Source organism: Mycolicibacterium sp. SMGY-1XX (assembly GCF_059132455.1).
Genome location: NZ_CP101139.1, coordinates 3,328,026 through 3,385,696, shown reverse-complemented (window position 1 = coordinate 3,385,696; position 57,671 = coordinate 3,328,026). Strand labels below are relative to the sequence as shown.

Sequence of the window (57,671 nt, the reverse complement as noted above, 5' to 3'; positions counted from 1 at the left end):
GCGACGCCGGCCGCGGGTAGCCGAAGTCGCGCACCTCGCCCTTGGCAGCGGCGGCCACGTGCAGCAACAACCCGAGCCCGTCGGTGAGGCTGTGCGACGTCACCAGGGTGACGGCGGTCGAACCGTCGGTCATCGGCAGCACCGCCAGGCGCCATCCGGGACCGCGCTCCGGATCGAGGGGCAGCTGGGCCTGTTCGTCCAGCCACTCGGTGAGCTGGTCCGGGGAACGCGGCGGGTCCGCGACGTCGATCCCGGTCTGCGGGCCCGGTACCGAAACCCAGCGGTGTCGGCCGAACGGGAGTGCCGATCGTTCGATCAGGCGCCCGATCAACCCGGCACCCACGTTCTGATGGAAACGCGTCAGCCCGTCGTGGTCGAGCGGATGCTCGTAGATCCAGGCCAGCTGCGCCAATTGGTGGCGGCCGACGGCCCGTAACGACAGAAACGACGCCTGATCGATGTAGTCCAGGCGGTCCTCACGCTGAGTCATTCCAGCGCACCGTCGATGCCGAATTCCGCCAGCGTCTCGGAGACGATGCCGCGCAGGCGGGCCTTGGTGTTCTCCGCGCCCGGCTGGTAACCGATGACGGCCAGTGACTGTTTGGTGCCGACGCGGGCGGCGATCACGGTGAGCAGACCGTGCCGCTGTTCCAGCACCCGCAGCGGCACGAACTGGTCGACGCCGCGTAACACCACGTGTTCGGCGTCGGTGCCGTCGGCGCGGCTGATCTCGGCGGGCAGTTGGCCGAGGTTGGAGCAGAACACCGGCAGGTCGGCGGTGAACCCGAAGGCGACGTCCGCGGTGCGTTTGACGGCTCGCTTGGGAATGAAGGGCGTCAGCGGCAGCAGCGCCAGCGTCTCGTCCGGCACTTCCTTGACCGTCTTGAGTCCCTGTTTCAGGGCCGCCCGCGCCGCCGACAGATCCGAGGTGACGCCCGTGGGGTTCACCCGGACATTGGCCAGCAGCACGGCGTTGGCGCGGGTGTCTTCGAGGGTGCGGTCGTTGATCGGCACCGTGAGCGGGACGGCGCCGTCGACGCTGCTGCGCCGCCCGAACCGTTCACCCAGACGCGCGGCCAGACCGGCGACCAGGGAGTAGCTGTTGCCGCCGAGCGCTTCGGCCCTGGCGTCCCAGTCGGCGCCGTCGACGTAGATCGCTACGGCGGGCACCCTCACGTGCCGGTCCCCTTCGGGGCCCAGGGCCCGTTCGGGCTCGGCGCCGCCGGAACCCTTGAGGTCACCGCGCCTCTTGAACGCCACCTTGGCGCCGGCGACGAGCGTCCTGCCGATCTCCGGCAGATCACGGACGGTGTCGCGGGCGTCGGCACGGATGGCCTCGCGCCGGGTCCGGGACCGCGGCGCCGGATACCCGAGATCGCGGAGGTTACCGGTCACCGCTTCGAACACCGTGAGCACCGCGCCGCCGCCGTCGCCGATGCAGTGCGAGCCGACCAGGCTCACCGCGGTGGAACCGTCGTCGAACCGCTGCACACCCATGTGCCAGGCCGGGCCCCATTCGGGATCGACCGGCCGGCAGGCGTGTGCGTCGGCCCATTCCATCAGCTCGTCGCGCGGCCGCAGCCCCTCTTCGAAGAGGATGTCGCCGGGAGCCCCGGGTGAGGACACCCAGCGGTGCCGGCCGAACGGCAGCGGCGACGGCTCGATCCGGCGACCCGCCAGTCCGTGGCCGAAGTTCGCGTGAAAGCGTTTCAGGCCGTCGAGGTCGACCGGGTGCTCGTAGATCCACAAGCACTGACACACCGCCGCCTGTCCGGTGGCGCGCAGGCCGAGGAACAGCGCCTGGTCGATGTAATCGAGCCGGTTGTCGGCGCGATCGGAGGTCAACTCCCGCCGCCCCGCACGGGGCAGGCGGATCGAACGAGTCCGAACCGTCACCCGATCAGCCACCGATGACGCGGGACAATTCCGGTCGTGCCGGGGTGCCCACCTCGCGCCCGTCGGCCACCCGGGTGTACACCGCTTTCATGGTCTCGACGTAGCGCAGCACCGACTCGCGGGCCACCGGGTTGTTCGGGAAGGCGACGGTCACCGACAGCGACTTGTCGGTCCGGTTCACCCACATGCCGACCTGGTACGCCGCGCGGGCATCGCTGAAGACCTTGCCGTTCATGGCTTCCCACTGCGCGATCACCGCGGGAGACAGCGGCGGCAGGCCGGCGTCGAGGTAGGACAGCATGGGCACCCCGGGCTCGGGGGTACGCAACCCGAGATCGGTGCCTTCGGCGAGTTCGAACACGAACTCGTGCGGCACGTCCTTCATGGCCATGCCGGAATCGAAGGCCTGCTGGCCGGCCCGCGCGGTCTCGGCGAACGAACCGACCGGCACGCTCATCGGGACCAGCCCGGTGAACCAGCCGGTGGTCATGAATTCGGTCTGGCCGTTGCGCGTCGTGGTGGGGGTGATGATGTGGTAGGTGTCGGTGCCGGTCAGCTCGTTCTCGGCGATGGCCGCGCAGGCGATCACTCCACCGCTGAAGCGCGCACCGGCATCCATGCAGACCGCCTCGAACTTCTGGGCCTGCTGCGCGTCGAGCAGTTCGACGGTGACCATGTCACCGGTGTGCGTCACCGAGAAGTCGCCCAGCGGCAGCGGGAAGCGCGGCATGGTGCCGCCGTTGCGCTGGAAGAACTCCACCCAGCCCTTCACCTCCGGGGTGTCCAGGGTGAGCGAGGCGGTGTAGGCCTGCTGGCGCAGGCAGTAGTCGGCATAACTACCGGCCGGCGGCAGCTGCAGCGGAGCGGCACCGTCGACCAGAGCGAGGTACATCATGTGGATCTCGACGAGCACCAGCCCCATGAACATGGCGTCGGTGTGCACATGGTCGACGCTGATGTAGAAGGTGAAGTGGTCGGCCCGCTGGATGATGCCGAAGTGGAAGCAGTCCCAGGTCAGCGGATCCGGGGTGGCCAGCACGTGCTCACGCCACTGGGCGGGATTCATCTCACCGTGGTCGGTGGGAACCAGCTTGATGTCCTTGGGATTGCGGACGGTGTGGCGCACGATCTCGCCGGCCCCGTCTTCGTCGGAGAACTCGAACCAGCTGTGGTACGTGTCGTGCCGCCGGACGTAGGAGTTGATGACGTGCGTCATCGCCCGGATATCGCACTGGCCCTGAATGTCCCACGCGGGGATGTTCAGGCGGGCCATGTCGGTGCCGTTGGCAACGTGGCTGCGGTAGCCACGGATGTGCTGGGCCTGCTGGTAGCTGACCGGCACGTCGCTGACCGGCGCCTGCCGCACCTTGGCGAGTGTGGCGGGCGACGGGTGCCAGGACACAACGTTCCCCGGCTCACCCATCCAGTCATGGATTGCCTTGATTGCAACCATTCACGCTCCCCGTACTCGTCTGTGCCCTCTGTAATCGGCGGGTTTGCCCGGCGAATACATCGATGCGTCGTCTGAAATCATTACGTGGCCGCCGTCACCGCTTCTGCTGAAGCCTGGTCGGCCGCCAATTCGTCGTACAGTCTCTCAGCCAACCCCCGCACCGTGGTGATGTCCGTCGACCCGATCCTGACCCCGGTCTCGGTCTCGATCTTGGTGCGGACCTCGAGGATCCCCAGCGAATCGAGCCCGTATTCGGCCAGCGGCCGGTCCGGATCCACCGAGCGGCGCAGCACCAGACTGATCTGGTCGGCGATGAGCCGGCGCAGCCGCGCGTGCCATTCCTCGAGCGGCAGTTCGTGCAGCTCGGTCAGGAAGGCGCTGGTGCCCGACGGGTTCTTGCCGATCGACGCGAACGACTCGGCGAACTTACTGGTCTGGGCGAAGGCCGCCAGCCACGGAGTGCCCGCCACCGGTGCATAACCGGTGTAGGTGCGGTTGTGCCGCAGCAGCGCGTCGAAGGCATAGGCACCTTCGTCGGGCGCGATGGCCATCGCGGCACCCTCGGCGCCGGTTTCGGCCATGGCCTGCCCCTTGCCGATCTCGGCCCAGGCGCCCCAGGCGATGACGTTGGCCGCGAGGCCGTGCGCCCGCCGCCAGCGGGTGAACCCGTCCAGCCAGCTGTTGGCCGCCGCGTACGCGCCCTGGCCCGGTGAACCGACCATGGCCGCCGCCGACGAGAACGAGCAGAACCAGTCCAGCTTTTCGTCGGCGCCGCTGGTCTGCAGCGCCTCGTGCAGGTTCCACGCACCTGCCACCTTGGGCAGCCAGTCGCGGTCGATCAGCTCATCGGTGATGTTGGGCAAGGTGGCGTCCTCCACCACCGCGGCACCGTGCAGCACACCGCGCAGCGGCATACCGGTGGCGGTGGCGGCCTCGACGAGCCGTCGCGCGGTGTCCGGTTCGGCGATGTCGCCGCGCGTCACCTCGACCTCGGTGCCCCCGCGGCGGATCCGCTCGATGACCTCCTGCGCGTCGGCGCTCGGCGCGGACCGGCCGTTGAGCACGATCCGTCCGGCACCGCCGTCGGCCATCTGCTCGGCGAGGAACAGGCCGAGCCCGCCCAGCCCGCCGGTGATGACGTATGCGCCGTCGGGACGCACCACCGTGGCGTTCTCCGGCGGCACCACCGCGCTGCTGGTGCCGGTGTGCGGCACGTCGAGCACCAGCTTGCCGGTGTGCTCGGCGGCACCCATGACACGAATCGCGGTGGCACCTTCCCGCAGCGGGAAGTGGGTGGTCTCCGGCAGCGGCAGCGTGCCGTCGGCGATCTTGTCGAACACCGTCTGCATGAGCTTGCGGGTGTGGCCCGGGTTGGTGAGCGTCAGCAGCGCGAGGTCCACCGCGTAGAACGACAGGTTGCGCCGGAACGGGAACAGCCCCAGCTTGGTGTCGCCGTAGATGTCGCGCTTGCCGATCTCGACGAACCGGCCACCGAAGGTGAGCAGTTCGAGACCGGCCCGCTGGGCGGCACCGGGCAGCGAGTTCAGCACGATGTCCACGCCGTAGCCGGCGGTGTCCGTGCGGATCTGCTCGGCGAACTCGGTGCTGCGGGAATCGTAGACGTGCTCGATTCCCCACTCCTTGAGGAGCTTTCGCTTCTCCGGGGTGCCGGCGGTGGCGTAGATCTGCGCGCCCGCGGCCTTGGCGATGGCCACGGCCGCCTGTCCCACCCCACCGGTGGCGGAGTGGATCAGCACCTTGTCGGTCGACGAGATGCGGGCCAGGTCGTGCAGTCCGTACCAGGCGGTGGCGTGCGCGCTGGGCACCGCGGCGGCCGCGCTCTCGGGCACGCTGTCGGGCAGCGTGACCGCCAGGCTGGCATCGCAGGTGACGAACGTGGTCCACGCGCCGTTGGCCGAGATACCGGCCACCCGGTCGCCGACCTTGTGGTCGGTGACGCCGGGGCCGACGGCGGTGACGACACCGGCGAAGTCGGCGCCGAGCTGCGGCAACCGGCCCTCGAAGCTGGGGTACCGGCCGTAGGCCACCAGCACGTCGGCGAAGTTGAGGTTCGACGCGGCCACCGACACCTCGATCTGGCCCGGCCCGGGAGCCACCCGGTCGAAGGCGGCCAGCTCCAGCGACTGCAGATCGCCGGGAACCCGGATCTGCAGACGCACGCCGTCGGTCTCGTGGTTGACGACCGTGGTCAGCCGCTCCTCGGGCTGCAACGGGCTCAGGTTCAGCCGAGCGGTGTACCAGTCGCCGTCACGCCAGGCGGTCTCGTCCTCCTCGGAGCCGGACAGCAGCTGCGCGGCCAGCTGGTCGATCTCGGTGGCGTCATCGAGATCCACTTGGGTGGCCCGCAGGCCGGGGTGCTCCATGGCGATGACCCGCAGCAGACCGCGCAGGCCGGCCTGGCCGAGGTTGGCAACGTCATCCGACAACACGGTCTGGGCCTTGCGGGTCACCACGAACAGCCGGGCCGGCTCGCCGGGGATCTCGGGCAGCTCGCGGGCGATCCGCACCACCGCGCGCACGTAGTCGGCGGAGGTGCGGGCCACCGCGTCGCCCGTCACCAGCACCACACCGGTGTGCGGGTCGGCCGACAGGCGTTCGCGCAGCGTCTGGGTGGCCGCGGCGTCCTCGGCGTCGATGGACCACACCAGGGTGCTCACGTCGGCGCTGTTCTGCGTCAGCTCGCCGGAGAGCGTCAGCGCTGTGGGTTCGGCGTCCTCGCCCAGGCTGATCAGCAACCAGCGGCCGGCCTCCGCACCGTCGGCTTCGGGCAGCTCCTGCTGCCTCCAGTCGATGGTGAGCAGCCGCTCGCCCAGCACCCGGTCCTGACGGCCCGCGGCCGACACCCCGGTGCCCAGCCGCAGCCCGCTGACGGTCAGCAGCACGGCGCCGTGCTCGTCGAGCACCTCGACGTCGGCTTCGACCGCGGTGGCGGTGGCCGAGGTCACGGTGACGTAGCAGTAGTGAGCGTTGCGGGTGGAGGCGTGTGCCTGCAAGCGGCGCACCCCCAGCGGCAGCATCAGGGTGCCGGTGGTGTCGGAGTGCAGGTCGGGATGCGCTCCCACAGCCTGGAAGCAGGCGTCCAGCAGCGCCGGGTGGATACCGTAGGCGCCCTGCTGCGAACGGATGGAGCCCGGCAGCGACACCTCGGCCAAAACCGTTGCGCTGGAATCGTTCTCGGCGACGTTGGCGGCCACCAGGCCGGCGAACGCGGGACCGTACTGGATACCGCGCTCGGCGTACCAGTCGCGCATCTCGGCGCCTTCGATGCGCTGGGGGTGCGCCGAGATCAGCTTGTCGATGTCACGGACGGCGGGCGCGGCGTCTTCTCCGGCCTCGGCGGGGTGCAGCGTGGCCGATGCGCGCCGGACCTGTTCGCCCTCGGCGTAGGTCTCGACAACCAGGTCCACGACACCGGGGGCCTTGACCTCCGCCACCACCGACACCGGGGTGACGTCTTCGAGCAGCAGCATCGCCTCGAACGTGATGTCGCGGACCTCGGTGTTCTCACCCAGCACCGTCCCCGCGGCGGCGATGGCCATCTCGCAGTACGCCGCGCCCGGCAGGGCACCGACGTTGTGCACCTGGTGATCGCCGAGCCACGGCTGGGCGGCGGTGCCGATATCGGCCTGCCACACATGGCGCTCCGGCTCTTCCGGCAGCCGGACGTGCGCACCGAGCAGCGGATGGACGGCGACGGTGTTCCCGCCGGCGGCGGCCTCTTTGTCGTCGCGCGTGAGCATCAGCGGGACCTTGGTCCACGTGGGCAGTGGGGCGTCGACCAGGCGGCCGTCCGGGTACTGGGTGGAGAAATCCACCGCGGCGCCGGCGGCGTGCAGGTCGGCCAGGAAACCACGCAGCCCGCTGGGCAGTTCCTGCTCGCGGCGCATCCCGGCCAGGGCGGCCAGCTGCATGTCCAGGCCGCGGCCGGTCTGCTCGACGGCGTAGGTCAGCAGCGGGTGCGGCGACAGCTCGCCGAAGACGCGGAATCCGTCTTCGAGAGCGGCCTGCACGGCGGCGGCGAACCGCACGGTGTGGCGCAGGTTGTCGGCCCAGTAGTAGGCGTCGTAGTCGGCCGGGTCGCGGGGGTCGTACAGCGTGGACGAGTAGTAAGGAACCGTCGGCTCCTGCGGATCGAGGTCGTCGAGCACCTCGGTCAGCTCGTCGAGGATCGGGTCGACCTCCGGCGAGTGGGAGGCCACCTCGACGGCCACCTCACGGGCCATCACGCCGCGCGACTCCCAGTGCTCCACCAGCTCGCGGACGGACTCCTTGGCGCCGCCGACCACGGTCGACTGCGGCGAGGACACCACGGCGAGCACCACATCACGCACGCCACGGGCGGCCAGTTCGGAGAGCACCTGCTTGGCGGGCAGCTCCACCGACGCCATGGCGCCGGACCCGGCGATGGTCGCCATCAGCTTGGACCGCCGGCAGATGACCTTCACGCCGTCCTCCAACGACAGCGCGCCGGAGACGACTGCCGCGGCGGCCTCGCCCATCGAGTGGCCGATGACCGCACCGGGTTGCACTCCGTAGGCCTTCATGGTCTCGGCCATCGCCACCTGCATGGCGAAGATCGTGGGCTGGACGCGGTCCATCCCGGTGACCTTCTCCTCGGCGGTCATCGCCTCGGTGACCGAGAAGCCGGACTCACGCTGGATCAGCGGCTCGAGTTCGGCGATGGTGGCGGCGAACACGGGCTCCGACGCCAGCGCCGCGGTACCCATACCGGCCCACTGGGACCCGTGCCCGGAGAACACCCACACCGGACCGCGGGCGTCCTGGGCGACGGCGGCCTGGTACGGGGTGTCGCCGTCGGCGACCTCACGCAGCGCCTTGATCAGCTCTTCGTGGTTGGCGGCCAGCACGGCGGTCCGCACCGGGCGGTGCGAGCGGCGACGCGCCAGCGTGTAGGCCAGGTCTTCCAATTCGAGATCAGTGGCGCGGGCGTTGCCGCGGGCGCGTTCGGACACCCACTCGGCCAGCCGGCCCGCCGTGCGGCGCAGTTCCTCGGCCGAGGTGGCCGACAGCGGGAACAGCAGAGCGCCGGTGCGCTCGGTGTGAATGTCGCCGGACACCTCGCGCGGGCCCTGCTGCTCGGGGGCCTGCTCCACGACCGCGTGGACATTCGTCCCGGACAGGCCGTAGGCGGACACCGCCGCACGGCGCGGTCCGTCGCTGTCCGGGAAGGGCACGGTGCTGGTCGGGACGAACAGCTCGGTGCTGATCTGCGCCATCTCGTCGGGCAGCTTGTTGAAGTGCAGATTCTGCGGGACCAGGCCGTGCTGCAGTGACAGCAGGGCCTTCATCAGGCCGACCGCGCCCGAGGCGGACTGGCCGTGTCCGAAGTTGGTCTTCGCCGAGCCGAGGGCGACGGGGCCGGCGGTGCCGTAGACCTCGGCCAGGCTCGCGTACTCGATGGGGTCGCCGACCGGGGTCCCGGTGCCGTGCGCCTCGACCATCTTGACGGTGGCGGGATCGACGCCGCCGGAGCGCAGCGCCGATCGGTAGACCGACACCTGCGCCGGGCGCGACGGGGTGGCGATGTTGACGGTGTGGCCGTCCTGGTTGCTTGCGGTACCACGGATGACGCCGAGGATGCGGTCCCCGTCACGCTGGGCGTCGTCGAGGCGCTTGAGCAGGAACATGACGCTGGCCTCGCCGGAGACGAACCCGTCGGCGTCGACGTCGAAGGCGTGGCACTTGCCGGTGGGCGAGAGCATGCCCTGCGCCGAACCGGAGGCCATCTTGCGCGGCTCGAGCATGACCGAGACGCCCCCGGCCAGGCCGAGGTCGCTTTCGCCGTCATGCAGGCTGCGGCAGGCCATGTGGACGGCCAGCAGGCTCGACGAGCACGCCGAGTCGACGGTGTAGGCGGGTCCGTGCACGCCGAGGTGGTAGGCGATCCGCCCCGACGCGAGGCTGAAGTTGTTGCCGGTGAATCCGTACGGTCCCTCGACCGCATGAGCGTCGGCAGCCAGCAGTTGGTAGTCGCCGTGGGTCATGCCGACGAACACGCCGGCCAGGGCCTCCGCCAACGTTGCCGGATCGATTCCCGCATGCTCGACGGCCTCCCAGGCGGTCTCCATGAGCAGGCGATGTTGCGGATCGATGGCGGTGGCTTCACGTTCGCTGATCCCGAAGAAGTCGGCGTCGAAGCCCGCGATATCGTCGAGAAATGCGCCCCACTTCGACACCGACCGGCCGGGAACGCCGGGTTCGGGGTCGTAGTACTCCTCAGCGTCCCAGCGGTCGATGGGGACTTTGGTGACATGGTCTTCGCCCCGCAGCAGCGCCTCCCAGAAACGCTGCGGCGAATCGATCCCACCCGGCAACCGGCATGCCATGCCGATGACCGCGACGGGAGTGACTGATGCCTCTACCACGTAATCCAACCTCTTCCGCGCTTATTTCGCTGATATGTGGGGCTCGACCGGTGAGCGGTCGACGTGATGTGGCCCCCGTTGCCCCACGTCTACCAGTTGCTCGTCGGTCGGTCTTGCCCCTTAGGTCTACCTGAAATTTTCCTGAGTTTGGCGTGTGAGTCGGTAGCCTAACCGCTCCCACTGACGTCTGTGCAAAATTCCGAGCAAAGTCGTGTCGCCGCTTGCCCATTCAAGTTCCGCCGCCGGAACACTACACGAGGCGCGAGTGATTTGCTGAATCAAAGATCAAACTCGGCCCACCTGCGAACATTCCAAATATTTACGGCACCGTTATATCGTTTGTCTTGACATCGATATTTGAATTTTTCGCTGCATAAATTTTCAGCAAACACAGCGATGGCCGCGGAGAGCTTCGAAAAGGCCCCATCAGCCCAATCCGGCGAAATGCAACCCGGGTGTCACTTCGATTGAATACAGGCGTTGTCGCAGGGAAAACGGCCCCGGCGGCGAATCAAGCGCCCGAAATAGTTAGCTGTGAGCGACTGCCGAACCCCACCGCCGGCCGCACAAGAGACTCACAGTTTCCCACTTTCGGCAATCGGACAGGGTGTAACGACGGAACGGCCCCCTGCCTCCACTGGCAAACAATGCACCCAGAAAGAGCAAACTCAGCTTTTTCTCAGCGGGAGGCCGGATTCAAGATCGAAAACCATTGTTACCCAGCGACTTTAGCTGACAACAAACGTTGTCGAGCGCCGTGGCGGCGCCGGCGGCGCACAATCGCCAGAAACGTCGATTAGTTTTGCCCACGCACCGTCGCTGGGAACGGCGCACAGAGAACTCCGAGCTAACCCGCAGCCGGCTTCTGTTCGGCCGGATAAGGCGCACCGAAACCTGAGACCGGCCGGTATCCGCGCGCCCTGGCCTGGGCGGCTCCGCGGCGGACCAGAGCGGCGGTGGCCACGAATCCGGCCTGGTCAGCCACCAGAAAAGGAGTCAGCAGCCGATTGTGGACAAAACTGAACGCCAGCCCGGTCTCCGGCACCGCCCACCCCAGCGATCCACCGAGCCCCACATGCCCGAAACCGGGCATCACCCCAGGTAACGGCAACGCGTGATAGCCCAAATGGAACGCCATCGGCATGAACAAGCTGCGATCGGGAGTCAGACTTGGGCGCCCGACCAGTGCCGCCGCCAGATCGCGCGACAAGAACCTGGTGGCGGCATCGCTGACCTCACCGCCGTTGGCAATGGCGCCATACATCCTGGCCAGGCTCCGCGCGGTCGCGACGGCGTTGGCGGACGGGATCTCCGCATCCAGCAGCGGAATGTCCCCCTGCACCATCGCTTTCATCCCCGGGAAGTACATCGCCCCGAAGATCGCCGACCGCTGGATCGCGGCCACCCGCGGCGCGACGGCGTTGAAGACCGGGTTCTGGAAGTTCATCTGCGGCCCGATGATCTGCGCGTTCCGCGTCGGGGCGCCGGCCGGCGGTCGGCCCAGGTGCAGGCCGTCGGTGTCGAGCGGCTCGGCGAGCTCCTGCCTGATCAGGGCCCGCATCCCCAGTCCGGTCACCGATCTGGCCAGCCCGGAGAGCAGCCAACCGTAGGTCAGCGCGTGATAGGCCGGCTTACCCCGAAGCGAGGACGCCGGAGCGGCCGCCATCACTTCTTCCATCTTCCGGTGATCCAGCAGATCGGTGCTGGACAGGCCGTTGAGCTGAGACAGACCCGCCCGGTGGGCCATCATCTCGCGCACGGTGATGTCGGCCTTGCCCCCGGCAGCGAACTCTGGCCAGTACTCGGCAACCGGGGCGTCGTAGTCGATCAGACCGCGATCGGCCAGCCGGTGGATGACCGTCGAGGCCATCCCCTTGGTGGCGGAGAACACCATGGCACCGGTGTCCGCGGTCCAGGGAATCCGTCCGCGGCGATCCGCCCAGCCGGTCCAGACATCGACGACGGGCTCGCCGTGCAGGTAGACCGCCAGAGCGCCGCCACCGAAATGCCGACTCGGGAACAAGCTCGCGAAGCTGCGCACCGCGCACACGAAATTGGGATCCGCTGCGCCATGGACGCCTTTCGGGAGCGCCGCGCTGCGCGCCCGAACGGTTGTATGGGTCACACAGTTGAATTTACAGGTGTCAGATCACACCGCGGGCGTGATTTATCGCTCCGTTATGTACCGCGGTCGGCGGCATCCAGGATCTGTTGAGCGGCCAGCGCGGGCGTCAGCTCGCCGTCCCGCACCTGGCGTTCCACCTCACGCTTGAGCTCGCGGACCGCAGGATGGGCCAGAACGCGGTCCAAGACGGTGTCGCGCACCATCGACCACGTCCAGTCCACCAGCTGTTTGCGCCGGCGGGCGGCGAACTCCCCCGCATCGGTCAACACCCGCCGGTGTTTCTCCACTGTCTGCCACAGTTCGTCGAGTCCGGTGCCTTCCAGCGCACTCATCGTCAGCACCGGCGGCAGCCACACCGCGTCACGCGGGTGGATCAGCCGGATCGCCCCGGCCAGTTCCCGGGCCGCCTTCCTGGCTTCGAGCGCATGGTCGCCGTCGGCCTTGTTGACCACGATGATGTCGGCGAGTTCGAGCACCCCTTTTTTGATGCCCTGCAGCTGATCACCGGTACGGGCCAGGGTGAGGAAGACGAAGGTGTCGACCATGTTGGCCACCGTCACCTCGGACTGCCCGACTCCCACGGTCTCGACCAGGATGACGTCGAAGCCGGCGGCTTCGAGCAACACGATGGTCTCGCGGGTGGCGCGGGCGACACCGCCGAGGGTGCCCGAGGTCGGTGACGGCCGGATATAGGCGTCGTCGTGCGCGGCCAGCCTCGACATCCGGGTCTTGTCACCGAGGATCGATCCACCGGTACGGGTCGACGACGGGTCGACCGCCAGCACCGCCACCCGGTGGCCGCGCTCGATCAGGTGCATCCCGAGCGCCTCGATCGACGTCGACTTACCCACACCGGGTACGCCGGTGATACCGACGTGGATGGCTTTTCCGGCATCGGGCATGAGCTCGAGCAACAGCTGTTGGGCCTTGTCCCGGTGATCGGCGCGCGTCGACTCGACCAGGGTGATGGCCCGTGCCAGCGCCGACCGCTGCCCTTGCCGAATCGCGTCGGCCAGTTCGGTAACCGACGGGCTCATCTAGCTCAGCGTGTAGCCGAGGCGTTCGGCCAGCTTGTGCAGCAGTCCGATCGCGGCGTCGGCGATCACGGTGCCGGGCGGGAAGATCGCAGTGGCCCCGGCCTGGTAGAGCTCGTCGAAGTCCCCGGGCGGGATGACCCCGCCGACGACCACCATGATGTCGGGGCGGCCCACCTCGGCCAGGGCATCGCGCAACGCCGGGACCAGGGTCAGGTGACCCGCGGCCAGCGACGACACGCCGACGACGTGCACGTCGTTGTCGGCGGCCTGGCGCGCCACCTCGTCCGGGGTGGAGAACAGTGAGCCCACGTCGACGTCGAAGCCGATGTCGGCGAACGCGGTGGCGATCACCTTCTGCCCGCGGTCGTGGCCGTCCTGGCCCATCTTCGCGATCAGGATGCGCGGCCGCCGCCCGTCGGCTTCGGCGAATTTCTCGACGAGTTCGATGGCACTGGAGATGTTCTCGGCCCTCCCCGCTTCGTCCCGGTAGACCCCGGAGATGGTGCGGATCTCGGCGACGTGGCGGCCGTAGACCTTCTCCAGCGCATCGGAGATCTCCCCGACCGTGGCGTGCGCACGGGCGGCGTTGATGGCCAGCGCCAGCAGGTTGTTGCCCAGCCCGTCTTCGCCGGCTGCCTCGTGAACGCCTGCGGCTCTTGTCAATTCAGCCAACGCGGCCTGGGTTGCAGTCTCGTCGCGCTCGGCCCGCAGCCGCTGCAGCTTGGCCAGCTGCTCGGCCCGCACCCTGCTGTTCTCGACTTTGAGGACCTCGATCTCCTGATCCTCGTCGACGCGGTACTTGTTGACCCCGATGACGGTCTGGGCACCCGAATCGATGCGCGCCTGCGTGCGAGCGGCGGCCTCCTCGATGCGCAGCTTCGGGATACCGTCGCTGATGGCCTGGGCCATCCCGCCGTGGGCCACGACCTCACCGAGGTGCATACGTGCCGCGGTGGCCAGCTGGTGGGTCAACCACTCCACGTAGTACGACCCACCCCACGGGTCGATGGGCCGGGTGGTGCCGGACTCCTGAGCCAGCAGCAACTGGGTGTTACGCGCGATCCGCGCGGAGAAGTCCGTCGGCAGCGCCAGCGCCTCGTCGAGGGCGTTGGTGTGCAACGACTGCGTGTGCCCCTGGGTGGCGGCCATGGCCTCGATGCAGGTGCGGGCGACGTTGTTGTAGACGTCCTGGGCGGTCAGCGACCACCCTGAGGTCTGCGAATGCGTGCGCAGACTCCGCGATTTCGCACTCTTGGGGCTGAACTCGGCGACCAGCTCACTCCACAGCAGCCGGCCCGCGCGCAGCTTGGCGACCTCCATGAAGAAGTTCATCCCGATGCCCCAGAAGAAGGACAGCCGCGGGGCGAAGGAGTCGATGTCCAGCCCCGCGTCGAGGCCGGCCTTGAGGTATTCGACCCCGTCGGCCAGCGTGTAGGCCAGCTCCAGATCGGCCGTGGCGCCGGCTTCCTGGATGTGATAGCCGGAGATCGAAATGCTGTTGAACTTCGGCATTTTCGCACTCGTGTAGCCGAAGATGTCGGAGATGATCCGCATCGACGGCTTCGGCGGATAGATGTAGGTGTTGCGGACCATGAACTCTTTGAGGATGTCGTTCTGAATGGTGCCGGCCAGCTTCTCCGGCGCCACCCCCTGCTCCTCGGCGGCCACCACGTACAGCGCCAGGATCGGCAGCACCGCACCGTTCATCGTCATCGACACGCTGACCGCGCTCAGGTCGATGCCGTCGAACAACTGCCGCATGTCCAGGATCGAGTCGATGGCCACCCCGGCCATACCCACATCGCCGGCCACCCGGGGATGGTCGGAGTCATACCCGCGGTGGGTGGCCAGGTCGAAGGCCACCGACAGGCCCTTCTGGCCCGCGGCCAGGTTGCGCCGGTAGAACGCATTGGACTCCGCGGCGGTGGAGAACCCCGCGTACTGGCGGATGGTCCACGGCTGATTGACATACATCGTCGGATACGGCCCCCGGATGAACGGCGGCTCACCGGGGAAGCTGTCCAACGGGTAACCCTGCGCCGCAGCCTCATCGCGGTCGGCGGCGATGTACACCGGCTTGACGTCGATGCCTTCGGGGGTGTTCCACGTCAACTGCTCGGCCGCATAACCGTGCGCCGCGGCGGCCGTGGCCACCAGATCGTCGACAGCCGCCGCCGTGGCCGGTGCCGAAGACCCCTCACCGCGCAGTGGTACGTCGGCGAAACTCTCGATCTTGTTCGAAGTGCCCGCAGTCATCGCTCAGGCCCCCAATCTCGTCAGCAGCTCTGAAAGTGCTTTGACCGCATCGATTTTCGCGGTCAGATAGTCATCCGGTCGGTGTGTCGCCTCGCCGATCGCCTTCTGGGGCCCGGCCAGCAGGACGTGCTCGACCATCGCCACGTGCGCCGCCTCGACCACCTCGGAGACCTCGGTGCCGTAGCGGGCGTCGGTACCGCAGATCACCGCCACCGTCGGGGAGCCGGCGTCGGCAACGGCCTGGGCCACCCCCGCGGCGTCGACCGGGCCGGGGTTGACCGCCTCGATACCGCCCGAGGCCAGCAGGTTGGCCGCGAACGTCGTCCTGATGTTGTGTTCGGCCAGCGGACCCAGCGGCAACAGCAGCACCTTCGGCCGCGTCCCAAAACGATCGAGATACGCATCGGAACGGTTGCGCAGCGCCTCGAAATCGGCGGCATACCGCAGCACCCCCGGCAGTGCCTCCGTCTCGCCCAGGGGTGCCTCCCCCAGATTCGGGAACTCGTTGACCCCCGTCACCGCCGTCTTCCGATGCGCGATGTCGGCCCGCCGCCGGTCGGCGACAGCGGCGATCTGTTCCACCAGATGATCACGCGCCGCACTGAACCCGCCGCGGGCCTCCACGGATTGGAAGTTCGCCCAGGCCGCCTCGGCCAGCTCTGTGGTCAGATCCTCGATGAACCACGACCCGGCACCCGGATCCAGCACCCGGCCCAGATGCGATTCCTCCAGCAACAGCAGCTGCGTGTTGCGGGCGATCCGGCGCGCGAAACTGCCTGAAACCCCCGCAGCGCCACCAGGAATGGCCACGTCGAACGGATGCACCAACACCGTGTCGGCACCGCCGACGCCGGCACCGAACGCCGCCAGCGTGCACCGCAGCATGTTCACCCACGGATCCCGCTGCGCCATCATCGCCAATGACGTCTCGGCGTGCACCGTCGCCGCACCCGCATCCGGCGCCCCGGCCACCTCGGCCACCCGCGCCCAGAGCTGCCGCGCCACCCGGAACTTCGCGATCGTCAGGAACTGGTCGTCGTCGGCGGAGAACCGGAAACTGATCTGCCTCAGTGCCTCACCGACCGGGATCCCGCCATCGGCCAGGACCCGCGCGTACTCCACACCCGCCGCGATCGCCCCCGCCAACTCCCACGCCGCATTTGCCCCCAACCCGTGCAGCGTCGGCCCGTCGACAGTGACCGCCCGCACCGCACCGCGGTAGTCAGCCAGCCCCGTGGCCGCCGACACCACGTCATCCAGACCGGGCGCGGGCCGACCGGTCAACCCCGCAGTCAACGGATCAGCACCCAGATCGATCGACAACGACGGCCGCTTCTCCTCGGCCAGCCCGGCCACCAACGCGGTGACGGCCTGCGCGGCGGCGGTGAAATCAGCACCGGCCTCGACGACGATCGGGGCCAGCTCCAGGTAGACCCCTTCGAGCAGCCGATCCACCTGCGCCACCGGCACACCGCCGGAGCCCACCCGCAGCACCAGCCCCGACACCCCGGCGGCCAGCGCGGACAGCACCGTCTCGTTTCCGTCCGAGACGCCCTGCCCGGCCACCGGGAACGACTCCAGCACCTTCCAGCCCGACAGCACGTCGCGGGTGGCGTCCCCACCGCGGGTGTAGGGCCACTGCCCGGGCAGCGCCGGCTCGGCCAGCTCATCGAGTGCGGTGTAGAGCGGGCGCACCGGGAAACCCTCGTAGGTGTCGGTATTCAGCAACCGCTCCGGCTCGGGACCCAACTCACTGACGTCTTTGCGGGTGCTCTTCGCCAACACCCCCGCCACGGCCTTGCGCCAGCGCGCACGCGCTTCATCCAATCCGGCGGCGACCGCCGCTGGATCAGCTGACACGACTGAGGATTCTGGGGACACCGGCAGCTCCTGATGTTCATCAGCACGTTAGGCGCGCAGAGTGGCCCGCCGCTCGAATCCTCAGGCTAAATGATGGTGATCACGCTCTGTGACCCGCCCACCTGCCCGAAGCGCGCCTACTGACGTGCCGTGTCCGCCGTTGTTCACTCGCAGCCCGTAATCTGGTTTGCCGTGGCCAAACCGAGTCTTCGCACGTTGCGCAGTGTGCGCTCCGCGGTCGTCGCGACGGCTCGTCAGATCCCCAGACGCCGATTGGTGACCACCGCAGTTGTCTGTGTGATTCTCGTCGCAGTCGCCGTGTTCGTCCCGTTCCCCACCGCCGTGCAGCTGCGTGACTGGGCCACCTCGGTGGGTCCCTGGTTTCCGCTGGCCTTCTTCGGCGCGCACGTCCTGGTGACCGTCTTCCCTTTCCCGCGTACCGCATTCACGCTGGCAGCCGGCCTGCTCTTCGGTCCGGCGCTGGGCGTCACGCTCGCCGTCACGGCCAGCACCATCAGCGCGCTGCTGGCCGTCCTGCTGGTGCGCGCGGTCGGTTGGCAACTCAGCCGGCTGGTCAGCGATCCGCGCATCGATTCCCTCGACACGCGGCTGCGGCGGCGCGGCTGGCCGGCCATCCTGTCGCTGCGGATGATCCCCGCCGTGCCGTTTTCGGTGCTGAACTACGCCGCGGGCGCGTCCGCGGTGCGGCTACTCCCCTACACGCTGGCGACGCTGGTGGGCCTGTTGCCCGGGACGGTGGCCGTGGTGGTGCTCGGTGACGCCCTCACGGGCAGTGTGAATCCCCTCCTGGTGCTGGTGTCGCTGCTCACCGCGAGCCTGGGTGTGGCCGGACTGTATTACGAGACCCGCCAGCACCGCCGTGCTCGTCGCTCCGAGGTGGTTTCCCCGGACGGCACACCGTCGCCGGCGGTCACCGGCTGAGTTGCGGTCCCTTCGCCGCCAGCGTGAAGTAGACCGTCAGCGTCAGGGCTGTGAAACGGGCCAACGGCGGAAACCCTTCACCACCGGAAGATCCACCGGTATCTCGGTGGGAATTGCACATCGTCGAGGCACTCACCGACCAACCGCACCGGTTTGACGCACAGCACCGCATCGCCTGCCTGCACCACGGCCAGCGCCGTGTACATCGGAGCCGAGGCGAACGCGGGCATCAGGGCGCCCGGTGCGACCCGCTGGGAGGTGCCTGCCGGTCGACGGGCTCCGTCATGTCCTGCGGATAGTGCGCCTGCACCGACGGCGGAAATGTCGGGGCGGCGATCTCCGGTACCGGGGTGTCACGGGCGTCGGCCTCGGCTTTGGCGACCGCGCGGGCGATCTCGGGGTCGGTCTGGGTGGTGAACCAGTCCTTCACCTCTTCGGAGTCGTCCTCGGGCTTGCTGAGACCGTCCTCCACCGGCGACGGGGTGTAGCGGAACACCCCGTCCTCCCCGGGCGCACCGAGCATCTTGGTGAAACCCTGTAGCGCAGAACCGAAATCGCTGGGCACCACCCACACCTTGTTGGCCTCGCCCTTGGCCATCAGCGGCAGCGTCTGCAGGTACTGGTAGGCCAGCAGCTCCGGGGTGGGGCGGCCGGCCTTGATGGCGGCAAAGGTCTTCTCGATGGCTTTCGCCTGACCCTGGGCCTGCAGATACTGCGCGGCACGTTCACCCTGGGCACGCAACATCCGGGACTGCCGGTCGGCTTCGGCGGCCAGGATCGCGGCCTGCTTGGCGCCCTCGGCGGCCAGGATCTGCGACTGTTTCTGGCCTTCGGCCTGCTTGATCGACGATTCCCGGACACCTTCTGCGGTCAGGATCATCGCGCGCTTCTCACGATCGGCTTTCATCTGCTTTTCCATCGACTCCTGCACCGACGGCGGCGGATCGATCGAACGCAGCTCCACCCGCGCCACTCGCAGGCCCCACTTGCCGGTGGCCTCGTCGAGCACTCCGCGCAGCGCCGCGTTGATCTGGTCGCGGGAGGTCAGCGTCTGTTCCAGGGTCATGCCACCGACCACATTGCGCAGTGTGGTGGTGGTGAGTTGTTCCACACCGACGATGTAGTTGCTGATCGCATAAACCGCGGCCTGCGGGTTGGTGACCTGGAAGTAGACCACCGTGTCGATGTTGAGCGTGAGGTTGTCCTCGGTGATCACCGGCTGCGGGGGAAACGACACCACCCGTTCCCGGAGATCGACCTTGGCGCGCACCCGGTCGATGAACGGCACCAGCAGGGTCAGTTGACCGCTGACGGTGCGGCTGTAGCGGCCCAGCCGTTCGATCACCGCCGCCTCCGCCTGCGGTACCAGCGCGACGGATTTGGCCACGATGATGACGGCCAGCAGGACCAGAACGGCCAGCAGGACAAGGCCGGCGATCGCACCGTCCATAGCGGATTCTCCTTAGGTCAGGCGTTTTTCCAGACGACCGCGGTGGCGCCGTCGATGTGCATGACGGTCACGTGGTCGCCGGGTTCGTAGACATCGTGGTCGTTGAGCGGGCGCGCGGTCCAGATCTCGCCTTCCAGCTTGACCTGACCTTCGTGCTGACTCACCCGGTCGAGTACCAGGGCGGACTTGCCCTCGAGGGCCGCCATTCCGGACTCAAGTGGGGGGCCTGAGGTGAAGCGCTTGCGCAAAGCCGGCCGGACGAGCACCAGCAAGAGGACCGACACGACGAGGAACACCACCCCGTCGGCCCAGATCGGCCAGTCGAACACCGCGGCCGAGCCCGCCGCGGCCAGCGCACCACCACCGAGCATCAGCAGGAACAGGTCACCGGTCAGCGCTTCGGCACCGGCTAGCCCCAAGGCGACGATGAGCCAGATCAGGGCCGCAGGCATACCGCCAGCCTACTGTCTCCGCCCCGACTTGCCCCGAACCTTGCGCGCAGAGATTCAGAACCCGCAAACCGCGGCCGGGCCCCGGGCGCCGCGCCGTCGCCGCTGCGGCGGGCCACCTCCCCGGCGAGCTATTACACTGCGTGCATCATGTGGTGCCCTAGTGTTTCTCTGGCGTTGTGGGCCAATGCCTGGCTTGCCGGCAAGGCCGCGCCCGACGATGTCCTCGATGCGTTATCCCAATGGGCGCCAACACATTCAGTGACGGCCTATGATTCCGTGGCGGCCGCCGGCACCGGACTGCCCTGGCCGGATGTGAACGACGCGGGCGCGGTCTCGATGCTGCAGACGCTGCGCACCGCCGCCGGTGTCCGGACGGTCCCGCAACCCTCGCTCAGCCTGGCGCTGCCGGTGCCGGGTGATGTGCGCGGACTGCCCGCCGGTACGACGTTCCAGCGCGACGCCCTGGAAGCCGGCGAGGCGGTGATCGTGACGTCCGAACGCGGCACCCCGGTGGGGCTGGTGCCCGATTTCGAGTACGACGACACCGATGACGTGTTCAATTTCGGTGGCGACGACGACGGTTTCGACGAGAGCGCCGAACCGCGCCGGCTGGCCTGGACCGTGTACTCGCTACCCGCCCCGCCCGTGGCGCAGTACATCGATCTGGGCGAAGCCGAATACGAGCTGCGCTCCGCGGTGCGGGCGGCGGCAGATGCCCTGTCGGCGCTGCGGGCCGGGGGCACCGGAGTCGACATCGAGGATCCCCGCGGCATGGTGGAACAGCTGCTGGAGGCCGACCGCCACCACAGCGCACCCGACCACGCGCCCACCCGGGCGCTGCGCGTGCTGGACAACGCCGCCCATGTGGACGCCATCATGACCGTCAGCGCCGGCCTGATGCCCATCTCGACACAGTCGTCGTCGGAGGTTCAGATCGCCAGTGACGCCCTGCGCCCGCTGGGGCAGGTGGTGCGGTCAGCGCGACTGGCCGCGGTCAGCGCGATCCTGCATTCGGCGTGGGAGCACTGACCGGTTCGCAGGCGGGTGTGCAGAACGCCCCGTCGACGCTGCAGCCGTAACCCGGAACCGGATCGGGGCCAACGACTCTGGAGGGTTCGCGGCCCTGCCGCAGTTCGTCGACCAGATCGATCACCAGCTCGGCGAAGCGTTTCTGCGCATTGGGTGTGCTGGCCCGCGCCAGCGCGATCCCCGCCTCGTCGGCCTGCTCCTTGAGCTCGTTGTCGAGGTCCCAGATCACCTCGATGTGGTCGGCGACGAACCCCACCGGGCACACGATCACCGCCTTGACGCCGCGGGACACCAATGCCTCGAGGTGATCGCCCACATCGGGCTCCAGCCACGGCACCTGCGGCGGGCCCGAGCGTGACTGCCACACCAGATCGAACTCGTCATGACCTGCGGCGGCGGCCACCAGGCGGGAGGCGTATCCGACCTGACGCTCGTAGAGGTCGGGGCCACAGCGCGATGCCGCGCGCAGCGGAATCGAATGCGCGGTGAACACCAGCCGGGCCTGCCCGCGCAGCGACGCGGGCAGGGTGGTGGCGGCCTCGGCGATGGCGTCGGCGAACATCGCGACGAAGAGCGGGTGGTCGAAGTACTGGCGTAGCTTCACCAGCTCGGGTGCGGACTCCCCGGCGGCGGCCCGGGCCCGGGCGATGTCCTCCTGGTACTGCGCGCACCCCGAGTAGCCGCCCCAGGCCGAGGTGGCGAACACCGCGGCTCGCCGAACACCGTTGTCGCGCATGGCTGCAACGGTGTCCTCGGCGAACGGCTCCCAGTTCCGGTTGCCGAAGTACACGGGCAGGTCGGTGACGGTGCGCAGCTGCTCGATCAGCGCCCGGTTGATGCCGTTGATCGGTGAGACACCACCGAAGTGGTAGTAGTGCTCCGCGACGGCCTCCAGGCGCTCGCGCGGGATGCCGCGGCCCCGGGTGACGTTCTCCAGGAAGGGCATCACCTGCTCCGGGCCCTCCGGACCACCGAAGGACAGGAGCAGCAGCGCGTCGAAGTCCATTCTCGGGTCCGATGTCAAAGGAGCTGGGTGTGTGCGCCGCCGTCGGCGTAGACCACAGTGCCCGTGGTGGCCGGCAGCCAGTCGGACAGCAGGGCGCACACCGTCTTGGCGACCGGCGTCGGGTCCTTCATGTTCCACCCGATCGGCGCGCGCTGATCCCAGCCCTCTTCCAGCAGCTTCATCTGGTCACCCGCTTCGGCGCCCAGCGCACCGCCCACGATGGCACTCATGGCCAGCGTCCGGATGGGGCCTGCGGCAACAAGATTCGAGCGCACACCGACCTTGCCCGCCTCCCGGGCCACGAATCGGTTGACCGACTCCAGTGCGCTCTTGGCCACCGTCATCCAGTTGTAGGCCGGCATCGCCCTGGTGGGGTCGAAGTCCATGCCCACGATGCCACCACCGGGGTTCATGATCGGCAGCACGGCCTTGGCCAGGGAGGCATACGAGTACGCGGAGATGTGGATGCCCTTGGCGACGTCCTCGTACGGGGCGTCGAAGAACGGGTTGATACCCATCCCGGTCTGCGGCATGAAGCCGATGGAGTGCACCACACCGTCGAGCTTGTTGCCCTCACCGATCTCGGCGGTGACGCGGTCGGCCAGCGAGTCGAGGTGCTCCTGGTTCTGCACGTCCAGTTCGATCAGCGGCGCCGGTTTGGGCAGCCGGTCGGCGATGCGCCGGATCAACTTCATCCGGTCGAACCCGGTGAGCACCAGTTCGGCACCCGCTTCCTGGGCGACCTTGGCGATGTAGAACGCGATCGAGCTGTCGGTGATGATCCCCGTGACGAGGATCCGCTTGCCTTCCAGAAAACCTGTCATGTGAAAGTCCTTATCTTTCGTTAGTGGCCCATGCCCATGCCGCCGTCGACCGGGATCACCGCGCCGGCGATGTAGCTCGCGTCCTCGGACGCCAGGAAGCTGACCGCGCCGGCCACCTCCTCAGCCGTGCCGACCCGCTTCGCCGGGATGAACTCCAGCGCCCCGGCCTGGATCCGCTCGTCCAGCGAGCGGGTCATCTCAGTGTCGATGTAGCCGGGGGCGACGACATTGGCGGTGACACCGGCCTTGGACAGTTCGCGGGAGATCGAGCGGGCCATGCCGATCAGACCGGCCTTGGCGGCCGCGTAGTTGGCCTGGTTGCCGATACCCCACATGCCCGAGACGGAGCCGATGTAGATGATCCGGCCGAACCGCTTGCGCTGCATGCTGCGCGACGCCCGCTGCGTCACCCGGAACGCGCCGGTGAGGTTGGCGTTGATGACCTCTTGAAAACGCTCTTCGGTCATCCGCATGAGGAACGCGTCCTTGGAGATACCGGCGTTGGACACCAGCACCTCGACCGGTCCCTGGTGCTCCTCGACTTCGGTGAAGGCGCGGTCGACCGCGGCGTTGTCGGTGACATCACATTCGACGGCGAACAGACCTTCGGGGGCACCGGAGCCGCGGTGAGTCACCGCCACCTTGTGCCCGTCGGCGGCCAGCCGCTGCGCGATCGCCAGGCCGATACCGCGGTTACCGCCGGTCACCAGCACGGATCGGGAGACGAAGGCGGGTTTGCCACCCGCCGGCTGACTTTCTGCGTCGGTCACCGCGATTTCGGTCATGGCGTCAACTTAACGTGTGTCGGTTCCATCGCCGAAATCGACGGTCAGCCCGGCAGACGGCGGTTGATCACCAGTGCCGCCACCGCCGCCAGCGCCAGCGCCAGCGCACCGAGGCGCAGCCAGCCGACGCTGGCGTCACCCTTGATGGTCTCGTAGCCGATCTGTTCCTGCAGCGAGGTGAACACCTCTTTGAGCTGCTCCAGGCTGGACGCGGTGTAGGCGCTACCGCCGGAGAGATCGGCGATCTTCTTGAGCATCTCGTCGTCGACGGGCACCGGCTGGCGCTGGTCGTTGATCTCGACGTAGCCGTAGGGCGTGCCGAACGACACCGTGGAGATCGGCACACCCTGATCCTTGGCGGTGCGCGCGGCGGTGTAGGCGCCCTTGGGATTGTCCGGGTTCGACGGCACCGTCTCCTTGCCGTCGGACATCAGCACCACCCGCGCCGGCGGCGGCTCGTCACCGCCGCCGATGACGGCGCCGACGGTGGCGATGGACTGCAACGCGGTGAAGATGCCTTCACCGGTGGCTGTCCGGTCGGCCAGCTGCAATTTGTCGATGGCGTTCTTGGTGGCCTCGCGATTGGTGGTCGGCGAGGTCAACACCGTGGCGGTGCCCGCATAGGCGATCAGGCCCAGGTTGATACCCGGGGTGAGCTGATCGGCGAACTGTTTGGCGGCTTCCTGCGCGGCGGCCAGGCGGCTGGGCGCGACGTCGGTGGCCCGCATCGACTGGGACACGTCGATCACCAGCATCACCACGGCGCGGTTGCGCGGGATCCGGACGTCATGGGTGGGGCCGGCCATCGCGATGGTCAGCAGCGTCAGCGACATGATCAGCGCGATCGCAGGAAGATGCCGCCAGCGGGTGGGCCGCTTGGGCGCCACCGTCTCCAGCAGTTCCATGTTGGCGAACCGCAGGACCCGCTTCTCCCGGGCTCGCTGCACCACGACGTAGAACGCGACCAACGCCGCGATCACGATGAAGAACAGGAAGAACCAGGGGTGTTCGAAGCCGGACAGCGACATCGGTCCCAGGAGCGGCAACGTCATGAGTGGTCAGTCATCTCGTTTCGTATGTCAGAGCCCGGCCAGGGCACCCCGCCGCCGTGACGCGACGAATCGGACGATGTCGGCGATCCAGTCGCGGTCGGTGCGCAGTGTCATCAGCGGTGCGCCGCAGCGCCGCATGGTGCGCGCCACCTCGGCGCGGTGCGCGGCGGCGGCCTTGCCGAAGTCGTCGCGCAACTGGGCATCGATGGTGAATTCGCGGGTCACCCCGGATTCGGTGTCCTGCAGGATGACGTCGCCCACGTCCGGCAACTCCACGTCGCGGGGGTCCAGCACCTCGACACCGAGCACCTCGTGCCGGGCCGCGATGGCCCGCAGCTGGCGCATCCAGTTGATCGGGCCCAGGAAGTCGCTGATCACCACCGCCATCCCGCGCCGCCGCTCGGGCCGGCGCAGTGCGTCGATGGCCGCCGACAGGTCCCCGCGGACCCCCTGGGGTGCGCGGGGTGCGGTGGCGATGGCCCGCAGCAGGCTCTGCTCGTGCTGGCGCCCGGACAGGGCGGGTACCCGGATGATGCTGTCGCCGTTGGCGATGATGGCGCCCAGCCGGTTGCCGCCACCACTGTTGAGATAGGTGATGGCTGCCGCCGCGGCGACCGCCAGGTCACGTTTCTCACAGCCGGTGGTGCCGAAATCCAGGCTGGCCGACATGTCGATCACCAGCCAGGTCTCGAGTTCCCGGTCGGCGATCATCTGCCGGACGTGCGGATGGGTGGTGCGCGCGGTCACCGACCAGTCCATCCGGCGCACGTCGTCGCCGGGCTGGTACATCCGCGACTCCCCCGGCTCCGAACCCGGTCCGGGGATGAGGCCGAGGTGGTCACCGTGCAGCACACCGTCGAGCTTGCGCTTGACGGTGAGCTCCAGCGTGCGCAGTGCCGCAGCGAGTTTCGGGTCGCCGATCTCGCCGCGCTGGAACGACGGCGGTGCGGCGGGGTTCGGCTCGGTCACCGACTGTTGGCCGCCACGGACGGCTGCGCCCCGGCAGGAACCGCGTTCTGCCCCATGGGCGGTACCGAATGCCCTTGCTGCGGAACGGCATTGACCTGCGGCAGCGCCACGGTCTGCAGGATCCGGTTGATCACCGTCTCCGGCGAGATCTCGTCGGCCAGCGCGTCGTAGGTGAGCACCAGCCGGTGCCGCAGCACGTCGGGGATGACCTCGATGACGTCCTGCGGGATGACGTAGTCGCGGCCCCGTACCAGCGCCAGGGCGCGGGCGGCGGCGATGATGCCCAGCGAGGCACGCGGTGAGGCGCCGAACGCGATCCAGGATTTCACGTCACCGAGGCCGAACTGCTCGGGGTGGCGCGTGGCGGTGATGACCCGAACCACGTAGTCGACCAGCGCGTGGTGCACGAAGTTGTTGGCCGCCAGGTCCTGCAGGCGCAGCAGGTCACCGGGATTGAGGATGCCCTTCGGCGTGGGCGGGGTGATGCCCATCCGGTAGATGATCTCGCGCTCTTCCTCCGGCGACGGGTAGTCGACGTTGATCTTGAACAGGAAGCGGTCGCGCTGCGCCTCGGGCAGCGGGTACACACCTTCGTTCTCGATCGGGTTCTGCGTGGCCATCACCAGGAACGGCTTGGGCAGCGGGTAGGTCTTGCCGCCGATGGAGATCTTGCGCTCGGCCATGACCTCCAGCAACGCGGACTGCACCTTGGCCGGTGCGCGGTTGATCTCGTCGGCCAGCAGGAAGTTGACCACGACGGGGCCCAGTTCGATGTCGAACTCCTCGCGGCCCTGGCGGTAGATGCGGGTACCGATGATGTCGGTGGGCACCAGGTCGGGAGTGAACTGGATACGCGCGAAGGTGCCGCCCACCACTTTGGCGAAGGTCTCGACGGCCAGGGTCTTGGCGACACCGGGCACACCTTCGAGCAGCACGTGCCCCTTGGCGAGCAGGCCCACCAGGATGCGCTCCACCAGCTGGTCCTGGCCGACGATGATGCGCTTGACCTCGAAGATGGCGCGTTCGAGGGTGTGCACCTCGGCGGCCAGGCTGTTCGGAGCGGGCTGCCCCGAAGACACAGCACCACCGGACGGCGGGGCCGCATGAGCGCCGGGCGCACTTCCCGGCGTGTAGTTGGGCGACCCACCTGGTGACGTCATCGACAATCCTCCACAGCTGATACATGAAAACGGTGCTACCGGCGGCGGTGCCCTTCAGCGGGCGACCGCGCTCGCCTCAACTATTCCAGGCACTTCGGATTACGTCGACGTGCCCACCGGCAAGCGCGGGCTCAGGACTCGATGATGCGGGCCAGGTACGGCTGCAAACCGGCGGTGCGCAGCGGGCTGACCTTGACCTGCCCGGCACTGCCGGAGGACTCCAGCATCTGGCCGTTGCCCAGGAAGATCGCCACGTGCTGGCTGCCGCCGGGGCCCCAGAACAGCAGATCGCCGCGCTTGGCTTGTGACTGCGGCACCTTGCGTCCGGTGTTGTACTGGTCGCCGGAGTACTTGGGGATCAGCACCCCGACGCCGGCGAAGGCGAACTGGGTGAACCCCGAGCAGTCGAAGCCGACGGTGCCCGCGCCGGAGTCCACGCCGGTGCTCGGGCCGGTCGGCTTACCGCCGCCCCAGGAGTACGGCACGCCGATCTGGGTGGCGCCGCGGCGGATGACGTATTCGATGGCCTGGGGGCCGCGAACCCGGCCCGGAGCGACGCCGGCGGGCGCGTCGCTGGGCGCCAGGCCGAGCTTCTGCAGGAAGCTGCGCCCGAGGTTCATGGTGGCTTCGGTGGCCTGCGCCGTGACCGCCAGCGAGGCGTTGGCGATGGCCAGCGGGTCACCCGGGGCGCCGGCGCTGATCAGCTTGGGCAGCGTGGGATCCCACTGCCCCGGATCCGGCTCCGCCGCCGCGGGTGTGGCCGCACCCACTGCGAGCAGAATCGCCACCGCCGCGGCCAACACCGGGCGGAGAAAACGAAAGAGCCACTGGCGCATGCTTTTTGAACCCAATTCAGAAACCCATCAGTATTCGATGTAGCGGACGACGTGGGGCGTCATACCGCTCGTACGCACCGGGGAGATCTTCACGTGTGAGCCGGTGTAGGGCGCCTCGATCATCTGCCCGTTGCCCAGGTAGATCGTGACGTGCTGGCTGCCGCCGGGGCCGTAGAAGATGACGTCACCGCGGCGCATCTGCGACGACGGGATCTTGCGGCCCATGTTGTACTGCGAACCGGAGTAGTGCGGCAGCTTGATACCGACACCGGCGAAGGCGTGCAGCACCAGACCGGAGCAGTCGAATCCCACAGTGCCTGCGCCGGAATCGATTCCGCGGCTGGCGCCGGCGGCGTTACCGCCGCCCCAGGAGTACGGCACCCCGATCTGTTTCATGGCGCGCTGGATGACGTACTCCGAGGCCTGCCGGCCGTAGACGCGGGGAATGACACCACCGTTGGTGATGCCGGTGTCCGCGGGCTTGAGGATGCCGAGCTTCTCCAGGAAGCCGCGGCCCAGATCCGCGGTCACCTGCGCCGAGGTGGCGCCTATCTTGAGCACTTCGTTGATGATCGCGATGGGGTCACCCGAGACGAATGCGCTGGGCACCATCGGCAGCGTCATGTCCCACTGGCTGGCGTCACCGAACGGCGGCGGCGTGGCCCCGGCCGGTGCCCGGTCCCAGTCCGCCGACGGCGCAGCGGCATTGGCGGGCGCCGGGTTCGACGCGGCGGCCTGCGGGCGGATGACGGCCGCGCTGCCCGCCGGCGCCGCAGCAACCCGGGCCTCGGCGAGTTTGGCCTGGGCGGCGTCGCGCTGGGCCCCGAGTTGCTGGATCTCGGACTGCTGTTCGGCGAACTTCTTCTGCGCCGCGGTGAGCGCGGCCACCGCGTTGTCCTGGCTGGCCTGCGCCGCGCCTGCGGCCTCGTCGGCTTTCTGTTTGGCCGACCGGGCCAGCGACTCCTGGTTGAGCTGTTCGGCGCGGGCGCGCTGGAGGTCGGCCATCACCTTCTGCGAGCTGAGCGCGAGGGTGTGTTCGGTGCTGGCGTTGGCGATGATCTCACCGGGATCCAGGGCGGTCAGGTACGACGCCGACGGACCGTTGACGTACGACGCGACGGCGAACTCGTCGAACTTGCGCTGCGCGTCGGCGATGGCGGCGTCGGCATCCCGCACGCCCTGCTGCTTCAGGTCCAGATCATGTTGTGCCGCAGCGACGTTGTCGCGGGCGGCCTGGACGTCGAGGATGGCCTTGTTGACCCCCTCTTGTTCGCTCTGCACCGAGGCACCGAGATCTTGCAGTCGCTGATTGGCCTCGGCGACGTCGGCGATGAGAGCGGCCAGGCTGCTGGGGGCGGGCGGCTCCGCATGCGCCAGGCCGGGCGTGCCGAGCAGCAGCGCCAGTGTCAGCAATGGAGATGCGCCGTGGATGGGTCTCATGCGACTCACGTCTCCTCATGGCTCAACTCGACCGGATCACCCTGCCGCAACACAGCAATCACTAGTCACTCGAAGCACACCTACAACAATAGGTGCCTCCAGAACCGTACGTCACAATTGTCCCTGAAGAAACTTTCGTTACAAATTACAGGAATGTAATTAGCGCGCTGTTATCGAACAGTGACAATTCGAGTTCGCCATAAAGGCGATGAAAGCTCAGAAATCGCTGGTAGAAGCGGTTTCGTCGGCCAATGCACGCTTCCCCTTTACCTGAAGGATGCGCGTCACAACAACGGCCAGGAATACCGCGCCGGTGAGCCCAATCGTGAGGCCAGTCCAGGGAAAGTCCGGGGTATTCAACTGGCTCACGAAATTCTGCGAGGACTGCACCGGGTTGCCGGTCTTGGCGAGGTCCTCACCGGCTTCCAGGGTCACCCTGTCGTACTCGCTGCTGTAGGTCCCGGCGAAGGAGGGACTCAGCACCAGCACCGTCGATCCGGGGTTGGCCTGACCGACCTCGGTGGCGATATCGCGCAGGGGTGTGTCGATGTGCGGGTTGCGGTCGATCACGACGATCTTGAGATCGATTCCGTCCTGTTCGGCCTCCCGGACCACCTGTAGCAGCCCGGGTTCGTCGGCCGGCGGGGCGCTGACGCCGTCGCGGGCCACGTCGGCCTGAACGGCGGGCATGTCGACTTCGGGGGGGATGAAGGCGGGGATGGTGGGCGGGCTGACAAAAGTGGGGATGGGCCCGACGAATGGCAGCACCTGAGGACCTTGATCCCAACCCGACATGTGCGCGTCAACCTTTCTCAGGCGCCAACGTTCACCCGCACGGTACGCGACGGTCATTCAACCCGGTGGCATCACGCGCCCGCCGCGACCAGACTGAGACCCACAGCCACGCCGGGTCCGGATGGATTACAGGACAAGCGTACTGTTAGAGTTGCAGCCGATCGCCGGCACAGCCCGCCGGCGAGGAAATCGAAACGCCGGGAGTTGACGTGACCAGCAAGAATTCATTCGCAGCGCATGACACCCTTGAGGTCGGTGACAAGAAGTACGAGATCTACCGCCTCGACGCGGTACCCGGCACCGAGAAACTCCCCTACAGCCTGAAGGTCCTGGCCGAGAATCTGCTGCGCACCGAAGACGGCGCCAACATCACCAAAGAACACATCGAGGCCATCGCCAACTGGGACGCCGACGCCGACCCCAGCATCGAGATCCAGTTCACCCCCGCCCGCGTGATCATGCAGGACTTCACCGGGGTGCCCTGTGTCGTCGACCTGGCCACCATGCGCGAGGCGGTCTCCGCCCTGGGCGGTGACCCCGAGAAGGTGAACCCGCTGGCGCCCGCCGAACTGGTCATCGACCACTCGGTGATCCTGGACGTCTTCGGCCGCGCCGACGCCTTCGAGCGCAACGTCGAACTCGAATACCAGCGCAACGGCGAGCGCTACCAGTTCCTGCGCTGGGGCCAGGGCGCGTTCGACGACTTCAAGGTCGTCCCCCCGGGCACCGGCATCGTGCACCAGGTCAACATCGAGTACCTGGCCCGCACCGTGATGGTCCGTGACGGGGTGGCCTACCCCGACACCTGCGTGGGCACCGACAGTCACACCACGATGGTCAACGGCCTCGGCGTCCTGGGCTGGGGCGTCGGCGGTATCGAGGCCGAGGCCGCCATGCTGGGCCAGCCGGTCTCGATGCTCATCCCCCGCGTCGTCGGCTTCAAACTGACCGGCGAGATCAAGCCGGGCGTCACCGCCACCGACGTCGTGCTCACCGTCACCGACATGCTGCGCAAGCACGGTGTGGTCGGCAAGTTCGTCGAGTTCTACGGCGCCGGCGTGGCCGAGGTGCCGCTGGCCAACCGCGCCACCCTGGGCAACATGAGCCCCGAATTCGGTTCCACCGCAGCGATGTTCCCCATCGACGAGGAGACCATCAACTACCTGCGGCTGACCGGGCGCACCGACGAGCAGCTCGCGCTGGTCGAGGCCTACGCCAAGGAACAGGGCATGTGGCACGACCCGGAGAAGGAACCCGTCTTCTCCGAGTACCTCGAGCTCGACCTGTCCACCGTGGTGCCGTCCATCTCCGGACCGAAGCGCCCGCAGGACCGCATCGAGCTGACCGACGCCAAGAACGCCTTCCGCAAGGACATCCACAACTACGTCGAGGAGCACCACCCGGCGCCCGAGACCAAGCTCGACGAAGCCATCGACGAGTCCTTCCCGGCCAGCGACTCCGCGTCGCTGTCGTTCGCCGACGACGGCGCCGTCGATGTCCGGCCCTCGGCAGCCAACGGGTCGGAGGGCCGGCCGAGCAAGCCGGTGACCGTGCGCTCCGACGAGCGCGGCGAATTCGTGCTCGACCACGGCGCGGTGGTGGTCGCGGGCATCACGTCCTGCACCAACACCTCCAACCCGACGGTCATGCTCGGCGCCGCGCTGCTGGCCAAGAAGGCCGTCGACAAGGGCCTGACCACCAAACCGTGGGTCAAGACCAACATGGCCCCGGGATCGCAGGTCGTCACCGACTACTACAACAAGGCCGGCCTGTGGCCGTACCTGGAGAAGCTCGGCTACTACCTGGGCGGCTACGGCTGCACCACCTGCATCGGCAACACCGGGCCGCTGGCCGACGAGATCTCCGCGGCCATCAACGACAACGACCTGTCGGTGACGGCCGTGCTGTCGGGCAACCGCAACTTCGAAGGCCGCATCTCCCCCGACGTCAAGATGAACTACCTGGCCTCGCCGCCGTTGGTGATCGCCTACGGTCTCGCCGGCACCATGGACTTCGACTTCGAGTCCGATCCGCTGGGCCAGGACACCGAGGGCAACGACGTCTTCCTGAAGGACATCTGGCCCTCGGCCCAAGAGATCCAGGAGACCATCGCCAGCTCGATCGACCGGAAGATGTTCACCGACAGCTACGCCGACGTGTTCAAGGGCGATGACCGCTGGCGCTCGCTGCCCACCCCGGAGGGCAACACCTTCGAGTGGGACGCGAACTCGACCTACGTGCGCAAGGCGCCGTACTTCGACGGCATGCCCGCCGAGCCGGAGCCCGTCTCCGATATCAAGGGCGCCAGAGTGCTTGCGTTGCTGGGAGATTCGGTGACCACCGACCACATCTCCCCGGCCGGCGCCATCAAGAAGGGCACCCCCGCCGCGCAGTACCTCGAAGAGCACGGTGTCGAGCCCAAGGACTTCAACTCGCTGGGGTCGCGTCGCGGCAACCACGAGGTGATGATCCGCGGCACCTTCGCCAACATCCGGCTGAAGAACCAATTGCTCGACGATGTGTCCGGCGGCTACACCCGCGACTTCACCCAGCCGGACGGCCCCCAGGCCTTCATCTACGACGCCTCGCAGAACTACCAGAAGCAAGGCATCCCGCTGGTGGTGCTGGGCGGCAAGGAGTACGGGTCCGGTTCGTCGCGCGACTGGGCGGCCAAGGGCACCACGCTGCTGGGTGTGCGCGCGGTGATCACCGAGTCGTTCGAGCGCATCCACCGGTCCAACCTGATCGGCATGGGCGTCATCCCGCTGCAGTTCCCCGCCGGCGAGTCGGCGGCCTCGCTGAAGCTGGACGGCACCGAGACCTTCGACATCGAGGGCATCACGGAGCTCAACAACGGCAAGACGCCCAAGACGGTGCACGTGACGGCCACCAAGGAGGACGGTTCGAAGGTGGAGTTCGACGCGGTGGTCCGCATCGACACCCCCGGTGAGGCCGACTACTACCGCAACGGCGGCATCTTGCAGTACGTGCTGCGCAACATGCTGAAGACCAGCTAGCCAGACGCCGTAGATGCCGAGAGTCAGCGAGGACCATCTGGCGGCTCGCCGCCGCCAGATCCTCGACGGCGCCAGGCGGTGCTTCGCCGAATTTGGTTACGACAAAGCGACGGTGCGCCGCCTGGAGCAGTCGATCGGGTTGTCACGGGGGGCGATCTTTCACCATTTCCGCGACAAGGATTCGTTGTTCTTCGAGCTGGCACGCGAAGACGCCGAACGGATGGCCGAGGTGGCCTCCCGCGAGGGGTTGATCCAGGTGATGCGGGACATGTTGGCCACTCCGGAGCAATTCGACTGGCTGGCAACACGTTTGGAGATCGCGCGCAAGTTACGGCACGATCCGGCATTCAACCGCGGCTGGGCGGAGCGGTCTCATGAGTTGTCGGCGGCAACCACCGACCGGCTGCGCCGCCAGACCGAGGCCGGTCGGGTACGCGACGACGTCCCCAGCGACGTGCTGCACGTGTACCTCGACCTGGTGCTCGACGGGCTGGTGGCGCGACTGGCTTCCGGCGAGGACCCGAAACGGCTGTCCGCCGTGCTCGACCTGGTGGAGGCCTCCGTACGCCACGCCAGCCCGGGGGCGGTCGACGGAAACCGGGCATCGCTGGGATAAGTGTAGTTAGGGCACCCTCACCGCAAACTCCGAGTGAGGGCGCCCCTCAGCTCACCCGACTGCGATGGTTGGGCCCGCCGCGACTGCGCATCGTGGTACCCGACTCGACCAGCATGCTGTGGATGGATCCGTACGATCGCCCGGTGGTGGCCGCCAGCGCGCGAATGCTCGCGCCTTTCTCGTATTCGAACCGAAGCTCGTCCAACAGTTGCTCGCGTGCCTTGTCCGTCTTCCGCATCGACGCCTCCCCCAGTAGATCAGGACCCCGACGACAGCTACAGAGTAGGAACCGCGACGCCGGCTGTGGGGAGAATCACCGAAAATGGTCGACCGAAACCAGCGTCTGTCAGGCTAGTTCGATCAGTTCCCGGTACTCCGCGGACCAGAAATCCTCCGTGCCGTCGGGAAGCAGCACCACCCGTTGGGGGTTGAGAGCCTCGGCGGCGCCCGGATCGTGGGTCACCAGCACCACCGCGCCGACGTAGCTGCGAAGCGCGTCGAGCACCTGTTCGCGCGAAGCCGGGTCCAGGTTGTTGGTGGGCTCGTCGAGCAGGAGCACATTCGCGGTGGAGGCGACCAGCCCCGCGAGTGCCAGCCGGGTCTTCTCACCGCCGGACAGCGTGCCTGCCGGCTGGTCGAGCTGCGGGCCGGTGAACATGAACGCACCCAGCAAACCGCGGAGGTCTTGTTCGCCGGTATCGGGCGCGGCGTGGCGGATGTTCTCCCACACCGAAGCCTGGTCATCGAGAGTGTCGTGCTCCTGGGCGAAGTACCCGATCTTGAGGCCGTGCCCAGGCTCCAGGCCGCCCGCATCGGAGGTCTCGACCCCGGCGAGCATCCGCAGCAGCGTTGTCTTGCCCGCACCGTTGAGCCCGAGAATGACCACCCGGGAACCACGGTCGATCGCCAGATCCACTCCGGTGAACACCTCGAGTGAACCGTAGTTCTTCGTCAGCCCCTTGGCCACCAACGGTGTGCGCCCGCACGGCGCAGGTGTCGGGAACTTGATCCGGGCCACCTTGTCGGCCACGCGCTCGTCGTCGAGCTCGGCGATCATCCGCTCGGCCCGACGCAGCATGTTCTGCGCCGCAACGGCTTTCGTGGCTTTGGCGCCCATCTTGGCAGCCTGTGCGCGCAGCGCGGATGCCTTCTTCTCGGCGTTGGCGCGTTCCCGGCGCCGGCGTTGTTCGTCGGTGGCACGCGCATCGAGGTACTTCTGCCAGCCCATGTTGTAGACGTCGGCTTCCCCGCGCACCGCGTCCAGGAACCACACGCGGTTCACCACATCGGCCAGCAGGTCGACGTCGTGGCTGATCACGATCAGTCCCCCGGGATGGTTCTTGAGGAAGTCGCGCAGCCAGACGATCGAGTCGGCGTCGAGGTGGTTGGTGGGTTCGTCGAGCAGCAACGTGGTGGCGTTACCGGAACCCGAGTCCGAGGCAGCAAACAGGATGCGCGCCAGCTCGACGCGCCGGCGCTGACCGCCGGACAGGGTTCGCAGCGGCTGGGTGAGCACCCGGTCCGGCAGACCCAGGCTGGCACAGATGCGGCCGGCCTCACTCTCGGCGGCGTACCCGCCGAGTGCGGCGAAGCGTTCCTCCAGTTGCCCGTAGCGGCGCACCGCCTTGTCGCGGGCGGCGTCGTCGGCCACCTCGGCCATCAACACCTGTTGTTTTTCCAGGTCCGACATCAGCTGATCGAGACCACGGGCGGACAGCACGCGGTCCCGGGCCAGCACATCGAGGTCGCCCTCTTTGGGGTCCTGCGGCAGGTAACCGATCTCCCCGGTGCGGGTCACGGTGCCCGCATACGGCTCGCCCTCACCGGCGAGGATGCGCAGCGTGGTGGTCTTGCCCGCCCCGTTTCGCCCGACCAGCCCGATCCGGTCACCCGGTTGGACCCGCAGCGCGGGCCCGTCGGCGGCCAACAGCGTGCGTGCGCCGGCCCGAACCTCCAGGTCCGTTGCGGTGATCACCGGTCAAACTCCTCGTCGCTGATGACACCTGCGGTGTCATTTGTCGTCGGTGAAGACCGGTGGACGCTGCTCGGCGCGCGCCGCTACCGCTTCTTCGAAGTTGGAGGTGAGCAGGCGAACGTAGAGCTGGCCCAGGCCTTCTGCCTGCATGTGCCCCTCTAGGGTACCGGCGTCCAGCCCACTCCATAGCGTGCGTTTGGTCAACTCGATTCCGGGCCGCGAGAACCCGGCGATCCGCTCGGCCATCTCGTAACAGGTGTCCAGCAGCTGATCGTCGGCGACCTGGCGCGATACCAGGCCGATCCGCTCGGCTTCGCCGGCGTCGACATCGCGGCCGGTCAGCATGAGTTCGAAGGCGCGCGAAGTGCCGATCGCCCGCGGCAACAGATAGGACAAGCCCAGCTCACTGGCCGTCAGACCGTTGTTGATCCCGGCGGCCCGGAAGTATGCCGCCGCCCCCGCGACCCGGATGTCGCAGGCCAGCGCCAGGCACAGACCGCCCCCGATGGCCGCACCGTTGACCGCGGCGATCACCGGCTGGTGCAGGCGGCGCAACCCCAGGATCACGTCGTCGAGCACCTGCATGGACCGCAGCGCAAAACCGGGCCGGGTCAGCCCGTCGACGTGCGGGACGCTGCCGGCGGACTTGTGGTCGGCGCCGGAGGAGAACCCACGACCGGCTCCGGTCAGCACCACCGCACGCACGCTGTTGTCGTGGGTGAGGTCGTCGAGCACCCGCTTCAGCGGCACCATGACATCGAAAGCCATGGAATTCATCCGCTCGGGGCGGTTCAGCGTCACCAAGGCGACGTGGTCGCGGGGCCGCTCGACGAGGACGAAGCTGTCACTGCTCACGGGATGGCACGTTAGTGCGTGTCATCCCGTCAGGAACGTCTTATTCGGCGGGGGTGTTGCCCTGCGCCGCGATGGCGGCGTCGACGTCGAAGTCCTTCACCTGCTGGATCAGGTCCTCCAGCGCCGCGGGCGGCAGGGCACCGGCCTGGTTGAACACCAGCTTGCCCTTCTTGAACGCCATCAGCGTGGGAATGGACCGGATCTGCGCGGCCGCGGCGAGCTGCTGCTCGGCCTCGGTGTCGACCTTCGCGTAGACGACGTCCGGATGCTGCTCCGACGACTTGGCGAAAGTAGGCGCGAACGACCGGCACGGGCCGCACCACGACGCCCAGAAGTCGACCAACACGATGTCGTTGTCGTTGATGGTGTCGTTGAACTCTTCGGCTGTGATATCTCGAGTTGCCACGTCGAGTTCAACGCGGTGTGGCATGGGTGTGTTCCCCGCACCCGACAAACCGGTCGGATCAGAGCTGGTAGACCTTCACCCAATCGATCGTCATCTCCATCGGGAAAACCGAGGTACCGTCCGGATCGCCGGTCCACGGGTTGCCGACCGCGTTGTTGAGGATCAGATAGTGCGGCCAGGCGCCCGAGAACGGGGTCCAGTCGCCGCCCAGCGCCTCGTACTGCTGCTGGGTGATGCTGCCGACCTCCTGCCCGTCGACGTGCCAGATGATCCGGTCCGCGTACCAATCGATCCCGTACTCGTGGAATCCCTGGGACAGGTCGACACCCATGTCCGCGTCGTTGCCGTGCAGCTTCACGTCGACGGTGTTGTTGCCCGCGGCCGGCCCGTGGATGTTGCCGGTCCAGTGCCTGCTGCCGTCCACACCGCCGAACCCAGGCAGTTCCACGATGTCGATCTCACCCTGGCGGGGCCAGTCGAACTCGTGCCCGGGTTCCAAACCGACCGTCCAGAACGCCGGCAGGCTGCCCTGGGTGTAGGGCATCTGGATGCGGGCCACGATGCGCTGTCCCACCGAAACCGAGGCCTTGCCGTAGGTGACCAGGCGGGTTGACGTGTAGTTGTTCGGCGCGCCCAGGCCGTCCGGTGCGGTCTCCTGCCGGGTCACGATGACGACGTGTCCTTCGTCGTTGAGGTACACGTTGCCGAAGTCGGTGTAGTACTGGTTCTCCCCGGCGGACTGGCCCCAGCGGCCGGTCTGCACGCCCCAGTACTTCAGCGCTTCCTCGATGCTGGTGAAGTTGGTTTCCCACACCAGCGGAAGGTCGCCGCTGTCCGGCAACTCCGGCTGCTCCGGTTCCTGCGGCTGACCCGGTTCTTCGGGCTGCGCGGGCTGCTGGCCGTCCCGATAGATCTGCGTACGAACGGTGAACCACCACGACTCGATGAAGCCCGGAACGTTGATCGGCAACAGCCGCGCGCTGGCCGGCGGCGGCGCCAGGCCGATCCACGTCATGATGTCGACCAGGATGGTGCCCACCGTGACCCGGCCCGAAACCAGCGAACCCTCGCCGGCCGCGGGAGTGGCCGCCGTGGTGGTGGCCGCCAGCGACTGCGGTGCCGACGCGGCTGGTGCGGAAGGTGCGGCCTCCACCGGCGCCTCCGTGGGTTTGGCCTGCGGCTCGGCGTCGGCGCCGGGGGTGATCACCGAGTCGGCGCGGGTCTGGCCATGGTTCCTGTCGTTCTTCGAGACCGGTTGCACCACAACCACGTCGGCCTCGGGTTCCGTTTCCCCGCCGGATTCTGCGGGATCGCCGTCGTCGGATGACGGACTCTCCGACGTCGGGTCGGGCTCGGCTTCTTCGTCGTCGGTTTCTTGATCGTCTGCTTCAGCGCCGTCTTCAGCTTCGTCGTCTGCAGCTTCTTCGTCTTCGGCCGCTTCGTCGTCTTCGGCCGCTTCGTCGTCTTCGGCCGCTTCGTCGTCCTCGGCCCCCGCGCTGGTCCGGCCGGGCTTGTCGTCGTCGTTGGTGTCGTCGGGCTTGTCATCGCCCTTGTCAGACGGCGCATCGGCCGACGATGACAGTGACGACGACACCGACGATGTCCGGCCCGAGTCGGTGCCATCGCCGGTGGTGGCGGCTGCGATACCCGCGCCGGCACTCAACGCGGCACCCAGCCCCGCCGTCACCACTCCCACGCCAAGCCAATAAGTGCACGGCAGCGGTTGGCCACGACGGCCTTGCCTGCGCTTCTTCGCGTTTGTTGTGGCGCGCGACCGACCAGCCATTGCAGTCAACCTCTGTTCGCGGACTACTGCGCGCAACTTTGCCGCCGGCGCCTCCGGACAGCCATCAACCCAACCACCACAAAGAGTTCGCTGGATCGACTGCCCGTATCGCGCCGGCCGGACCAAGCTGACCGCAGTGACGGGTAGTAGGAATGTCTTTCAAATACCGGACCGGGCCGCCGTTGAACCGGTCCTGTAGCAGGTGGAGCCGTCGCCCCACGGTTGTTTCTCTCGCCGTTGCCAGCCAGCGATGCGCAAGCAGAAATGTATAGGAGATTTTGCAGGTACGTTAGTTAAAACTCAAAGTTCATTTGCTCGTCGCCCGCGTTGCCAGACCACGCCACGGCCTCGCCATTCAAGGATCAGGTCCGTGGTGTCTGCCCCATCACGAATTCAGCAGATTCGGTTCCATTTGCAGAAAGGCGTCGACCGCGCACCAAAACTGCATCTCCTGAGCAGTTTGCCAAGCGCTTGCACAGCGCACTCGCGTACCCCGCCGGCGTTTGCCGGCGGTCCGCCGACATTCGTGCGGCCGCCACCTGAGATCGGCCACCACCGTTCTGGCCATTATGAATTCAACGTGAAGAGGCGATTGATGGCGAAGGACGAGGACACTCCGCAAATTTGCCACAGTCCGTGGTCTGCGTCGGCGGCCCAGTTACCCGCCTCGGGTGGGTTGAGCCTCGGTTTCCGCCGCTCACCAGCGAAGATGTTGGCTGGATTGTCGTCGGCAAGTACTACGAGCCGAGGCACATCAGACCAGCTCGCCCGCGTGCTGCGATACCCGCCTGTGGCGTAGAGCAAACACTGCGGCGGCGTGTCGCACGACGATCAGGGAGCGTGTCGCAGCCGCACGAAGTCTGCCGGGGCCTCGGCCCAGGACAGTTCTGGGTGGATCAGACGGTGAAGCCGAGGGCGCGAAGTTGCTCGCGGCCGTCCTCGGTGATCTTGTCCGGACCCCACGGCGGGTTCCACACCCAGTTGATCTTGATGTCGTTGACCAGGCCGGCACCCACCAGGGCGGTGCGGGACTGGTCCTCGATGACGTCGGTCAGCGGGCAGGCCGCAGACGTGAGCGTCATGTCGATCAACGCCACCCTGCCGGAATCGGCCTCTTCGACGTTCAAGCCGTAGACCAGACCCAGATCGACGACGTTGATACCGAGTTCGGGGTCCACGACGTCGCGCATCGCCTCTTCGACGTCCGCGAGGAGCTCATCGTTGATCGGGGTGTCGCTCACGTCATCTTCTCCTCTTCGCGATCACTGGCCTGCGCCAACGCGTCCTTGAAAGCCAACCAGCCGAGCAGGGCGCATTTCACCCGAGCCGGGTACTTGGCCACGCCGGCGAAGGCGATTCCGTCGCCCAGCACGTCCTCGTCACCGTCGATCTTGCCGCGTGACGAGACCATCTCGGAGAACGCCGCCACGGTCTTCAGCGCATCCCCCACCGTCTGGCCGATCACCTGATCGGTGAGCACCGACGTCGCCGCCTGGCTGATCGAACAGCCCTGCCCGTCATACGAGATGTCGGCGACATGTTCCCCGTCAGACGACAACGCCACCCGCAGTGTCACCTCGTCACCACACGTCGGGTTGACGTGACGCACCTCCGCGCCGAACGGTTCACGCAGACCGCGGTGATGCGGGTGCTTGTAATGATCCAGGATCACTTCCTGGTACATCTGTTCCAGCCTCATGCGAAGAACTCAACCGCCCGCTTGATACCCGACACCAGCCGGTCCACCTCGTCGAGGGTGTTGTACACCGCAAAGGACGCGCGCGCGGTCGCGGCGATGCCGAAGCGCCGGTGCAGCGGCCATGCGCAGTGGTGACCCACCCGCACCGCGACACCGTCGTCGTCGAGCACCTGCCCGACGTCGTGCGCGTGGATGCCGTCGACCACGAACGCCACGGGCGAGCCGCGCAGCTCCCCCGTCTGGGGGCCGATGATCCGCACGCCGGGGATCCCGGCCAGTCCGTCGAGCGCCGCTGCCACCAGGGCCTCCTCGTGCGCTTCCACCGCACTCATGCCGATGGCGTCGAGATAGCGTGCGGCAGCGGCCAATCCGACCACCTGCGAGGTCATCGGCGTGCCGGCCTCGAAGCGCTGCGGCGCCGGGGCGTAGGTGGTGGCTTCCATGGTCACCGTCTCGATCATCGACCCGCCGGTGATGAACGGCGGCAGCGCGCCCAGCAGTTCGCGCCGTCCGTAGAGGACGCCGATCCCGTTGGGGCCGAGCATCTTGTGACCGGAGAACGCTGCGAAGTCCACGTCGAGGGCGTGGAAGTCCACCGGTTGGTGCGGCACCGACTGGCAGGCGTCGAGCAGGGTCAGCGCACCGACAGCCTTGGCCCGGGCCACCAGTTCGGCGACCGGGGCGATGGCGCCGGTGACATTGGAGTGGTGCGTGAAGGTGACCAGCTTGACGTTGCCGTCGAGCTGCAACGAGTCCAGGTCGATGCGCCCGTCGTCGGTCACCGAGTACCACTTCAGGGTGGCGCCGGTGCGCCGGGCCAACTCCTGCCACGGAATCAGATTGGCGTGGTGCTCGAGTTCGGTGGTGACGATGACGTCCCCGGGGCCGATGGCACGCTCGAACCTGTTGTCTCCCAACGCGTACGACACCAGGTTGATCGACTCGGTGGCGTTCTTGGTGAACACCAGCTCGTCGTCGTCGGCCCCGACGAACGCGGCGATGTCGGCGCGGCCCTGCTCGTAGGCATCGGTGGACTCCTCCATCAGCTGGTGGGCCCCGCGGTGCACCGCGCCGTTGGAGTTCAACAGGAACTCCCGCTCGGCGTCGAGCACCTGCAGGGGTCGCTGCGAGGTGGCACCCGAATCGAGGTACGCCAGCTGGTTCCCGCCCCGCATGACGCGGGACAGGATCGGGAAGTCGGCTCTGATCCTGCTGAGATCAGCCGCAGTCAGAGGCGTGCCGACCGACGTCGTCATGGTTGCCTCCTAGGCCCCGGCGGCAGCCTGGGTGAATCGCACGTAACCGCTGGCTTCGAGTTCGTCGGCCAGTTCCGGACCACCGGACTCGACGATCCGGCCGCCGACGAACACATGCACGAACTGCGGCTGGATGTAGCGCAGGATGCGGGTGTAGTGCGTGATCAGCAGGACGCCACCGTTTTCGGTTTCCTTGTAGCGGTTCACACCTTCGCTGACCACCCGCAGCGCGTCGACGTCCAGACCGGAGTCGGTTTCGTCGAGGATCGCGATCTTCGGCTTGAGCAGACCGAGCTGCAGGATCTCATGGCGCTTCTTCTCACCACCGGAGAAACCCTCGTTGACGCTGCGCTCCCCGAAGGCGGCGTCGATGTCGAGGTCGCTCATCGCGCCCTTGACCTCTTTGACCCAGTGCCGCAGCTTGGGCGCCTCACCCCGCACCGCGGTGGCCGCGGTCCGCAGGAAGTTCGACATCGACACGCCGGGTACCTCGACGGGGTACTGCATCGCCAGGAACAGTCCGGCCCGCGCGCGCTCGTCGACGCTCATCTCCAGCACGTCCTCACCGTCGAGGGTGATCGACCCCGAGGTGACGGTGTACTTGGGATGGCCCGCGATGGCGTACGACAGGGTGGACTTGCCGGATCCGTTGGGGCCCATGACGGCATGGGTCTCACCGGATTTCACGGTGAGGTCGACGCCCTTGAGAATGGGCACCTCGTCGTTTTCCGGGGTGAAGACCGATGCGTGCAGGTCCTTGATTTCCAGAGTGGTCATGGTTAGGCGGTTCTCGATTCCGTTATGGCTAGTTCTCGTTCGATGGCTTCGGTGAGGCGCTCGCGGACGGCGGGCACGGCGATCTTCGCGATGATCTCGTTGAAGAAGCCACGCACCACCAGCCGGCGGGCCTGGTTTTCGGGGATGCCCCGGGCGCGCAGGTAGAACAGCTGCTCATCGTCGAAACGTCCGGTGGCACTGGCGTGTCCGGCGCCGACGATCTCACCGGTCTCGATCTCGAGGTTGGGCACCGAGTCGGCGCGGGCGCCGTCGGTGAGCACCAGGTTGCGGTTCGCCTCGTAGGTGTCGGTGCCGGTGGCCTCGGCGCGGATCAGCACATCGCCGATCCACACGGTGTGGGCATCGGGCTTCTTGGAATCCGGATCCCCTTGCAGCGCACCCTTGTACAGCACATCGGACTTGCAGTTCGGGAAGGCGTGATCGACCAACAGCCGCGACTCGAAGAACTGGCCGTCGTCGGCGAAGTACGTCCCCAGCAGCTTCGCGTCGCCGCCCGGGGCGGTGAAGCGGACAGTGGCCGATGTACGTACCACGTCACCGCCGAGGGTGACGTTGACGTGCCCCAGTACCGCGTCCTTGCCCAGCGTGGCGTGGTGCGCGCTGACGTGCACGGTGTCGTCGGCCCAGTCGGCGATCCAGATGACGCCCACCCCGGCGGAGTCACCGACGATGATCTCGACATTGTCGGCCAGGATTCCGCTGCCGCGCAGGTCCACCACCACGATGGCCCGCGACAGTTCCTCGACGCGGATCTGCAGATGACCGTAGGCCACCACGTCCGCGCCGGGCCCGTCGATGACGATCTCGATGGGCTCCTCGACCTCGGTGTCGCGTGCCACGGTGACCACCGTCGCTGACTCGAATGACGAGAATGCTTGTGCGGCAACGCGATCGGTAGGGGTACCGCCCTGGCCCAGACGTGGGTCGTCGCGCCCGACGGTCTCCACCGTCACGCCCGGATTCTCCGACACGGTGACGGTCGCACGACCGGAGGCTCCGCCGTGCGATCCTGCCGTGCCGTCGTGCAGGCCGCGCAGCCGCTTCAGCGGCGTGAACCGCCACAGCTCGTCACGGCCGCCGGGCACCTCGAAGGCGTTGACGTCGAACGAGGCGAACAACTCCCCCTTGTTCTTGACGATTCCCTCGACAGAGTTCGTGAGGTTTTGGGTCATTTAACCGACAGCACCTTCCATCTGCAGCTCGATGAGGCGGTTGAGCTCCAGCGCGTACTCCATCGGCAGTTCCTTGGCGATGGGCTCGACGAAGCCGCGCACCACCATGGCCATGGCCTCGTCCTCGGTCAGGCCGCGGCTCATCAGATAGAACATCTGGTCCTCGCTGACCTTGGAGACAGTGGCCTCGTGGCCCATCGTCACGTCGTCCTCGCGGATGTCGACGTAGGGGTAGGTGTCGGAGCGGCTGATCGTGTCCACCAACAGCGCATCACATTTCACGCTGGACCTGGAACCGTGGGCACCCTTGTTCACCTGCACCAGCCCGCGGTAGGAGGCGCGGCCACCGCCGCGAGCCACCGACTTGGAGATGATGTTGGACGACGTGTTGGGCGCCAGGTGCAGCATCTTGGCGCCGGTGTCCTGGTGCTGCCCCTCACCGGCGAAGGCCACCGAGAGCACCTCACCCTTGGCGTGCTCACCGGTCATCCACACGGCCGGGTACTTCATGGTGACCTTGGAGCCGATGTTGCCGTCGATCCACTCCATGGTGGCCCCGGCCTCGGCGCGGGCCCGCTTGGTCACCAGGTTGTAGACGTTGTTCGACCAGTTCTGGATGGTGGTGTACCGAACGCGCGCGCCGGGCTTGACGACGATCTCGACGACGGCCGAGTGCAGCGAGTCCGACTTGTAGATCGGCGCGGTACAACCCTCGACGTAGTGCACGTAGGAGTCCTCGTCGGCGATGATCAGCGTCCGCTCGAACTGGCCCATGTTCTCGGTGTTGATCCGGAAGTAGGCCTGCAGCGGGATGTCGACGTGCACACCCTTCGGCACGTAGATGAACGAACCGCCCGACCACACCGCGGTGTTGAGGGCGGAGAACTTGTTGTCGCCGGCCGGGATCACGGTGCCGAAGTACTGCTTGAACAGCTCCGGGTGTTCCTTGAGGGCGGTGTCGGTGTCCAGGAAGATGACACCCTGCTTCTCCAGATCCTCGCGGATGGAGTGGTAGACCACCTCGGACTCGTACTGCGCGGCGACGCCCGAGACCAGGCGCTGCTTCTCCGCTTCCGGGATGCCGAGCTTGTCGTACGTGTTCTTGATGTCCGCGGGCAGGTCATCCCAGGTGGCCGCCTGCTTCTCGCTGGAGCGCACGAAGTACTTGATGTTGTCGAAGTCGATGCCGTCGAGCTGAGATCCCCAGTTGGGCATCGGCTTCTTGTCGAAGGTGCGCAGCGCCTTCAGGCGGACGTCGAGCATCCACTCGGGCTCGCTCTTCTTCGACGAGATGTCACGGACCACCGCTTCGGACAGCCCACGCTGGGCGCTGGCGCCTGCGACATCGGAGTCGGCCCAGCCGTAGCCGTACTTACCCAGCGAGGCGATGGTCTCCTCTTGGGTCAGTGGCGTCTCCGGTGTGAGTGTCATCGCGACACACTCCTTAGCTCTTTCGTTGGGCTTCGGCGCGGGCTGTGTGCCGAAGGTTGGTGCAGTGCGTGGTGGGGCGCTGGTCAGGTGCCCAGCGGAACGTGCGTGGTGCAGGCGCAGTCGCCGTTGACGATGGTCGCCAGTCGTTGCACATGAGTACCCAGTACCTCGGCCATGGCTTTCGCCTCTGCGTCACACAGTTCCGGGAATTCTTCGGCGACGTGCGATACGGGACAGTGGTGCTGGCAGATCTGTACACCGCGGGCGGCGCCACCGACCCGGGTGGTGGTGGTGACGTATCCAGCCTTGGTGAGCGCGCCGGCAATCCCTTCGGCGGCAGCTTCGACCTGCTGCTCGTCGTCCCCGGCCTTGGCGACCCCGGCGAGAATGCTGTCGATGCGCCGGCGGGCGAAGGTCTGCACGGCTTCGTCACCGCCGATCTCGCGCAGCTGCCGCATGGCGGCTGAGGCCAGGTCGTCGTAGGCGTGCTCCAGTTTGGCGCGGCCGGCAGGCGTGAGCCGGTAGCGTTTGGCGGGTCGGCCCCGGCCTTCCTGCTGCCAGGCGGCAGCGGCATTGGCTTCGGCGTCACCCGCGTCGATCAGTGCGTCGAGGTGACGACGCACCCCGGCCGCGGACAGACCGAGCCGGTCGCCGATCGCACTGGCGGTGATGGAACCCGACTCCAACAGCAGGCGGATGATCGCCTTCCTGGTGTGCCCGTCCTGAGTGGCCGGCATGGCGTCATGCGCACGCGGAACCTCAGAATGGATTTTCACAACACCAGTGTGACGCAATTACACAGGCCGGTCTAGCAAGGTAACCCTTAGCTCGTGGTCTGAATAGTCACACCCCAGTTCGGGAATAGGAGCTCCTTCACCTGCTCGTGCCTCGCAGCCTCGGACTCCGGCCCCACCCTCCGGCCGGAGCTCCTTCACCTGCTCGTGCCTCGCAGCCTCGGACTCCGGCCCCGATAGTCTGCTGTGGTGGCCGACCGTCGACGTTCGTGGAGTTCGTCGATCGCGCGTTGGCATGGCGACGAACGCCCCGTCGGCTCGCCGCTGAACGACGCCGAACTCGTCGCCATGCGCCGCACACGGCTCTTCGGGGCCACCGGCACCGTCCTGATGGCCATCGGTGCGCTCGGTGCGGGTGCGCGCCCCGTGGTGCAGGACCCGACGTTCGGGGTGCGGCTGCTCAACCTCCCGTCGCGCATCCAGACCGTCTCGCTGACCATGACCACCACCGGCGCGGTCATGATGGCGCTGGCGTGGCTGATGCTGGGCCGCTACGCCCTGGGCCGCCGGCGGATGTCGCGCAGCCAGCTCGACCGCACCCTGATGCTGTGGATGGTGCCGCTGCTGGTGGCACCACCGATGTACAGCAAGGACGTCTATTCGTATCTGGCGCAGAGCCAGATCGCCCGGATCGGCCAGGACCCCTACAGCGTCGGGCCCGCGCCGGGACTCGGGCTCGACCACGTGTTCACGCTGTCGGTGCCCAGTCTCTGGCGCGAGACACCCGCCCCCTATGGCCCCCTGTTCCTGTGGATCGGCGAAGGCATCTCGGCCCTGACCGGCGAGAACATCGTCTGGGCGGTGCTGTGTCACCGGCTGGTGGTGCTGCTCGGCGTGGGGTTGATCGTCTGGGCCACTCCGCGGCTGGCGCGGCGCTGCGGCGTCGCCGAGGTCTCGGCATTGTGGCTGGGGCCCACCAACCCGCTGCTGTTCATGCATCTGGTCGCCGGAATTCACAACGAGGCCCTGATGCTGGGGCTGATGCTGGCCGGCACCGAATTCGCGCTGCGGGGTATCGAAGGCACCCACCGGCTCATCCCCCAGCCGCTGCATTGGCCGCACGGCCGCGCCCAGTGGAGTGCGTGGGCCCCCCTGGGCATGCTCGTCGCCGGCACCGTGCTGATCGCCATGTCGTCCCAGGTGAAGCTGCCCTCGCTGCTGGCCCTTGGTTTCGTCGCGATGGCATTGGCCTGCAGGTGGGGCGGCACCATCAAGGCGTTCCTGATGGCCAGCTGCAGTCTGGGCGCAGTGTCCCTGGCGGTGATGGCGATCATCGGTTGGGCCAGTGGTTTGGGGTTCGGCTGGTTGTTCACCCTCGGCACCGCCAACGTGGTGCGCAGCTGGATGTCCCCGCCGACACTGGTGGCCCTGGGCACCGGCCAGGTCGGCATACTGCTCGGCCTCGGTGACCACACCACCGCCGTCCTCGGCCTGACCCGTGGCATCGGTGTGCTCATCATCACGGTGGTGGTCAGCTGGCTGCTGCTGTCGGTGCTCCGGGGCCGGCTGCATCCGGTCGGCGGTCTCGGTGTCGCGCTGGGCGCCACCGTGCTGCTGTTCCCCGTCGTGCAGCCCTGGTACCTGCTGTGGGCCATCATCCCGCTGGCGGCGTGGGCCACCCGCCCCGGCTTCCGGACCGCGGCCATCATCGCCACCCTGACCGTCGGCATCTTCGGCCCCACCGCCAACGGCGACCGGTTCGCCCTGTTCCAGATCGTCGATGCCACCCTGGCCAGCACGGTGATCGTGCTGATCCTGATCGGAATCACCTACCGGCGCCTGCCGTGGCGGGCCCTGCCGCCGCCGGTCACCGAAACCGACCCACCCGAGCCCGCCGACCCACGACCGACAGCGCCCAGCGGCACCACACCTCCACCGGCAGCACCCCGCGTCACGCCGGACGCCTACGCTGACTCTCCGTGAGCTCGACTGCACCCGTACCCCTGCGACTTCACGGGGTCACCAAACGCTACGGCGCGGTCACGGCCGTCTCCGGCCTGGACCTGGAGGTGCAGCCCGCCGAGGTGCTGGCCCTGTTGGGCCCCAACGGCGCGGGCAAGACCACCACCGTCGAGATGTGTGAGGGGTTCCTGCGGCCCGATGCCGGCAGCATCGAGGTACTCGGACTCGACCCGTTCACCGACAACGCACGGTTGCGGGCCCGCATCGGGGTGATGCTCCAGGGCGGCGGCGGGTACCCGGCCGCGCGCGCCGGCGAGATGCTGCATCTGGTGGCCGCCTACGCCGCCAACCCACTCGATCCGCAGTGGTTGCTCGACACCCTGGGCCTCACCGAGGCCGCACGCACCACTTACCGCCGGCTTTCCGGCGGACAGCAGCAGCGCCTGGCCCTGGCGTGCGCGTTGGTCGGGCGTCCCGAGCTGGTGTTCCTCGACGAACCGACAGCCGGGATGGACGCCCACGCCCGGCTGGTGGTCTGGGAGCTGATCGACGGCTTGCGCCGCGACGGCGTCACCGTCGTCCTGACCACCCACCAACTCAAAGAAGCCGAAGAGCTCGCCGACCGGCTGGTCATCATCGATCGCGGGGTGGCGGTCGCCGAAGGCACCCCGGCCGAACTGATGCGCTCCGGCGCCGAGGACCAACTGCGTTTCACCGCGCCCCGCAAGCTCGACCTGGCCTTGCTGATCAGCGCCCTGCCCGAGAACTACCGGGCCGCTGAGATCGCCCCCGGTGAGTACCTGGTGGAGGGGCACATCGACCCGCAGGTACTGGCCACCGTGACGGCCTGGTGCGCGCGGCTGGATGTGCTGGCCACAGACATGCGGGTGGAGCAGCGCAGCCTCGAAGATGTGTTCCTGGATCTGACCGGACGGGAGTTGCGGTGAGCAAGGTCTTGTTTCCCGAGGGGACATTCACCCCGGACGCGCGGCCCAACACCGTACAGAAGATGCTGGCCGCACAGTTCGGCCTCGAACTGAAGTTGTTGCTGCGCAATGGCGAACAGTTGCTGTTGACGATGTTCATCCCGATCACCTTGCTGGTGGGGCTGACGCTGTTGCCGCTGGGATCGTTCGGCGAGAACCGGGCGGCGACGTTTGTTCCCGCCATCATGGCGTTGGCCGTGATCTCCACCGCCTTCACCGGCCAGGCCATCGCCGTGGCGTTCGACCGGCGCTACGGAGCGCTGAAACGCCTGGGCGCCACCGCATTACCGGTGTGGGGCATCATCGTCGGCAAGTCGCTGGCGGTGGTGGCCGTCGTGTTCCTGCAGGCCATCATTCTCGGGGCGATCGGCCTGGCACTGGGCTGGCGGCCCAGCCCGGTCGGCCTGCTCGTCGGGGCGGTGATCATCGCCCTGGGCACCGCCGGGTTCGCCGCGCTGGGTCTGCTGTTGGGCGGCACCTTGAAAGCCGAGATCGTGCTGGCGCTGGCCAACCTGCTGTGGTTCGTCTTCGCCGGACTCGGTGCGCTGACGCTGGAGTCGGAGGCGGTTCCGAGCGCGGTTCACTGGGTGGCCCGCCTCACGCCGTCCGGCGCACTCACCGAGGCGCTGACGCAGGCCATGACGATGTCGGTGGACTGGTTCGGTATCGCGGTCCTGGCGGTATGGGGTGCGCTGGCCGCGGTGTGCGCGTTGCGGTGGTTCCGCTTCACGTGAGCGGCCGCTGCTAGATGAGCACCGTGCTCGGTGTCGACGGCTACAAATCGGGGTGGGTCGCCGTCGAGTTGCATGACGGGCGCTTTGTGGCCGCGCACATCCATCCGACGCTGGCCGGGGTACTGGCCCCGGTCCCCGGCGCCGACGCCGTGGGCGTGGACATGCCCCTGGGCCTGATGGCCGGCGAGGTGCGCGCCTCCGACCGGCTGGCGCAGCGTCTGCTTGCGGGCCGGTCCTCCAGCATCTTCGTGATGCCGCCGCGACCGGTTTTCGACGCACCGGATCACGCGACGGGAACCGCCCTGGCTGTCGCGCTGACGGGCAGAGGTATCAGCATCCAGGCGTGGGGACTGAAGGCCAAACTGTTGGAAGCCGAAGCCCTGCACGAGCTTTCGTTGCCGCTGTTCGAAGTACACCCCGAGCTGTCGTTTCGCCAGATGGGGCTGTTGCCCACCGACGGCAAGAAGAAGAGCTGGCGCGGCCAGCGAGCGCGGTTACGGATGCTGGCCACCCATGGCATCGATCTCCCCGAAGATCTGGGCCCCGTGGATGCGGTGCCCGCCGATGACGTGCTCGACGCTGCCGCGGCGGCCTGGAGCGCCCACCGCATCGCGGCCGGTACCGCGTTCTGTCTGCCGGATCCCCCACAGGTCAACGAGACGGGGCAGCATCTGGCGATCTGGTGCTGAGCGTGGGCAACAGGAATTCCAGCTGGCCGACCTCCTCGATGTTGTGTTTTACCCAGGCGCGGACCATCTCGTCGGGGAACTTGCGGGCGAGCACGTAGTTCACGGGCGTGAGCAGCGGCGATCGCGCGCCGATGTCCAACACAGTGACGTAGTGCGCCCCCGCGGCGAGTCCGCTCCGACATTGCCGTCGACATCATCCGGGAACTGGCTCAGAGCGTGCTGTGGCACCGGCGGCTGGTCACCGGTGACCCGATCGACGACGAGCTGGCGGTCCGACTCGTCGAGCAGATCCTGGTCCCGCTCGTTTCAGCTGGCCCAAACCCCTACTACAGCCGGTAGTTAGCCCTCACCTACTCTGTGAGCGTGTGGTTTCAGCGGCTGGTCGACCGGCTTCCCGCAGCAAGTCTGCGTACCCAGCGGATCATCGGTGCGCTGGTCATCCTGACCCAGGGCGGTATCGCCGTCACCGGCGCCATCGTCCGCGTCACCGCCTCGGGCCTCGGCTGCCCCACCTGGCCGCAGTGTTTCCCGGGCAGCTTCACCCCGATGCCGCACCCGGAAGTCGCCGGCATCCATCAGGCCGTCGAGTTCGGCAATCGCTTGCTGACGTTTGCGGTGGTGTTCACCGCCGCGGCGGCCGTCATCGCCGTGACCCGGGCCCACCGCCGCCGGGAGGTCAAGCTCTACGCCTGGCTCATGCCTGCTTCGACCGTGGTGCAGGCGATCATCGGCGGCATCACCGTCCTCACCGGCCTGCTGTGGTGGACCGTGGCGATCCACCTGCTGGCATCGATGCTGATGGTGTGGCTGTCGGTACTGCTCTTCGTCAAGATCGGCGAGCCCGACGACGGCATCCCCCGGCGCACCGCGCCCAGGCAACTGCGGCTGCTGACGGCGCTGTCCGGTGTCACCCTGGCCGCGGTGCTGGTCAGCGGCACACTGGTCACCGGGGCCGGACCCCACGCCGGCGACAAGAGCATCGAACGGCCCGTCGCCCGCCTGCAGATCGAGATCACCACGCTGGTGCACGCGCACTCGTCGCTGCTGGTCGCCTATCTGGCGCTCGTCGTCGGCCTGGGTTTCGGGCTGTGGGCCGTCAACGCGCCCAGGGCCGTCATGCTCCGGCTCTACGTGCTGGTCGGCCTCATCGTCACCCAGGGCCTCGTCGGGGCCATCCAGTTCTTCACCGGTGTACCCGCGGCCCTGGTGGCCGTGCACGTGGCGGGCGCCGGTGCATGTACCGCGGCGACAGCCGCGCTATGGGCGGCTCTGCGACAGCGGACCGAGACCGAAGCGCTCCAACGCTGATTCGACCTGGAGCGCGAACTGTCGCTGCGCCAGCTCACGCTCGGTAGGGCCCAGCTGCCGCCAACCCAGTGACGGCTCCACCAACTCCAACTCCAGCAGCAGCGGATCGTGGTGCCCGCCCAGCAGATCGACGCGGGCGTAGAGGAAATCCTTCGGTGTGCAGCCCAGGTGCGCAGCCGCGGCCGCCAGGGCGGCATGGCCCACCTCCCACAGCGCGACATCCGGCTCGGCCGGTTTCAGCGACTCCTCCGCGTAGGTGCCGGATTCGTCGAATACCGGCGTGTTCCCCGGCGGCGGCAGCATCGGGCCCTTGGTGAACGCGTGCGACTGCCGCCCGCCCAGAAAGACCAGTGCGGTCTCACCGTCCTCGACGCGCGGATCGTACGGCTGCACCATCGCGGTGGCGCCACTTTCCTGCAAGGTGGCGGCATGGTCGCGGGCCGCGCAGTGATCGGTGAACCGTTGTGCGCCGCGGGAACCGGCACCCACCGCGGGTTTGACCACCACCTCCCCGGCCGGCAGGTGCACGATCTCCCCCGGGGCGAAGAACTCGGTCTCGACCACCGGGACACCGGCGACAGCCAGATCCTCGAGATAGGTCTTCTCGGTGTTCCACCGCACGACGTCCGGGGCATTCAACAGGTGCGGCACCTGCGTCGTCCACGCCAGGAACTCGTCGAATCGTTCGGTGTAGTCCCAGGTGGCCCGCATGATCACCAGGTCGCTGTCCAGTGCCTGGGGGTCGTCCCAGGACAACCAGCGGGCGTGCAGGCCGCGAGCCCGCAGCGCCTCGACCAGACCGTCGTCGTCGCCGTCGCCGGTGATCAGCGCGGGGCACCCGGCCAGCACGATCCTGGGATGGAAGACATCAGGGCGTGCCAGCTTCATACGGACTTCACGCTCAAGGATGATAGTCACCATGCACGCGATCGAAGTTCCCGAAACCGGTGGTCCCGAAGTCCTGAGTTACGTCGAACGGCCGACGCCCACACCGGGCCCCGGCCAGGTGCTGATCAAGGCCGAAGCCATCGGCGTCAACTTCATCGACACCTATTTCCGGTCCGGTCTGTATCCGCGGGAGACGCCGTTCATCTCGGGGAGTGAGGTCTGCGGCACGGTCGAAGCCGTCGGCGACGACGTGGTGGCACTCAACGTGGGTGACCGGGTGGTCACCGACAAGGCGCTGGGCGCCTACGCCCAGTACACCGTGGCGCCGGCGGATTTCGTCGCCTACGTGCCCGACGGAGTGGCCCCCGACGCGGTGGCGTCCGCTCTGTTGAAGGGTATGACGGCGCATTACCTGCTCAAGTCGGTGTACGCGGTGCAGCCGCAGGACACCATCCTGGTGCACGCCGGGGCCGGCGGTGTGGGTCTCATCCTGACGCAGTGGGCCACCAGCTTCGGCACCCGCGTCATCACCACCGCCTCGACCCCGGAGAAGGCCGAGCTGTCGCGGCAGGCCGGGGCCATCGAAGTGCTCGATTACCCGGATGACCCGGCCGAGTTCGGCGCCAAGGTGCGTGAATTGACCGACGGCGCGGGTGTGGCGGCGGTGTACGACGGTGTGGGCAAGACGACGTTCGAGGCCAGCCTGGCCAGCCTGGCGATCCGCGGCACACTGGCATTGTTCGGCGCGGCCAGCGGACCCGTCCCGCCGGTGGACCCGCAGCGGCTCAACACCGCGGGCTCGGTGTTCCTGACCCGGCCCAATCTCGGGCACTACACCCGCACCGCGGACGAGTTCGCCTGGCGGGCCGGTGAGCTGCTCGATGCCATCAAGTCCGGGGCGATCACCATCAACGTCAGCGCGCACTATCCGCTGGAGAACGCCGAGCAAGCCCATCGCGATCTGCAGGGCCGCAAAACCGTCGGCTCCATCGTCCTGGTGCCCTAGCTCCTGCGATTTGGGCGCGCTCACAACCGCTCAGCGGTTGTGAGCGCGCCCAAATCCCTCTAGAAGACGGTCGGCAGCGCGATCGCCGAGTCGATGGCCAGCGCGCAGAACACCACGGCCAGGTAGTTGTTCGACTGCAGGAACAACCGCAGGGGTTTGACGGGCTCACCGCGGCGCACGCCGGCATACAGCTGGTGGGCCATCACCAGGAACCACACCCCGGCCAGCACAGCCACGCCGGTGTACAGCCAGCCGGTGGCAGGCACCAGCGCCAGCGTGGCCAGCACGGTCAGCCAGGTGTAGATCAGGATCTGCAGCGTCACGTGCTTCTCGGTGGCCACCGACGGCAACATCGGCACCCCGGCGGCGGCGTAGTCGTCCTTGTAGCGCATCGCCAGCGCCCAGGTGTGCGGCGGCGTCCAGAAGAAGATGACGGCGAACATCACCAGGGCGGGCCACTGGATGGTCCCGGTGACCGCCGACCAGCCGATCATCACCGGCATGCAGCCGGCGGCCCCACCCCACACCACGTTCTGCGAGGTGCGGCGCTTGAGCAGCAGGGTGTAGACGAAGACGTAGAAGGCGATGGTCACCACCGCGAGCACGCCCGAGAGCAGGTTGGAAGTCCCCCACAGCCAGAAGAAGGAGCCGACCGAGAGCACCAGCCCGAACACCAGCGCATGCCGGGTGGGCACCGTCGCCCTGGCCAGCGGGCGCCGGGCTGTGCGTTTCATCACCTTGTCGATGTCGGCGTCGGCGACGCAGTTCAGCGTGTTGGCGCCTGCCGCGGCGAGCATGCCGCCCACCAGCGTGTTCAGAATCAGCAGCGGGTCCACGGTGCCGCGGTCGGCCAGCAGCATCGCGGGAATGGCCGTGACGAGCAACAGCTCGATGACGCGCGGCTTGGTCAACGCGACATAGGCCAGCAACGTGTTGCGAATCCGCTTCGGTGCGCCACCGCTTTTCGGGTTGCCCGAGCTGAGGTGGCGCTCGCGAATGCTCACGCAGTCAACTCCTCATCCTCGGCCGTGGTCCTGACGCGAGAATCACGGCCACCTCGCAGCATCTACTACAGACGATGGTAGACCGCCGACACAGCGATGGATTACCGCAGGGTCGATTCCGCGTTACCCACCGTAACGGGAGAACGAACACTCTCCGAATGCAGCCTGCGATGAGCGAACCGGGAGCACTAGGGTTGGATAGTGCGGCCTGCCAACCAGACACGCCACCAAGGAGTGAGCTTGTGACCACCGTCGAAGAAATCGCGACGCTGACCGAACCCCACCACCCCGACGACTGGACCGACGTCGATTCGTTGGCAGTCGACACCGTGCGTGTGCTGGCCGCCGACGCGGTGCAGAAGGTCGGCAACGGGCACCCCGGAACCGCGATGAGCCTGGCCCCGCTGGCCTACACGCTGTTCCAGCGCCAGATGCGCCACGACCCCAGCGACGTGCACTGGCTGGGCCGCGACCGGTTCATCCTGTCCTGCGGGCATTCCAGCCTGACGCTGTACCTGCAGCTCTACATCGGCGGCTTCGGCCTCGAACTCCCCGACATCGAGTCGCTGCGCACGTTCAAGTCCAAGACCCCGGGCCATCCCGAGTTCCGCCACACCAAGGGCGTGGAGATCACCACCGGCCCGCTGGGCCAGGGCCTGGCCTCGGCGGTGGGCATGGCGATGGCGGCCCGGTACGAGCGTGGTCTTTTCGACCCCGACGCCCCGGCCGGTGAGAGCCCGTTCGACCACTTCATCTACGTCATCGCCTCCGACGGTGACATCGAAGAAGGCGTGACCAGCGAGGCGTCCTCGCTGGCGGGCGTCCAGCAACTGGGCAACCTGATCGTCTTCTACGACAAGAACCACATCTCCATCGAGCACGACACCGACATCGCGCTGAGCGAGGACGTCGCCGCCCGTTACCGCGCCTACGGCTGGCACGTCCAGGAAGTCGACGGCGGTGAGAACGTCGTCGGTATCGAAGCCGCCATCGCCGAGGCCAAGAAGGTGACCGACAAGCCGTCGTTCATCGCGGTGCGCACCATCATCGGCTATCCCGCACCCACCAAGATGAACACCGGCGGCGTGCACGGTTCCGCACTCGGGGACGACGAGGTGGCCGCCACCAAGAAGATCCTCGGCTTCGACCCCGACAAGACCTTCGAGGTCCGCCCCGAGGTCATCGAACACACCCGCAAGCTCGTCGAGCGCGGTAAGGAAGCCCACGAGAAGTGGCAGACCGACTTCGACGCGTGGGCCGAGCGCGAGCCGGAGCGCAAGAAGCTGCTGGACCGGCTCACCGCCGAGGAACTGCCCGAGGGCTGGGACGCCGACATCACCTACTGGGAGCCGGGCTCCAAGGCCGTGGCCACCCGCGCCGCGTTCGGTCAGGTGCTCAACGACGTCGCTCCCAAGCTTCCCGAGCTGTGGGGCGGCTCCGCCGACCTGGCCGGCTCCAACAACACCACCATCAAGGGGGTGAAGTCGTTCGGCCCGCCGTCGATCTCGACCGAGGACTTCTCCGCCGATTGGTACGGCCGGGTGCTGCACTTCGGCATCCGTGAGCACGCCATGGGCTCCATCCTGTCGGGCATCGTGCTGCACGGCCCCACCCGCGCGTTCGGTGGCACGTTCCTGCAGTTCTCCGACTACATGCGGCCCGCGGTGCGCCTGGCCTCGCTGATGGACATCGACACCATCTACATCTGGACGCACGACTCGATCGGCCTGGGCGAGGACGGCCCCACCCACCAGCCCATCGAACATCTGGCCGCCCTGCGCGCCATCCCGAACCTGTCGGTGGTGCGCCCCGGTGACCCGAACGAGACCGCCTACGCCTGGCACAGCATCATCGCGCGCGGCAACGGCAGCGGCCCGGTTGGTTTCATCCTGACCCGCCAGGGCATCCCGGTGCTGGAGGGCACCAGCGCCGAAGGCGTTGCCAAGGGCGGTTATGTGCTCGGCGGTGGCGACGCCACCGACGCCGACGTCATCCTCATCGGCACCGGCTCAGAGCTGCAGCTGGCCGTGGAGGCCAAGAAGCTGTTGGCCGAGAAGGACATCGAGGCCGCCGTGGTGTCGATGCCCTGTGTGGAGTGGTTCGAAAGCCAGCCCAAGGAGTATCGCGACTCGGTGCTCCCGCCGAACGTCTCGGCACGTGTCGCGGTCGAAGCCGCGGTGGCGCAGAGCTGGTACAAGCTGGTCGGCGACACCGGCGAGATCGTCTCGATCGAGCACTACGGCGAGTCGGCCGACGACAAGACACTGTTCCGCGAGTTCGGGTTCACCCCGGAAGCCGTCGCCGCCGCAGCGGAACGCACGATCAACAACTAACGACTGAAGGCAGAACCATGACTCAGAACCAGAACCTGGCGGCGCTGTCCGCCGCCGGTGTGTCCGTATGGCTCGACGACCTGTCCCGGGAGCGACTGCAGACCGGCAATCTGCAGGAGCTGATCGACACCAAGAGCGTCGTCGGCGTCACCACCAACCCGTCGATCTTCCAGGCCGCGCTGTCCAAGGGCGACGCCTACGACGCCCAGGTCAAGGAGCTGGCCGACCGCGGCGCCGATGTGGATGCCACCATCCGCACCGTCACCACCGACGACGTGCGCAATGCCTGCGACGTGCTGGCCAAGCAGTACGAGCAGTCCGGCGGCGTCGACGGCCGGGTGTCCATCGAGGTGGACCCCCGCCTGGCCCATGACACCGACAAGACGATCCTGCAGGCCATCGAACTGTGGAAGATCGTCGACCGGCCCAACGTGCTGATCAAGATCCCCGCCACCGAGGCCGGTATCCCGGCGATCACCGCGGTACTTGCCGAGGGCATCTCCGTCAACGTCACCCTGATCTTCTCCGTCGAGCGGCACCGTGCCGTCATGGACGCCTACCTCGCCGGCCTGGAGAAGGCCAAGGAAGCCGGCCACGATCTGTCGAAGATCCATTCGGTCGCGTCGTTCTTCGTCTCCCGCGTCGACACCGAGATCGACAAGCGCCTCGAAGCCATCGGAACCGAGGAGGCGTTGGCCCTGCGCGGTCAGGCCGGTGTCGCCAACGCCCGTCTGGCCTACGCCGCCTACGAAGAGGTGTTCGTCGGCGGTTCCCGCTTCGAAGCGCTCAAGGCCGACGGCGCCCGGGTGCAGCGTCCGCTCTGGGCGTCCACCGGCGTGAAGAACCCGGACTACTCCGACACCCTGTACGTCACCGAGCTGGTGGCCCCCAACACCGTCAACACCATGCCCGAGAAGACCCTCGACGCGGTGGCCGACCACGGGGTCGTCACCGGTGACACCGTCACCGGCACCGCGGCGGCGGCGCAGGAAGTCTTCGACAAGGTTGCGGCCATCGGCATCGACCTCACCGACGTCTTCCTGGTTCTCGAGAACGAGGGCGTCGACAAGTTCGAGAAGTCGTGGCAGGAGTTGATCGAGGCCACCCAGGGCCAGCTCGACGAGAAGAAATGACCGAGACCGGCAGCGTTTCTACTGACTGGGTGAACCCGCTGCGGGACAAGCGCGACAAGCGCATGCCCCGCATCGCGGGGCCCTGCAGCGTGGTGATCTTCGGGGTCAC

The 57,671-nt window shown here is 67.6% G+C and carries 47 protein-coding genes (2 of these 47 cut by a window edge); 13 read left to right on the top strand and 34 right to left on the bottom strand.

Annotation, left to right across the window (positions count from 1 at the left end; genetic code table 11):
- The 8 genes from NL241_RS16610 to mutA form a co-directional block, all read right to left on the bottom strand.
- Nucleotides 1-490, bottom strand: the 5' end (the start) of a protein-coding gene (locus NL241_RS16610; protein ID WP_494398117.1) for a hypothetical protein. Its footprint begins 851 nt before the window's first position; 490 of the gene's 1,341 nt are visible here — the first part of the coding sequence; its start codon is at nt 488-490; its stop codon lies beyond the left edge, outside the window.
- On the bottom strand, nt 487-1,896 hold the full coding sequence (locus tag NL241_RS16605) for a hypothetical protein (protein ID WP_494398116.1): 1,410 nt from the start codon (nt 1,894-1,896) through the stop codon (nt 487-489). Before NL241_RS16605 ends, NL241_RS16610 begins: the two co-directional genes overlap by 4 nt.
- A 4-nt stretch (nt 1,897-1,900) precedes the next feature.
- Nucleotides 1,901-3,349, bottom strand: a complete 1,449-nt coding sequence (locus NL241_RS16600) for a condensation domain-containing protein (protein ID WP_487693688.1) — start codon at nt 3,347-3,349, stop codon at nt 1,901-1,903.
- Between the two features lie 80 nt (nt 3,350-3,429).
- Nucleotides 3,430-9,756: a sulfolipid-1 biosynthesis phthioceranic/hydroxyphthioceranic acid synthase gene (gene pks2 / locus NL241_RS16595; RefSeq protein WP_494398115.1), complete on the bottom strand. Its 6,327-nt coding sequence runs from the start codon at nt 9,754-9,756 to the stop codon at nt 3,430-3,432.
- An 847-nt stretch (nt 9,757-10,603) separates the two neighbouring features.
- Nucleotides 10,604-11,881 carry an esterase/beta-lactamase LipL gene (gene lipL, locus NL241_RS16590; RefSeq protein WP_494398114.1) on the bottom strand — a complete coding sequence of 426 codons (1,278 nt, stop codon included), beginning with the start codon at nt 11,879-11,881 and terminating at the stop codon, nt 10,604-10,606.
- A 53-nt stretch (nt 11,882-11,934) separates the two neighbouring features.
- Complete coding sequence (gene meaB / locus NL241_RS16585; protein ID WP_494398113.1) at nt 11,935-12,918, bottom strand: methylmalonyl Co-A mutase-associated GTPase MeaB; 984 nt, start codon at nt 12,916-12,918, stop codon at nt 11,935-11,937.
- Nucleotides 12,919-15,174 (bottom strand): methylmalonyl-CoA mutase, encoded by a 2,256-nt coding sequence (scpA, locus tag NL241_RS16580; RefSeq protein ID WP_487693684.1) that lies wholly within the window; start codon nt 15,172-15,174, stop codon nt 12,919-12,921.
- A 3-nt stretch (nt 15,175-15,177) separates the two neighbouring features.
- Complete coding sequence (mutA, locus tag NL241_RS16575) at nt 15,178-17,034, bottom strand: methylmalonyl-CoA mutase small subunit (protein ID WP_494398112.1); 1,857 nt, start codon at nt 17,032-17,034, stop codon at nt 15,178-15,180.
- Between the two features lie 192 nt (nt 17,035-17,226).
- On the opposite strand from mutA, the gene NL241_RS16570 reads away from it, so the two are divergent.
- Nucleotides 17,227-17,976: a TVP38/TMEM64 family protein gene (locus NL241_RS16570; protein WP_494398111.1), complete on the top strand. Its 750-nt coding sequence runs from the start codon at nt 17,227-17,229 to the stop codon at nt 17,974-17,976.
- Nucleotides 17,977-18,053: 77 nt separating this feature from the next.
- Here the strand turns inward: NL241_RS16570 and NL241_RS16565 are convergent, their stop codons facing one another.
- Genes NL241_RS16565 through NL241_RS16555 form a run of 3 tightly spaced genes read right to left on the bottom strand, consistent with a single transcriptional unit; the run spans nt 18,054 to nt 19,878 of the window.
- Nucleotides 18,054-18,206: a hypothetical protein gene (locus NL241_RS16565; protein ID WP_494398110.1), complete on the bottom strand. Its 153-nt coding sequence runs from the start codon at nt 18,204-18,206 to the stop codon at nt 18,054-18,056.
- Entirely contained in the window at nt 18,206-19,426 is a 1,221-nt protein-coding gene (locus NL241_RS16560; RefSeq protein ID WP_487693680.1) for an SPFH domain-containing protein, read from the bottom strand. The genes NL241_RS16565 and NL241_RS16560 overlap by 1 nt, the downstream gene beginning before the upstream one ends.
- A gap of 17 nt (nt 19,427-19,443) precedes the next feature.
- Nucleotides 19,444-19,878, bottom strand: a complete 435-nt coding sequence (locus NL241_RS16555) for an NfeD family protein (RefSeq protein WP_487693679.1) — start codon at nt 19,876-19,878, stop codon at nt 19,444-19,446.
- Between the two features lie 147 nt (nt 19,879-20,025).
- Between NL241_RS16555 and NL241_RS16550 the strand changes: the two genes are divergently transcribed.
- A complete protein-coding gene (locus NL241_RS16550) occupies nt 20,026-20,907 on the top strand; it encodes an Rv1486c family protein (RefSeq protein ID WP_487693678.1) in 882 nt (293 codons plus the stop codon).
- Here the strand turns inward: NL241_RS16550 and NL241_RS16545 are convergent.
- From NL241_RS16545 to NL241_RS16505, 9 genes are all read right to left on the bottom strand, one after another.
- Nucleotides 20,873-21,913 (bottom strand): ferrochelatase, encoded by a 1,041-nt coding sequence (locus NL241_RS16545; protein ID WP_494398109.1) that lies wholly within the window; start codon nt 21,911-21,913, stop codon nt 20,873-20,875. The two genes, NL241_RS16550 and NL241_RS16545, sit on opposite strands and share 35 nt — an antisense overlap.
- A 14-nt stretch (nt 21,914-21,927) precedes the next feature.
- Nucleotides 21,928-22,737 carry an NADH-dependent enoyl-ACP reductase InhA gene (gene inhA, locus NL241_RS16540; protein ID WP_487693675.1) on the bottom strand — a complete coding sequence of 270 codons (810 nt, stop codon included), beginning with the start codon at nt 22,735-22,737 and terminating at the stop codon, nt 21,928-21,930.
- A 20-nt stretch (nt 22,738-22,757) separates the two neighbouring features.
- Nucleotides 22,758-23,522: a 3-oxoacyl-ACP reductase FabG1 gene (gene fabG1, locus NL241_RS16535; protein WP_487693674.1), complete on the bottom strand. Its 765-nt coding sequence runs from the start codon at nt 23,520-23,522 to the stop codon at nt 22,758-22,760.
- A gap of 44 nt (nt 23,523-23,566) precedes the next feature.
- A complete protein-coding gene (locus tag NL241_RS16530; protein ID WP_487693673.1) occupies nt 23,567-24,574 on the bottom strand; it encodes a VWA domain-containing protein in 1,008 nt (335 codons plus the stop codon).
- A gap of 27 nt (nt 24,575-24,601) precedes the next feature.
- The gene (locus tag NL241_RS16525; protein ID WP_487693671.1) at nt 24,602-25,543 is read right to left on the bottom strand and encodes a DUF58 domain-containing protein; all 942 of its coding nucleotides are present in this window, start codon (nt 25,541-25,543) and stop codon (nt 24,602-24,604) included.
- On the bottom strand, nt 25,540-26,703 hold the full coding sequence (moxR1, locus tag NL241_RS16520; protein ID WP_494398108.1) for a chaperone MoxR1: 1,164 nt from the start codon (nt 26,701-26,703) through the stop codon (nt 25,540-25,542). Before moxR1 ends, NL241_RS16525 begins: the two co-directional genes overlap by 4 nt.
- 131 nt (nt 26,704-26,834) lie before the next feature.
- Complete coding sequence (gene ripB, locus NL241_RS16515) at nt 26,835-27,539, bottom strand: NlpC/P60 family peptidoglycan endopeptidase RipB (protein WP_487693669.1); 705 nt, start codon at nt 27,537-27,539, stop codon at nt 26,835-26,837.
- Between the two features lie 27 nt (nt 27,540-27,566).
- Nucleotides 27,567-28,979, bottom strand: a complete 1,413-nt coding sequence (gene ripA / locus NL241_RS16510; protein WP_487693668.1) for an NlpC/P60 family peptidoglycan endopeptidase RipA — start codon at nt 28,977-28,979, stop codon at nt 27,567-27,569.
- Between the two features lie 216 nt (nt 28,980-29,195).
- Complete coding sequence (locus tag NL241_RS16505; protein WP_487693724.1) at nt 29,196-29,774, bottom strand: Rv1476 family membrane protein; 579 nt, start codon at nt 29,772-29,774, stop codon at nt 29,196-29,198.
- 209 nt (nt 29,775-29,983) lie between these two features.
- Here NL241_RS16505 and NL241_RS16500 point away from each other — a divergent pair, with 209 nt between their 5' ends.
- Both NL241_RS16500 and NL241_RS16495 read left to right on the top strand, forming a co-directional pair.
- Nucleotides 29,984-32,791, top strand: a complete 2,808-nt coding sequence (locus NL241_RS16500) for an aconitate hydratase (RefSeq protein ID WP_494398107.1) — start codon at nt 29,984-29,986, stop codon at nt 32,789-32,791.
- A gap of 13 nt (nt 32,792-32,804) precedes the next feature.
- Nucleotides 32,805-33,407 carry a TetR/AcrR family transcriptional regulator gene (locus NL241_RS16495; protein ID WP_487693665.1) on the top strand — a complete coding sequence of 201 codons (603 nt, stop codon included), beginning with the start codon at nt 32,805-32,807 and terminating at the stop codon, nt 33,405-33,407.
- Between the two features lie 46 nt (nt 33,408-33,453).
- On the opposite strand, the gene NL241_RS16490 is transcribed toward NL241_RS16495, so the two are convergent.
- From NL241_RS16490 to NL241_RS16435, 12 genes are all read right to left on the bottom strand, one after another.
- Nucleotides 33,454-33,645, bottom strand: coding sequence for a helix-turn-helix domain-containing protein (locus tag NL241_RS16490; protein ID WP_487693664.1), 192 nt, complete (start codon nt 33,643-33,645; stop codon nt 33,454-33,456).
- Nucleotides 33,646-33,753: 108 nt separating this feature from the next.
- Nucleotides 33,754-35,382 carry an ABC-F family ATP-binding cassette domain-containing protein gene (locus NL241_RS16485; RefSeq protein ID WP_487693663.1) on the bottom strand — a complete coding sequence of 543 codons (1,629 nt, stop codon included), beginning with the start codon at nt 35,380-35,382 and terminating at the stop codon, nt 33,754-33,756.
- 36 nt (nt 35,383-35,418) lie between these two features.
- Nucleotides 35,419-36,237, bottom strand: a complete 819-nt coding sequence (locus NL241_RS16480) for an enoyl-CoA hydratase (protein ID WP_494398106.1) — start codon at nt 36,235-36,237, stop codon at nt 35,419-35,421.
- Nucleotides 36,238-36,277: 40 nt separating this feature from the next.
- Nucleotides 36,278-36,643 (bottom strand): thioredoxin, encoded by a 366-nt coding sequence (gene trxA, locus NL241_RS16475; RefSeq protein ID WP_487693723.1) that lies wholly within the window; start codon nt 36,641-36,643, stop codon nt 36,278-36,280.
- 58 nt (nt 36,644-36,701) lie between these two features.
- Entirely contained in the window at nt 36,702-38,339 is a 1,638-nt protein-coding gene (locus NL241_RS16470) for a glycoside hydrolase family 16 protein (protein WP_494398105.1), read from the bottom strand.
- 986 nt (nt 38,340-39,325) lie between these two features.
- Entirely contained in the window at nt 39,326-39,670 is a 345-nt protein-coding gene (locus tag NL241_RS16465; protein ID WP_487693659.1) for a metal-sulfur cluster assembly factor, read from the bottom strand.
- On the bottom strand, nt 39,667-40,128 hold the full coding sequence (gene sufU, locus NL241_RS16460; RefSeq protein ID WP_487693658.1) for a Fe-S cluster assembly sulfur transfer protein SufU: 462 nt from the start codon (nt 40,126-40,128) through the stop codon (nt 39,667-39,669). Before sufU ends, NL241_RS16465 begins: the two co-directional genes overlap by 4 nt.
- Nucleotides 40,125-41,384, bottom strand: coding sequence for a cysteine desulfurase (locus NL241_RS16455; protein WP_494398104.1), 1,260 nt, complete (start codon nt 41,382-41,384; stop codon nt 40,125-40,127). The genes sufU and NL241_RS16455 overlap by 4 nt, the downstream gene beginning before the upstream one ends.
- 9 nt (nt 41,385-41,393) lie before the next feature.
- Complete coding sequence (gene sufC / locus NL241_RS16450; RefSeq protein WP_487693655.1) at nt 41,394-42,161, bottom strand: Fe-S cluster assembly ATPase SufC; 768 nt, start codon at nt 42,159-42,161, stop codon at nt 41,394-41,396.
- 2 nt (nt 42,162-42,163) lie between these two features.
- The gene (gene sufD, locus NL241_RS16445; RefSeq protein WP_494398103.1) at nt 42,164-43,354 is read right to left on the bottom strand and encodes a Fe-S cluster assembly protein SufD; all 1,191 of its coding nucleotides are present in this window, start codon (nt 43,352-43,354) and stop codon (nt 42,164-42,166) included.
- Nucleotides 43,355-44,785, bottom strand: coding sequence for a Fe-S cluster assembly protein SufB (sufB, locus tag NL241_RS16440; RefSeq protein ID WP_487693653.1), 1,431 nt, complete (start codon nt 44,783-44,785; stop codon nt 43,355-43,357).
- Nucleotides 44,786-44,868: 83 nt separating this feature from the next.
- A complete protein-coding gene (locus NL241_RS16435; RefSeq protein WP_494398323.1) occupies nt 44,869-45,522 on the bottom strand; it encodes a helix-turn-helix transcriptional regulator in 654 nt (217 codons plus the stop codon).
- 246 nt (nt 45,523-45,768) lie between these two features.
- Between NL241_RS16435 and mptB the strand changes: the two genes are divergently transcribed.
- From mptB to NL241_RS16410, 5 genes are all read left to right on the top strand, one after another.
- A complete protein-coding gene (mptB, locus tag NL241_RS16430) occupies nt 45,769-47,502 on the top strand; it encodes a polyprenol phosphomannose-dependent alpha 1,6 mannosyltransferase MptB (protein WP_494398102.1) in 1,734 nt (577 codons plus the stop codon).
- Nucleotides 47,499-48,428: an ABC transporter ATP-binding protein gene (locus NL241_RS16425; protein ID WP_494398101.1), complete on the top strand. Its 930-nt coding sequence runs from the start codon at nt 47,499-47,501 to the stop codon at nt 48,426-48,428. The genes mptB and NL241_RS16425 overlap by 4 nt, the downstream gene beginning before the upstream one ends.
- Nucleotides 48,425-49,201: an ABC transporter permease gene (locus tag NL241_RS16420; protein WP_487693650.1), complete on the top strand. Its 777-nt coding sequence runs from the start codon at nt 48,425-48,427 to the stop codon at nt 49,199-49,201. Before NL241_RS16425 ends, NL241_RS16420 begins: the two co-directional genes overlap by 4 nt.
- A gap of 14 nt (nt 49,202-49,215) precedes the next feature.
- Nucleotides 49,216-49,890: a DUF429 domain-containing protein gene (locus NL241_RS16415; protein ID WP_494398100.1), complete on the top strand. Its 675-nt coding sequence runs from the start codon at nt 49,216-49,218 to the stop codon at nt 49,888-49,890.
- A 363-nt stretch (nt 49,891-50,253) separates the two neighbouring features.
- Nucleotides 50,254-51,198 (top strand): COX15/CtaA family protein, encoded by a 945-nt coding sequence (locus tag NL241_RS16410; RefSeq protein WP_494398099.1) that lies wholly within the window; start codon nt 50,254-50,256, stop codon nt 51,196-51,198.
- Here NL241_RS16410 and NL241_RS16405 read toward each other — a convergent pair.
- A complete protein-coding gene (locus NL241_RS16405) occupies nt 51,148-52,086 on the bottom strand; it encodes an ATP-grasp domain-containing protein (RefSeq protein ID WP_494398098.1) in 939 nt (312 codons plus the stop codon). The genes NL241_RS16410 and NL241_RS16405 overlap by 51 nt on opposite strands.
- A gap of 31 nt (nt 52,087-52,117) precedes the next feature.
- Here NL241_RS16405 and NL241_RS16400 point away from each other — a divergent pair, with 31 nt between their 5' ends.
- Nucleotides 52,118-53,092: a quinone oxidoreductase family protein gene (locus tag NL241_RS16400; RefSeq protein ID WP_487693643.1), complete on the top strand. Its 975-nt coding sequence runs from the start codon at nt 52,118-52,120 to the stop codon at nt 53,090-53,092.
- A gap of 59 nt (nt 53,093-53,151) precedes the next feature.
- On the opposite strand, the gene NL241_RS16395 is transcribed toward NL241_RS16400, so the two are convergent.
- Complete coding sequence (locus tag NL241_RS16395; RefSeq protein WP_487693641.1) at nt 53,152-54,096, bottom strand: heme o synthase; 945 nt, start codon at nt 54,094-54,096, stop codon at nt 53,152-53,154.
- Between the two features lie 242 nt (nt 54,097-54,338).
- Here NL241_RS16395 and tkt point away from each other — a divergent pair, with 242 nt between their 5' ends.
- The 3 genes in view from tkt to zwf are tightly spaced (at most 17 nt apart) and all read left to right on the top strand, a layout consistent with a single transcriptional unit that may run on beyond the window.
- Nucleotides 54,339-56,429: a transketolase gene (gene tkt, locus NL241_RS16390; protein ID WP_487693640.1), complete on the top strand. Its 2,091-nt coding sequence runs from the start codon at nt 54,339-54,341 to the stop codon at nt 56,427-56,429.
- A 17-nt stretch (nt 56,430-56,446) separates the two neighbouring features.
- A complete protein-coding gene (tal, locus tag NL241_RS16385) occupies nt 56,447-57,562 on the top strand; it encodes a transaldolase (RefSeq protein ID WP_487693639.1) in 1,116 nt (371 codons plus the stop codon).
- A protein-coding gene (gene zwf / locus NL241_RS16380) for a glucose-6-phosphate dehydrogenase (RefSeq protein ID WP_494398097.1) crosses the window boundary here: on the top strand, nt 57,559-57,671 show its beginning. The gene runs 1,435 nt beyond the window's last position; 113 of the gene's 1,548 nt are visible here — the first part of the coding sequence; the start codon lies at nt 57,559-57,561; its stop codon lies off the right edge, out of view. Before tal ends, zwf begins: the two co-directional genes overlap by 4 nt.

Coding starts and splice junctions, on each gene's coding strand:
- NL241_RS16600 (WP_487693688.1), bottom strand. CDS start 3,349: ATGGTTGCAATCAAGGCAATCCATGACTGGATGGGTGAGCCGGGGAAC.
- meaB (WP_494398113.1), bottom strand. CDS start 12,918: ATGAGCCCGTCGGTTACCGAACTGGCCGACGCGATTCGGCAAGGGCAG.
- scpA (WP_487693684.1), bottom strand. CDS start 15,174: ATGACTGCGGGCACTTCGAACAAGATCGAGAGTTTCGCCGACGTACCA.
- NL241_RS16565 (WP_494398110.1), bottom strand. CDS start 18,206: ATGCCCGCGTTCGCCTCGGCTCCGATGTACACGGCGCTGGCCGTGGTG.
- NL241_RS16560 (WP_487693680.1), bottom strand. CDS start 19,426: ATGGACGGTGCGATCGCCGGCCTTGTCCTGCTGGCCGTTCTGGTCCTG.
- NL241_RS16555 (WP_487693679.1), bottom strand. CDS start 19,878: ATGCCTGCGGCCCTGATCTGGCTCATCGTCGCCTTGGGGCTAGCCGGT.
- NL241_RS16550 (WP_487693678.1), top strand. CDS start 20,026: ATGTGGTGCCCTAGTGTTTCTCTGGCGTTGTGGGCCAATGCCTGGCTT.
- NL241_RS16545 (WP_494398109.1), bottom strand. CDS start 21,913: ATGGACTTCGACGCGCTGCTGCTCCTGTCCTTCGGTGGTCCGGAGGGC.
- inhA (WP_487693675.1), bottom strand. CDS start 22,737: ATGACAGGTTTTCTGGAAGGCAAGCGGATCCTCGTCACGGGGATCATC.
- fabG1 (WP_487693674.1), bottom strand. CDS start 23,522: ATGACCGAAATCGCGGTGACCGACGCAGAAAGTCAGCCGGCGGGTGGC.
- NL241_RS16530 (WP_487693673.1), bottom strand. CDS start 24,574: ATGACGTTGCCGCTCCTGGGACCGATGTCGCTGTCCGGCTTCGAACAC.
- moxR1 (WP_494398108.1), bottom strand. CDS start 26,703: ATGACGTCACCAGGTGGGTCGCCCAACTACACGCCGGGAAGTGCGCCC.
- ripB (WP_487693669.1), bottom strand. CDS start 27,539: ATGCGCCAGTGGCTCTTTCGTTTTCTCCGCCCGGTGTTGGCCGCGGCG.
- ripA (WP_487693668.1), bottom strand. CDS start 28,979: ATGAGACCCATCCACGGCGCATCTCCATTGCTGACACTGGCGCTGCTG.
- NL241_RS16505 (WP_487693724.1), bottom strand. CDS start 29,774: ATGTCGGGTTGGGATCAAGGTCCTCAGGTGCTGCCATTCGTCGGGCCC.
- NL241_RS16495 (WP_487693665.1), top strand. CDS start 32,805: ATGCCGAGAGTCAGCGAGGACCATCTGGCGGCTCGCCGCCGCCAGATC.
- NL241_RS16490 (WP_487693664.1), bottom strand. CDS start 33,645: ATGCGGAAGACGGACAAGGCACGCGAGCAACTGTTGGACGAGCTTCGG.
- sufU (WP_487693658.1), bottom strand. CDS start 40,128: ATGAGGCTGGAACAGATGTACCAGGAAGTGATCCTGGATCATTACAAG.
- NL241_RS16455 (WP_494398104.1), bottom strand. CDS start 41,384: ATGACGACGTCGGTCGGCACGCCTCTGACTGCGGCTGATCTCAGCAGG.
- sufC (WP_487693655.1), bottom strand. CDS start 42,161: ATGACCACTCTGGAAATCAAGGACCTGCACGCATCGGTCTTCACCCCG.
- sufD (WP_494398103.1), bottom strand. CDS start 43,354: ATGACCCAAAACCTCACGAACTCTGTCGAGGGAATCGTCAAGAACAAG.
- sufB (WP_487693653.1), bottom strand. CDS start 44,785: ATGACACTCACACCGGAGACGCCACTGACCCAAGAGGAGACCATCGCC.
- NL241_RS16435 (WP_494398323.1), bottom strand. CDS start 45,522: ATGCCGGCCACTCAGGACGGGCACACCAGGAAGGCGATCATCCGCCTG.
- NL241_RS16415 (WP_494398100.1), top strand. CDS start 49,216: ATGAGCACCGTGCTCGGTGTCGACGGCTACAAATCGGGGTGGGTCGCC.
- NL241_RS16405 (WP_494398098.1), bottom strand. CDS start 52,086: ATGAAGCTGGCACGCCCTGATGTCTTCCATCCCAGGATCGTGCTGGCC.
- NL241_RS16400 (WP_487693643.1), top strand. CDS start 52,118: ATGCACGCGATCGAAGTTCCCGAAACCGGTGGTCCCGAAGTCCTGAGT.
- tal (WP_487693639.1), top strand. CDS start 56,447: ATGACTCAGAACCAGAACCTGGCGGCGCTGTCCGCCGCCGGTGTGTCC.